Source organism: Anaerostipes sp. 992a, from assembly GCF_001940245.1.
GTDB lineage: Bacteria > Bacillota > Clostridia > Lachnospirales > Lachnospiraceae > Fimousia.
On the sequence record NZ_MJIG01000005.1, the window covers coordinates 115,344 to 173,014 of the forward strand.

The 57,671-nt window shown below is 40.5% G+C and carries 54 protein-coding genes (2 of these 54 cut by a window edge); 49 read left to right on the plus strand and 5 right to left on the minus strand.

The genetic code is table 11. The features are described 5' to 3' along the window. The 7 genes in view from pglX to BHF69_RS12315 are tightly spaced (at most 48 nt apart) and all read left to right on the plus strand, a layout consistent with a single transcriptional unit that may run on beyond the window. Positions 1-2,708: the 3' portion of a BREX-1 system adenine-specific DNA-methyltransferase PglX gene (pglX, locus tag BHF69_RS12285; RefSeq protein WP_075672062.1), read on the plus strand. 823 nt of this gene lie to the left of the window's left edge; 2,708 of the gene's 3,531 nt are visible here — the last part of the coding sequence; the start codon falls outside the window, past its left edge; its stop codon occupies positions 2,706-2,708. Between the two features lie 43 nt (positions 2,709-2,751). Then, positions 2,752-4,140, plus strand: coding sequence for a hypothetical protein (locus tag BHF69_RS12290; RefSeq protein WP_242946160.1), 1,389 nt, complete (start codon positions 2,752-2,754; stop codon positions 4,138-4,140). A 48-nt stretch (positions 4,141-4,188) separates the two neighbouring features. Then, entirely contained in the window at positions 4,189-4,398 is a 210-nt protein-coding gene (locus BHF69_RS12295; protein ID WP_075672312.1) for a DUF3791 domain-containing protein, read from the plus strand. 46 nt (positions 4,399-4,444) lie between these two features. Then, positions 4,445-5,899 (plus strand): ATP-binding protein, encoded by a 1,455-nt coding sequence (locus BHF69_RS12300; protein WP_075672065.1) that lies wholly within the window; start codon positions 4,445-4,447, stop codon positions 5,897-5,899. 6 nt (positions 5,900-5,905) lie between these two features. Continuing rightward, the gene (pglZ, locus tag BHF69_RS12305; RefSeq protein ID WP_075672067.1) at positions 5,906-8,548 is read left to right on the plus strand and encodes a BREX-1 system phosphatase PglZ type A; all 2,643 of its coding nucleotides are present in this window, start codon (positions 5,906-5,908) and stop codon (positions 8,546-8,548) included. 21 nt (positions 8,549-8,569) lie between these two features. Continuing rightward, positions 8,570-10,687, plus strand: a complete 2,118-nt coding sequence (brxL, locus tag BHF69_RS12310) for a protease Lon-related BREX system protein BrxL (protein ID WP_075672069.1) — start codon at positions 8,570-8,572, stop codon at positions 10,685-10,687. A 23-nt stretch (positions 10,688-10,710) separates the two neighbouring features. Beyond that, entirely contained in the window at positions 10,711-13,284 is a 2,574-nt protein-coding gene (locus BHF69_RS12315) for a TrlF family AAA-like ATPase (RefSeq protein ID WP_075672071.1), read from the plus strand. A 182-nt stretch (positions 13,285-13,466) separates the two neighbouring features. Here the strand turns inward: BHF69_RS12315 and BHF69_RS14500 are convergent, their stop codons facing one another. Both BHF69_RS14500 and BHF69_RS12325 read right to left on the minus strand, forming a co-directional pair. Next, on the minus strand, positions 13,467-13,631 hold the full coding sequence (locus BHF69_RS14500; RefSeq protein ID WP_242946161.1) for a hypothetical protein: 165 nt from the start codon (positions 13,629-13,631) through the stop codon (positions 13,467-13,469). Positions 13,632-13,942: 311 nt separating this feature from the next. Next, complete coding sequence (locus tag BHF69_RS12325; protein WP_075672073.1) at positions 13,943-14,341, minus strand: pyridoxamine 5'-phosphate oxidase family protein; 399 nt, start codon at positions 14,339-14,341, stop codon at positions 13,943-13,945. Between the two features lie 122 nt (positions 14,342-14,463). Between BHF69_RS12325 and BHF69_RS12330 the strand changes: the two genes are divergently transcribed. The 17 genes from BHF69_RS12330 to BHF69_RS12410 all read left to right on the plus strand — a co-directional run bounded on the left by BHF69_RS12330 (position 14,464) and on the right by BHF69_RS12410 (position 30,041). Further along, entirely contained in the window at positions 14,464-14,802 is a 339-nt protein-coding gene (locus BHF69_RS12330; RefSeq protein WP_075672075.1) for a winged helix-turn-helix transcriptional regulator, read from the plus strand. 128 nt (positions 14,803-14,930) lie between these two features. Continuing rightward, positions 14,931-15,401, plus strand: coding sequence for an Rrf2 family transcriptional regulator (locus tag BHF69_RS12335; protein ID WP_075672077.1), 471 nt, complete (start codon positions 14,931-14,933; stop codon positions 15,399-15,401). Between the two features lie 14 nt (positions 15,402-15,415). Beyond that, complete coding sequence (locus BHF69_RS12340; RefSeq protein WP_075672079.1) at positions 15,416-16,162, plus strand: 4Fe-4S binding protein; 747 nt, start codon at positions 15,416-15,418, stop codon at positions 16,160-16,162. 67 nt (positions 16,163-16,229) lie between these two features. Continuing rightward, positions 16,230-16,889 carry a nitroreductase family protein gene (locus BHF69_RS12345; protein WP_075672081.1) on the plus strand — a complete coding sequence of 220 codons (660 nt, stop codon included), beginning with the start codon at positions 16,230-16,232 and terminating at the stop codon, positions 16,887-16,889. Between the two features lie 11 nt (positions 16,890-16,900). Continuing rightward, entirely contained in the window at positions 16,901-17,446 is a 546-nt protein-coding gene (locus BHF69_RS12350) for a methylated-DNA--[protein]-cysteine S-methyltransferase (protein ID WP_075672083.1), read from the plus strand. A 297-nt stretch (positions 17,447-17,743) separates the two neighbouring features. Further along, positions 17,744-18,781 carry a sulfate ABC transporter substrate-binding protein gene (locus tag BHF69_RS12355; RefSeq protein WP_075672085.1) on the plus strand — a complete coding sequence of 346 codons (1,038 nt, stop codon included), beginning with the start codon at positions 17,744-17,746 and terminating at the stop codon, positions 18,779-18,781. Between the two features lie 33 nt (positions 18,782-18,814). Beyond that, a complete protein-coding gene (gene cysT, locus BHF69_RS12360; RefSeq protein ID WP_075672087.1) occupies positions 18,815-19,651 on the plus strand; it encodes a sulfate ABC transporter permease subunit CysT in 837 nt (278 codons plus the stop codon). Further along, on the plus strand, positions 19,651-20,475 hold the full coding sequence (cysW, locus tag BHF69_RS12365) for a sulfate ABC transporter permease subunit CysW (protein WP_075672089.1): 825 nt from the start codon (positions 19,651-19,653) through the stop codon (positions 20,473-20,475). The genes cysT and cysW overlap by 1 nt, the downstream gene beginning before the upstream one ends. Positions 20,476-20,479: 4 nt before the next feature. Next, entirely contained in the window at positions 20,480-21,538 is a 1,059-nt protein-coding gene (locus BHF69_RS12370; protein ID WP_075672091.1) for an ABC transporter ATP-binding protein, read from the plus strand. Positions 21,539-21,557: 19 nt separating this feature from the next. Then, positions 21,558-23,255 carry an adenylyl-sulfate reductase subunit alpha gene (locus BHF69_RS12375; protein ID WP_075672093.1) on the plus strand — a complete coding sequence of 566 codons (1,698 nt, stop codon included), beginning with the start codon at positions 21,558-21,560 and terminating at the stop codon, positions 23,253-23,255. After that, a complete protein-coding gene (locus tag BHF69_RS12380) occupies positions 23,236-23,547 on the plus strand; it encodes an indolepyruvate ferredoxin oxidoreductase subunit alpha (RefSeq protein WP_075672095.1) in 312 nt (103 codons plus the stop codon). Before BHF69_RS12375 ends, BHF69_RS12380 begins: the two co-directional genes overlap by 20 nt. A 37-nt stretch (positions 23,548-23,584) precedes the next feature. Beyond that, entirely contained in the window at positions 23,585-24,487 is a 903-nt protein-coding gene (cysD, locus tag BHF69_RS12385) for a sulfate adenylyltransferase subunit CysD (RefSeq protein WP_075672097.1), read from the plus strand. Continuing rightward, positions 24,487-26,175 carry a sulfate adenylyltransferase subunit 1 gene (locus tag BHF69_RS12390; RefSeq protein ID WP_075672099.1) on the plus strand — a complete coding sequence of 563 codons (1,689 nt, stop codon included), beginning with the start codon at positions 24,487-24,489 and terminating at the stop codon, positions 26,173-26,175. Before cysD ends, BHF69_RS12390 begins: the two co-directional genes overlap by 1 nt. Before the next feature lie 928 nt (positions 26,176-27,103). Beyond that, positions 27,104-28,177: a LacI family DNA-binding transcriptional regulator gene (locus BHF69_RS12395; protein ID WP_075672101.1), complete on the plus strand. Its 1,074-nt coding sequence runs from the start codon at positions 27,104-27,106 to the stop codon at positions 28,175-28,177. 22 nt (positions 28,178-28,199) lie between these two features. Beyond that, complete coding sequence (locus tag BHF69_RS12400; RefSeq protein ID WP_075672103.1) at positions 28,200-28,976, plus strand: 4Fe-4S binding protein; 777 nt, start codon at positions 28,200-28,202, stop codon at positions 28,974-28,976. After that, positions 28,969-29,220 carry a sulfurtransferase TusA family protein gene (locus BHF69_RS12405; protein WP_075672105.1) on the plus strand — a complete coding sequence of 84 codons (252 nt, stop codon included), beginning with the start codon at positions 28,969-28,971 and terminating at the stop codon, positions 29,218-29,220. The genes BHF69_RS12400 and BHF69_RS12405 overlap by 8 nt, the downstream gene beginning before the upstream one ends. Next, positions 29,220-30,041 (plus strand): HesA/MoeB/ThiF family protein, encoded by an 822-nt coding sequence (locus BHF69_RS12410; protein WP_075672107.1) that lies wholly within the window; start codon positions 29,220-29,222, stop codon positions 30,039-30,041. The genes BHF69_RS12405 and BHF69_RS12410 overlap by 1 nt, the downstream gene beginning before the upstream one ends. Before the next feature lie 31 nt (positions 30,042-30,072). Here the strand turns inward: BHF69_RS12410 and hcp are convergent, their stop codons facing one another. Then, positions 30,073-31,746 carry a hydroxylamine reductase gene (gene hcp, locus BHF69_RS12415; RefSeq protein ID WP_075672109.1) on the minus strand — a complete coding sequence of 558 codons (1,674 nt, stop codon included), beginning with the start codon at positions 31,744-31,746 and terminating at the stop codon, positions 30,073-30,075. Positions 31,747-31,913: 167 nt separating this feature from the next. Here hcp and BHF69_RS12420 point away from each other — a divergent pair, with 167 nt between their 5' ends. The 8 genes from BHF69_RS12420 to BHF69_RS12455 all read left to right on the plus strand — a co-directional run bounded on the left by BHF69_RS12420 (position 31,914) and on the right by BHF69_RS12455 (position 38,682). Next, on the plus strand, positions 31,914-32,690 hold the full coding sequence (locus tag BHF69_RS12420) for a hypothetical protein (protein ID WP_075672111.1): 777 nt from the start codon (positions 31,914-31,916) through the stop codon (positions 32,688-32,690). A 50-nt stretch (positions 32,691-32,740) separates the two neighbouring features. Further along, positions 32,741-32,968, plus strand: a complete 228-nt coding sequence (locus tag BHF69_RS12425; protein WP_075672113.1) for a helix-turn-helix domain-containing protein — start codon at positions 32,741-32,743, stop codon at positions 32,966-32,968. Next, positions 32,961-33,923 carry a hypothetical protein gene (locus tag BHF69_RS12430; protein ID WP_075672115.1) on the plus strand — a complete coding sequence of 321 codons (963 nt, stop codon included), beginning with the start codon at positions 32,961-32,963 and terminating at the stop codon, positions 33,921-33,923. Before BHF69_RS12425 ends, BHF69_RS12430 begins: the two co-directional genes overlap by 8 nt. Before the next feature lie 406 nt (positions 33,924-34,329). Next, a complete protein-coding gene (locus BHF69_RS12435) occupies positions 34,330-35,349 on the plus strand; it encodes a DnaJ C-terminal domain-containing protein (RefSeq protein ID WP_075672314.1) in 1,020 nt (339 codons plus the stop codon). A 192-nt stretch (positions 35,350-35,541) separates the two neighbouring features. Next, entirely contained in the window at positions 35,542-35,760 is a 219-nt protein-coding gene (locus tag BHF69_RS12440) for a cation transporter (protein WP_075672117.1), read from the plus strand. 104 nt (positions 35,761-35,864) lie between these two features. After that, on the plus strand, positions 35,865-37,733 hold the full coding sequence (locus tag BHF69_RS12445; protein WP_075672316.1) for a heavy metal translocating P-type ATPase: 1,869 nt from the start codon (positions 35,865-35,867) through the stop codon (positions 37,731-37,733). Positions 37,734-37,800: 67 nt separating this feature from the next. Next, the gene (locus BHF69_RS12450) at positions 37,801-38,160 is read left to right on the plus strand and encodes an ArsR/SmtB family transcription factor (RefSeq protein ID WP_075672119.1); all 360 of its coding nucleotides are present in this window, start codon (positions 37,801-37,803) and stop codon (positions 38,158-38,160) included. Next, positions 38,161-38,682 (plus strand): GNAT family N-acetyltransferase, encoded by a 522-nt coding sequence (locus BHF69_RS12455; protein WP_083651324.1) that lies wholly within the window; start codon positions 38,161-38,163, stop codon positions 38,680-38,682. Here the strand turns inward: BHF69_RS12455 and BHF69_RS12460 are convergent. Together BHF69_RS12460 and BHF69_RS12465 are read right to left on the minus strand one after the other, a co-directional pair. Next, positions 38,659-38,967: an AzlD domain-containing protein gene (locus BHF69_RS12460; RefSeq protein WP_075672121.1), complete on the minus strand. Its 309-nt coding sequence runs from the start codon at positions 38,965-38,967 to the stop codon at positions 38,659-38,661. The genes BHF69_RS12455 and BHF69_RS12460 overlap by 24 nt on opposite strands. Then, on the minus strand, positions 38,957-39,730 hold the full coding sequence (locus tag BHF69_RS12465; RefSeq protein ID WP_075672123.1) for an AzlC family ABC transporter permease: 774 nt from the start codon (positions 39,728-39,730) through the stop codon (positions 38,957-38,959). Before BHF69_RS12465 ends, BHF69_RS12460 begins: the two co-directional genes overlap by 11 nt. A 145-nt stretch (positions 39,731-39,875) precedes the next feature. Between BHF69_RS12465 and BHF69_RS12470 the strand changes: the two genes are divergently transcribed. From BHF69_RS12470 to BHF69_RS12550, 17 genes are all read left to right on the plus strand, one after another. Beyond that, the gene (locus BHF69_RS12470; protein ID WP_075672125.1) at positions 39,876-40,778 is read left to right on the plus strand and encodes a LysR family transcriptional regulator; all 903 of its coding nucleotides are present in this window, start codon (positions 39,876-39,878) and stop codon (positions 40,776-40,778) included. 55 nt (positions 40,779-40,833) lie between these two features. Then, positions 40,834-41,883 carry a 16S rRNA (cytosine(1402)-N(4))-methyltransferase RsmH gene (gene rsmH / locus BHF69_RS12475; RefSeq protein ID WP_075672127.1) on the plus strand — a complete coding sequence of 350 codons (1,050 nt, stop codon included), beginning with the start codon at positions 40,834-40,836 and terminating at the stop codon, positions 41,881-41,883. 12 nt (positions 41,884-41,895) lie between these two features. Continuing rightward, positions 41,896-42,591: an HAD family hydrolase gene (locus BHF69_RS12480; RefSeq protein ID WP_075672129.1), complete on the plus strand. Its 696-nt coding sequence runs from the start codon at positions 41,896-41,898 to the stop codon at positions 42,589-42,591. 233 nt (positions 42,592-42,824) lie between these two features. After that, positions 42,825-43,094 (plus strand): hypothetical protein, encoded by a 270-nt coding sequence (locus BHF69_RS12485; protein WP_075672131.1) that lies wholly within the window; start codon positions 42,825-42,827, stop codon positions 43,092-43,094. Positions 43,095-43,230: 136 nt separating this feature from the next. Then, complete coding sequence (locus BHF69_RS12490; protein WP_075672133.1) at positions 43,231-44,217, plus strand: LacI family DNA-binding transcriptional regulator; 987 nt, start codon at positions 43,231-43,233, stop codon at positions 44,215-44,217. Between the two features lie 88 nt (positions 44,218-44,305). Then, the gene (locus tag BHF69_RS12495; protein ID WP_075672135.1) at positions 44,306-45,274 is read left to right on the plus strand and encodes a carbohydrate kinase family protein; all 969 of its coding nucleotides are present in this window, start codon (positions 44,306-44,308) and stop codon (positions 45,272-45,274) included. Between the two features lie 192 nt (positions 45,275-45,466). Then, positions 45,467-47,329, plus strand: coding sequence for a PTS beta-glucoside transporter subunit IIBCA (locus BHF69_RS12500; RefSeq protein WP_075672137.1), 1,863 nt, complete (start codon positions 45,467-45,469; stop codon positions 47,327-47,329). 212 nt (positions 47,330-47,541) lie between these two features. Beyond that, a complete protein-coding gene (locus tag BHF69_RS12505; protein ID WP_075672139.1) occupies positions 47,542-48,474 on the plus strand; it encodes a calcium/sodium antiporter in 933 nt (310 codons plus the stop codon). Between the two features lie 82 nt (positions 48,475-48,556). Beyond that, entirely contained in the window at positions 48,557-50,425 is a 1,869-nt protein-coding gene (locus BHF69_RS12510; protein WP_075672141.1) for a CapA family protein, read from the plus strand. 269 nt (positions 50,426-50,694) lie between these two features. Next, complete coding sequence (locus tag BHF69_RS12515) at positions 50,695-51,519, plus strand: 4Fe-4S binding protein (RefSeq protein WP_075672143.1); 825 nt, start codon at positions 50,695-50,697, stop codon at positions 51,517-51,519. A gap of 32 nt (positions 51,520-51,551) precedes the next feature. Beyond that, positions 51,552-52,592: a threonine aldolase family protein gene (locus tag BHF69_RS12520; protein WP_075672145.1), complete on the plus strand. Its 1,041-nt coding sequence runs from the start codon at positions 51,552-51,554 to the stop codon at positions 52,590-52,592. 111 nt (positions 52,593-52,703) lie between these two features. Next, complete coding sequence (gene trxA / locus BHF69_RS12525) at positions 52,704-53,027, plus strand: thioredoxin (RefSeq protein ID WP_075672147.1); 324 nt, start codon at positions 52,704-52,706, stop codon at positions 53,025-53,027. Next, positions 53,024-53,950 carry a thioredoxin-disulfide reductase gene (gene trxB, locus BHF69_RS12530; protein WP_075672149.1) on the plus strand — a complete coding sequence of 309 codons (927 nt, stop codon included), beginning with the start codon at positions 53,024-53,026 and terminating at the stop codon, positions 53,948-53,950. The genes trxA and trxB overlap by 4 nt, the downstream gene beginning before the upstream one ends. Positions 53,951-54,091: 141 nt before the next feature. Continuing rightward, positions 54,092-54,901 carry an ABC transporter permease gene (locus BHF69_RS12535; RefSeq protein WP_075672151.1) on the plus strand — a complete coding sequence of 270 codons (810 nt, stop codon included), beginning with the start codon at positions 54,092-54,094 and terminating at the stop codon, positions 54,899-54,901. Between the two features lie 10 nt (positions 54,902-54,911). Continuing rightward, entirely contained in the window at positions 54,912-55,724 is an 813-nt protein-coding gene (locus BHF69_RS12540; protein ID WP_075672152.1) for an ABC transporter ATP-binding protein, read from the plus strand. Positions 55,725-55,857: 133 nt separating this feature from the next. Then, positions 55,858-57,327 carry an IS1182 family transposase gene (locus BHF69_RS12545; protein WP_075672154.1) on the plus strand — a complete coding sequence of 490 codons (1,470 nt, stop codon included), beginning with the start codon at positions 55,858-55,860 and terminating at the stop codon, positions 57,325-57,327. Positions 57,328-57,639: 312 nt separating this feature from the next. Beyond that, a protein-coding gene (locus BHF69_RS12550; protein ID WP_330393140.1) for a transporter substrate-binding domain-containing protein crosses the window boundary here: on the plus strand, positions 57,640-57,671 show its 5' end (the start). Its footprint extends 805 nt past the window's final position; only the first 32 of its 837 coding nucleotides appear in the window; its start codon is at positions 57,640-57,642; its stop codon lies beyond the right edge, outside the window.

A 57,671-nucleotide genomic window follows, 5' to 3' on the forward strand; every position in this document is an offset into this window, starting at 1 on the left:
AACAGTCTGCCTATGCAGCCGGAAAACGTGACCCGGAAGATACCAAATGGCACTACTATCTGGAAGAAGCAGAGCAGGAACCGGATGTGCAGGCACAGCTTGCTGAAATTTGCAAAGAATATGTAGCATTGACGCCGGATCAGCTGAAAGTGATTGACCCATGCTCCGGTTCCGGTCATGTCCTTGCCTATATGTTTGATGTGCTGATGAAGATTTATGAATCTTACGGCTATACCACCCGTGAAGCAGTGGCAAGCATTGTAGAGAATAATATCTATGGTCTGGATATTGATGACCGTGCGGCACAGCTTGCTTACTTTGCGGTGATGATGAAAGCCCGTCAGTATGACCGCCGCTTCTTTAGTCGTGGGATTCAGCCCCATGTGTATGCCATTGTGGAGAGCAACCATGTGGACAAGTTTGCCGTGGAGTATTTCTGTAATGGGGATGCCAAGCTGAAAGCGGCAATGGATACGATTATCAGCGAATTGCATGATGCAAAAGAATATGGCTCTATTCTGACGGTAACACCGCAGGATTGGTCTGCCTTGTATGATCGTTTTGCAGAAATCGTGGAGGACATCAATATGTCCCGTGATGTGGCACTGGCAGAATTGTTGCCGCTGGTGCAGGTGGCAGAAGCACTGGCACAGAAGTATGATGTGGTGGTGACGAATCCACCATATATGGGAGCATCTAATATGAACCCGAAGCTGAAAGAGTTTATTAAAAATAATTACGCTGATTACAAAAGTGACTTCTTTTCTGCGTTTGTTATTCATGCTTCACAAATGACAAAACGGAGTGGCTACTGTGGTTTCTTTACACCTTATGTGTGGATGTTTATTTCTGCATATGAAAAAATGCGGAATTACTTGTATAATCGAACTACTATTGAAACACTGATTCAGTTTGAATATTCTGCATTTGAAGAAGCAACGGTTCCGGTATGTACTTTTGCCTTTAAAAATTGTCATGTACAGAAAAAAGGATGTTATTTGCGCTTAGTAGATTTTCGTGGAGGTATGGAAATCCAGAGGAAAAAAACGTTGGAAGCAATCAAAAATCATGACTGCGGATTTTATTATGAGAAAAATAGCGATAATTTTTCTAAAATTCCAGGAAGTCCGATAGCGTATTGGGTATCCAATAATGTTTTTAATAGTTTTACAACTCTCAAACCGATTTCTTTTTATGGAGAAGCAAAAGCAGGAATGACAACAGGAAATAATGAGAGATTTTTGAGATTATGGACTGAAATAAGTAATACGAAAATAGGATTGGGATGCAAAAATAGTCATGAAGCGGCTGAATCAAAGAAAAAATGGTTTCCATATAACAAAGGTGGCGGGTATAGAAAATGGTATGGATTGAATGATTACGTGGTCTTGTGGGAAAATGATGGTTACGAAATAAAAAATGCAACAGACAAAGGAAGAAAAATTGCCAGTGTAAGAAGTGAAAGATTATATTTTAAAAAGTCTATAACGTGGGCAACTTTGACTTCGTCTGCGATTTCGTGTCGATATTCGGAACCTGGACATTTATTTGATGATAAAGGTTCAAGTTGCTTTATCTCTGATAAAGAATATGACTATGTACTCGCATTGATTAACTCTTGTGTTGGAAACTACTTCTTAAATCTTTTGAACCCAACGATATCTTTTCAGTCTGGCAATATTGGTGCATTGCCATTAAATGAATTGTATTTTGGAGATTATCAGATAAAAATAAAAGTTGACAAAAATGTATATCTTGCAAAAGAAGATTGGGACTTGTTTGAAACATCATGGGACTTCCATCACCATCCACTTCTTCGCAAAGCTTCTACCATTGCAGAAGCCTTTGATCAGTGGCAGACTGAATGTGATGAACGTTTTAACCAGCTCAAAGCCAATGAGGAAGAACTGAACCGTATCTTCATTGACATTTATGGCTTGCAGGACGAGCTGACACCGGAGGTTGAGGATAAGAATGTGACCGTCCGCAAGGCAGATCTTAGTCGGGATATTCGCTCTTTCATCTCCTATGCTGTTGGCTGTATGTTTGGTCGTTACTCTCTGGATGTGGACGGACTTGCCTATGCAGGCGGCGAATGGGATGCAAGCAAATATGCTTCTTTTGCTGCTGACAAGGATAACATTATCCCGATCTGTGACGATGAATATTTTGAGGATGATATTGTCGGTTTGTTCGTGGAGTTTGTGAAAACGGTTTACGGTGCAGATACGCTGGACGAAAATCTGAAATTCATTGCCGATGCACTGGGCGGTAAGGGTCAGCCGAAGGATGTGATTCGGAAGTATTTCTTGAGCGACTTCTATTCTGACCATTGCAAGATTTATCAGAAACGCCCGATTTACTGGCTGTTTGACAGCGGCAAGAAGAATGGCTTTAAGGCTCTGATTTATATGCACCGTTATCAGCCGGACACCATTGCTCGCATTCGTACTGATTATGTGCATGAACAGCAGGCTCGTTATCGTACTGCTATTGCTGATCTGGAACAGCGTATTTCCAATGCTTCTACCGGAGAGCGTGTAAAGCTGAACAAAAAGCTGACCACCTTGCAGGCACAGGATACCGAAATCAGAACTTACGAGGAAAAAATACATCACCTTGCCGACCAGATGATTTCCATTGATCTGGACGATGGCGTGAAGAAGAATTATGCAATTTTCCAGGATGTTTTGGCTAAAATAAAGTAAAGGAGGGGTAGTTATCGAACCGAAAAGAAAGAAGTCTGTTCTCTTGGGGAACGGAGTAAATATACAGTTTGGCGGAAAAGCCTATTCAAATAGGTTTATTTTGTCAAGAATTATCTTTAACGCGCAGTGCGATAAGTATGATAGTCTTTTTGAAGGTACGTTGTCTGGAAGTGAAATCGAACAGATATTTCGTGGACTTCTTCCTACTGCAAATGCTGTACTTGATAAAAAGTATGATAAAGTTAATGTTGATGACGAAGTAAAAAAAGCTGTGATGGAGTTTGAGGCACAAAATGCAGAACGCAGTAAATTTGAGCATTATTATGAGATTCCATTGGAAGATTGGTTTCTGTTACTTCGATTATTCTTCTTGGATAATCCGGATTTAAGTGATATGTGGAAAGTATCAAAACAAGGATTTGAATGGATGATTCTGGATGCTATCTACAATGATGGTAAAATTCAAGAAATTTATCAAAAAATGAAAAAGCCTGTCAAACGTTTTTTTAAATCGTTTGATTCGATATTTACATTGAATTACGATAATAATATTGAAAGGCTGACCAATAAAACAATTTATCATCTACATGGGGATTATTCTGTTCTTGCAGATTCTGAAAATTCTGAAACAGTTCAGGGATTTTTGAATAAGCAAAACGGAAAAATCGTTATGAATCCAGATTATCCGCAATGTTATTGTAATGCGCTACTTAATTTTAGTGGACAAAATAAATATAAAGAAGCGCAGGATAAAGTGAAAGGAATTGAAGTTCTTCAAAGACTAAAGCAATTACATGACACGGATGTGGCGGGATTTGAGATAATGAGAGCAGGTGTAGAATCAGAAAAAGCTCAAATTATAGATACTTATATCAAACATCCAGAACTGAAAATTGCCACGGATTATCATTTTGGGGAACTTGAAAAACTTTCAGGTGAATTGCATATCATAGGACTTTCACCGCAGAATGATAGCCATATATTTGCTTGTATTGAAAAAAGCTCATTAGATAAGATTGTTTTCTATTCATATGGTGAACCACCAAAAACATTGCCATTGACTAAACCATATGAATTTGCGGATATTAAGCAGTTATGGAAGTCGTTAGATGCGAATCAGCCACAATATAATTGTGGTAGAAAGTATCCGGATTCTGATGAAGCTAAGAAGTTTTTTGAACTTTTTAATGCATTATCCCTTGATCCGATTACAAAAGAAGAAATCGAAAAAGAGGCAAATTCGATTCCTGAATACATGGCGATTCCATTATGCAAAGAAGCTATGAATTGGATGAAGGTTCAGAAAACACCAAGAAGTGAAGAAGAACTTATTAAACAGTTTAGAATGGTTAGTAGAATTGCTTTAAGAGAAGGAATTTATCCATCTGCTTTTTATTTGATTTTAATAGATAATTTTTCAAAATTGTCGTAAAAGGAGGGCTTGCGTGTGATGACGGATGAAAAAATCAAAAATCCTACCATGAAAGCAAACCCGATTTTGCTTCAGAAAAAATATGTCCGTGTCATTGAGTGCTTTGCCAAACAGCAGGGACTTTCACTGGATGAGGCGTTGGGATTGTTTTATCATTCCGAAGTCTATCAGTTAATGCGTGACGGTGTTTCTGATATGCACTGCATGAGCGATTTGTATCTTGCTGAAGAATTAAGACTGGAATATCAGATGAAATAATAAAAAGGCTATGCACAGCATAGCGAATTGAGAGCGAGGTGTGATGATGACCATAGAAGAAATTCTTGCAGGAGAATCGAAGAATGTGGAGTTCAAAGAGGACCTGCCGGAGAAAAGTATCAAATATATGAAGTCTGTGGTTGCCTTTGCAAATGGAACCGGAGGAAAAATCATTTTCGGAATTGCTGATAAGACCAGAGAAGTGGTCGGTTTTGACAAGGAAGATGTGTTCAAAAAAATGGATACCATTGCGAATGCCGTATCAGATAGCTGTGAACCGGCAATTATCCCGGATATTACTTTACAGACCGTTGATGGTAAGACTGTTATTGTGGCAGAAATTTCTGAGGGTAGGCAGCGACCCTATTATATCAAGGCTCTCGGCAGAGAAGGTGGTGTATATGTCCGTGTTGCCGGAACCACCCGTCTTGCTGACGAGTATATGATAAAAGAGCTGCTGTTCGAAGGTAGCAACCGTTATTTCGATCAGGCTTTATGTACGGGATTGACGATTACAGATGAAGATATTGATGCTCTTTGTAAAGCCATGAAGGAACAGGCAGTCAAAAACGCTCATACAGAGGAACAGAAAGCGTCTATTAAAGATGTTGGCAAACAACAGCTTCGTTCTTGGGGTGTTTTGATTGAGCGTGATGGGAAAGATTATCCGTCCAATGCTTTTGCTATTTTGACAGGTAACGGAGGACTTCATGTTGCAACGCAATGTGGCGTGTTCAAAGGTACAACGAAATCGGTATTTGTTGATCGTCGGGAGTATACCGGTCCGATTTGGGAACAGATAGATGAAGCATTTCAGTTTGTTCTGAGAAATATTCATCTGGGTGCTACGATTGTGGGCATTTATCGCCAGGATATTTATGAGATTCCACCGGATGCTATTCGTGAGTTAATCATCAATGCAATGGTGCATCGCAGCTATCTGGATCATGGTACGATACAGGTTGCAGTGTATGATGATCGGCTGGAAATCACATCTCCAGGTAAACTACCAATGGGACAAACCCTGGAGCGTATGAAAGAAGGATATTCTAAAATCAGAAATGAAGCTCTTGCTCATGCCTTTGCTTATATGAATCTGATTGAGCATTGGGGAAGCGGCATTCCGAGAATTATTGATAAAGTAAAAGCTGCCGGACTGCGGGAACCAGAGTTTATTGGTGGCGAGGTCGATTTGCGTATCAATATCTATCGAGGTCAGATTGACGGCACTGTTGACCTCAATTCCCCCAATACTGCCGTTAAACTGCCGTTAAACCGCCGGGAAACCGCCGATAAAGTGCCGGCAAATGAACAGGAACAGCAAATTTATAAATATGTATCGGAAAATGCCGGCATTACAACAGCACAGGCAATGAAACTTCTTGGTATCAAACAGCGTAGAACCAGAGAAATACTGGTTAAAATGGTTGAAAAAGGATGGCTGAGAAAAGAAGGTGCTTCAAGAAGCACAATTTATGTAAAAAATACGGAAGGGAGATAATGCAGCATGGATACAGACAAAGTAATACAAGACTTGAACCGCAGATTTGCTGCACCTCTGCCGGAGTTTTATCAGCGTCGTATCATCTTCTGGTACGATGAAGATAAGGAATTTGAGGACAAGCTGGACGAAGTGGTTCTGGAAAATGCAAAGGTGATTGCGCTGACTGGCAATAATGCGTTTTCTGTAAAAAAACTGCTTTCAGTAGATGATTTGACCACAAACTATCTGGTTTATAGTCCTTTAGCATATAACCGCTTGGATGACAATTGGCTTTTGGATGTGGAGCTTTACAGTGAGGAGTTCCGGGCAGACCTGATTTCTATCTGGATGGATGAGATGGGACTTGTATCAAATCCGGCCATGCGGAAACAGGTTAAAAATTATCGTGCTTATTTCAATGCGAAAGACCGCCGCTTGAAAGTCAGCACACAGAATAAAGTTCCGGCAATTCCGGCACAACTGCACATGGCTGTTATGGCGGCAATCTGTGGATTGAAAGACGCACAGCCAAATCAGATTTTACGCAGTGTGTTCCGTGCAGGACTGGACTTAAATAACAATGGAATTTATCAGGATTTCGTAAAATATCATGCAGACGGTGCGTTCTGGGCAATGGTTCGCCAGAGATGTGGCTTTGTAGAGGAAGAATCTGATCTTGGACGACTGGCAATTCATCTGCTGTTGACCTCTGCTACCCGTACTATGCGGCAGGAATATCTTGCCGGACTGGACGGTTTTATTTCTATGCCGCATCAGGCATATTGCTATGATTTTATTTCTGAATGGCTTCACAGCGAGGATATTCAGCAGTTATATGATGTGGCACGGTATGTTGAAGATGAAGCCTGTTTGCATCAGCGGTTTGAGAAGCTGACAGTGGATGATCTGGCAGCTACGGAGTGTTTTCCGTGCATTAATGAAGTGATTCTGACAAAGCTGATGACAGAAATCAGCGACTATATCATTGATGTAGATACCATTACTTCTATGGTTGAAAAGCGGAGAACCTGTGCATGGTATGAGCCATTTGAAAATTTCTATGACGGTATTTTGCAAGTGGCAAATATGCAGAGCTTCTTCAGGGAGCATTCTGCCGGATTCCATACCGCAGAAGCAAAAGGCATCTGGAAAGAATACACAGAAAGCTATTATCAGATGGATACCTATTACCGTTTGTTCCATCTGAGTTTCCAAAAGAGCCTGGAGACTTCCAATATTCTGTTGGACGATTTGTTTAAGAACGTTGTCGATAAAGTGGAAGGTCTTTATACCCATTGGTTTCTGGGGGAACTGGGCAATAACTGGTCGGATGTATGTGCGGATGAACTGGCAACCTACGGTAAGGTTCTGGAAGTCCCTCAGCAGGAAGAATTTTATCGTTCCCGCATTAAGACCGCAGATACCAAAGTGTTCGTAATTATTTCGGATGCTATGCGTTATGAAGTGGCAGCTACGATGGCAGAACAGCTTCAGAGAGAAACTCAGAGTAAGGTGTCCATCAGCAGTATGCAGAGCATCTTCCCTTCTATCACAAAGTTCGGCATGGCAGCATTATTGCCGCATAAAGAACTGACGGTAGAAGTTCAGAACGATATTCTGAAGGTTCTGGCAGATGGACAATCTACGGCAAGCACTTATCGGGATAAGGTTCTGAAATCAGAAGATCCGGCGAGTGTTGCCCTGAAATATAATGACATTATTGCTATGAAGCGGGCAGAGCGAAGTGCTTTGGTAAAAGGTATGGATGTAGTCTATATCTATCACGATACCATTGATGAAGCAAGCCACACTTCCGATACCGCTGTTTTTGCCGCTTGCGATAAAGCAATTTCAGAATTGAAGAACCTTGTGCGTATTATTGTAAATGAATTTGGCGGCACGAATATTCTGATTACTGCTGACCATGGATTCCTTTATACATATAGTCCGCTGAAGGAAGAAGACAAAGTGGATAAGAAAGGTTTTTATGATGTAGACATGGTAAATTCCGACGCAATTAGAAAAGAAAGCACAAGAAGATGTGTGGAATATGGCAGACGCTATGCGATTATGCAGAAGGGCGTGCAACCAGACTATTTGCTGCCTGTAAAAATGCTGGATGGAAATACAGATTATGAGGGATTTGCTCCAAGAGAAAATATTCGAATTAAGATGAGTGGCGGTGGCATGAATTTTGTGCATGGCGGTATTAGTTTGCAGGAAATGGTTGTTCCGGTGATTGAATACCATTATCTTCGTAATGATTCTATGGAGTATAAGCGTAATAAGCAGAAATATGATACAAAACCGGTAACAGTCAGTCTGCTGTCCGCAAACCGTAAAATAAGCAATATGATTTTCTCACTGAACTTCTATCAGAAGGATGCAGTGGGAGCAAACCGTGAAGCAGTTACTTATCAGCTTTATTTTACGGATGAAAATGGCAAGCAGATCAGTGATGTCCAGAAGATTATTGCGGATAAGACAAGTGATAATGGAGCAGAGCGTACTTTCCGTTGCCAGTTTAATTTGAAATCGCTGAAATACAGTAATACCGATACCTACTATCTGGTTATTGCAAACGAACAGGGATTGCAAATGCCGCAGCGTGAGCCATTCCAGATTGACATCGCCTTTGCGGTGGATGAGTTTGATTTCTTTAGTTAAGTACCGTAGGAGGATGGAAAGATGGAGCAATTTACAGAGGGTGAAAGCACCCGTGAAGAAATAAAGAACAAACTCCGCCAGAACTTTGACGGTAAGATTGTTCGGAAAGATCTGACAAAGAAAATCAAGGAAGGGGCAAATGTTCCAGTCTATGTACTTGAATTTTTGTTAGGTCAGTATTGCAGTTCAGATGATGAATCTGTCATTGAAAAAGGTGTACAGAATGTAAAGCGTATTCTTGCCGACAATTTTGTGCGTCCGGATGAATCGCAGAAGATTCTTTCTCAGCTGCGAAAAAAAGGCAGTCACACAATTATTGATATGGTGACTGTCCGTCTGGATATGAAAAAGGACTGCTTCTTTGCTGAGTTTTCCAATCTGGGAGTCAGCAATGTGCCGATTGCAGATGAATACCCGGAAAAATTTGACCGCTTGCTCTGTGGTGGTATCTGGTGCATTGTTCAGCTGGATTATGAGGTCGAGGGCGATAATAACTTTGGAATTGAGGATATTGATGGAAATCCGCTTCGTTCCAAACAAAAGAAGCAGAAAGATATTTCACCCATCAGTATTCGTAAGCTGACACCGATTCAGATGCCGCATATTGATATTGACGAGCTGAAACAGGGACGAAAAGCCTTTACCAAAGATGAATGGCTGGATATTCTTCTCCGTTCAATCGGCATGGAACCGGATGAATTTACATATCGTGAGAAATGGTTGCTTCTGACCCGTATGATTCCACTGGTTGAGAATAATTTTAATCTTTGTGAGCTGGGACCGAGAAGTACCGGTAAGTCCCATCTCTACAAAGAGATTTCTCCGAATAGTATTCTGATTTCTGGTGGACAGACCACGGTTGCAAACCTGTTTTATAATATGGGTCGCAAAACTGTTGGACTGGTCGGATTATGGGATTGCGTTGCTTTTGATGAAGTTGCCGGTATCAAGTTCAGAGATAAAGACGGTATTCAGATTATGAAAGACTATATGGCATCTGGCTCTTTTGCTCGTGGCAAAGAAGAAAAGGCTGCTACTGCTTCCATGGTCTTTGTTGGAAACATCAATCAGAGCGTGGATGTACTGTTGAAAACATCCAGTTTATTTGACCCATTCCCACCGGAAATGGGAACAGATACAGCATTTCTTGACCGTATGCACTGTTATCTTCCGGGATGGGAGATTCCAAAGTTTCGACCAGAGCACTTTACCAATGATTATGGTTTTATCAGCGATTATCTGGCAGAGTTTATCAGAGAGCTTCGCAAGGAACAGTATGGGGACGCACTTGACCATTACTTCCGTCTCGGAAAGAATCTGAATCAGCGTGACACCATTGCGGTTCGCCGTATGGTGGACGGTTATCTGAAGTTAATGTATCCGGGTGGTGAGTTTACAAAGAAAGAACTGGAAGAAGTCATTCAGATTGCATTGGAAATGCGCCGTCGTGTGAAAGAACAGCTGAAAAAGCTGGGCGGTATGGAGTTCTACGATGTGAACTTCTCTTATATTGACCTGGATGATATGTCAGAACATTATGTCTCCGTACCGGAACAGGGCGGCGGTAAGCTGATACCGGATGGCATGTGTAATCCGGGACAGGTATACACCGTATCCAGAGGAAAAAGCGGTATGCTTGGTGTATTTCGTCTGGAAAGTCAGATGCTTCCGGGAAACGGCAAAATTGAACGGACTGGCTTAGGCAGTGACTCTAAGTGCAAAGAAGCTGTGAATACAGCATTTAACTATCTGAAAGCAAATGGAAACCGAATCAGCGGTTCTATCAGTACCTCAACCAAAGACTACATCATCAATTATCAGGATTTGCAGGGAATCGGCATGACAGATAAGCTGGCACTTCCTACCTTGATTGCTCTTTGCTCGATTGCATTGGGAAAACCTGCTGTAAGTAACCTGGCAATATTGGGCGATATTACAATCAGTGGAACAATGATAAAGGTGGATGAGCTTGCTAATACGCTTCAAGTGTGCCTGGACAGCGGTGCAAAAAAGGTACTGATTCCAAGTACCTCCTTTGTGGATTTCGCAAGTGTTCCGGCAGATCTGATGAGTGCATTTCAGCTGATTCCGTACCAGAGTGCGGAGGATGCTGTGTTTAAGGCGTTAGGAGTAGAGTAAGCATATAAGCTAGGAGGGATAAAATGTTTGAAGCAGGGCTTGAATTTTTAAGAGCGGATTTTCATCTGCATACACAAAAGGATAAAGAATTTTCATATAGTGGAGAACCAAATGATTTTGTAAAATCATATGTTTCAGCACTAAAACAGGCAAACATTTCTGTTGGAGTTATTACAAATCATAATAAATTTGACAAAGATGAATATAAAGCATTGAAAAAGGCAGCAAATAAAGAAAAAATATTTATATTACCTGGTGTAGAATTGACGGTTAAAGAAGGTTCTAATGGTATACATACTCTTATTGTCTTTAATCCCGATGAATGGTTAGAGAATGGTAATAACCACATTCAAACATTTTTGACGACAGCATTTGCAACAATATCTAATCCTGAAAATAGAAATACAAAATGTTGTTATGATTTGAAAAATACGTTGGAAAAACTTGAAGAGTATGGAAAAGATTATTTTGTAATATTTGCCCATGTTGACCAAGGCAGTGGCTTATTTAACGAATGTGGAGGAGGTCTTTTAGAATCACTTTCAGGGCTTGCTCCGTTTAGAAAACGAGTTTTAGGAATACAAAAATCGAGGACAAGAGATAATATAAATAAATTTAATCGTTGTTTTGGATATATTCCGGCTCTTATAGAGGGATCGGATCCTAAATCATTGAAAGATATTGGAAAAGGCGATAAACAAACATATTTAAAAATTGGAGAATACTCATATGCGGCGATTAAATTTGCTTTACAGGACTATAAAAGTAGAGTTGCTGAATCGTTACCGGAAAGAAGACATGGGTATATTGAGTCTATAAGTTTTCAAGGTGGAAAATTTGATGGACAGACTATCAGATTTTCATCAGAGCTTAATTCATTAATCGGAATTCGTGGAAGTGGAAAATCATCTGTGCTTGAAGCAATTCGTTACATATTTGATCTGCCGTTGCAAACAGATAAAGAATATAAAGAGTCATTGATAAAAAACATTTTTGGCTCAGGAGGAAAAGCAACTTTATCTGTTGTTGATAAACATGGCAAACGTTATACTATCAGCCGTATATATGGTGAACAAAGTAATGTTATAGATGAAAATGGAATCGATTTAAATATACAACCGTCAAGTTTGGTTGATGGTATTCAATATTTTGGACAAAAAGATTTATCAAATAGTGCTGATCATGAAAATGGGCTCCTTGAGAAACTTGTTGGTGGAAAAATTGGAAAAAGCACAGAAATAACATCTTGTGTGAGCGAATTGGCAACAGCAATTTCTGAATTGATAGATGCCAATAAAATTCCAGAGCAGATTGAAGAATGCAATATTAGAAAATCTGAAGTTGAGCATAAAATGTCTATTTACAAAGAGAAAGGCGTTTCAGAAAAATTAAAAAAACAAACCGGGTACACAACAGATAAAACAAAGCTAGATTCTGTAAAAGGAAGAATTGATTCGACAGTACGAGAGTTAAAACAGTGCTATGACAAAAATAAAGATGTGGCTTTGAGCTTGCAAGGTGTAGAAAGTATTTATAATCCTGATATTATAAAAAAGGCACAGAATATCTTGAGTGTGATTGGAAATGAAATCACAAAAATTGGAGAAGCTGTCAATCAGATAGAGGAAAGTTCTTCAGAATTTGCGACTGTAATAACAGATTTATCGAAAAAAATAGAAGGTCTTTCAGATGAATTTGCTGAGATTAAACGAGAAATTCAAGATGATACATTAGATATCGACGGCTTTGTCAAAATGACAGAAGAATTAGAAAAACATAAAGAAAACTTAAAGCAACTGGATGAACGGGCTAAATCAAGAAAGCAAATAGAAAGTATGTTCAAGAAAGCGGTACGCGAAAGAAATGATATATTGTTGGCACAGTTCAATGCATATAAACTTGAAATCCAGAAGATTAATGAATCGCAAAGCGAATTAAACATTACTATTGATTTTAAAGGCGACAGAGAGAGTTTTAAATCACAGATGAAGGCTGATTTTAGAGGTTCAGGTATTTCTGAAATAAAGTATCAATCGTTATGTGACACGTTTAGAGATTATGTGGAACTTATAGAAGATTGGATATTATGCGACGGTATAAAAATTAAGGAAATTATTTCAGCCTCAGAATATACAAAGCTTGATAAAAAATTGCAAGATCAGTATTCAGACCTTTTGAAGAATCAAGTTCCAAATAAAGTAGAAATATATTATCATGAAAAATTATTACGACACCATTCAATAGGTCAGCGTGCATCGGCGCTTATATTATTTATACTTATGCAATCTGATAATGATATTATTCTTATAGATCAACCGGAAGATGATTTGGATAATAAAATTATTTACGATGAAGTTATTACTGCAATTGCAGAAAAGAAACAAGAAATGCAATTTGTTTTTGCTACGCATAATGCTAACATTCCGGTTTTAGGGGATGCTGAGAGAATTTTTTATGTTGAATATCAAGATACAAAAATCGATATAGCACAGGGAAATATTGATCTTAAAGCTACACATAAGCAAATTGTTGATATCATGGAAGGCGGAGAGGAAGCATTTGATAAAAGGCAATTAATTTATACTTCGTGGAAATAGGATGTATAGCTGATGTTTGGATTAGGTAAATAAGTATATTCCATATTGGGCATAATTTAGTTTCGCTAAGTTTCACTTATCTAAGCAGATAAGTGAAATTTAATAGAATAATATGTAAAAAAGGCACTTTATAGTGCTTTTTTCATGGCTATAAATGGAAAATAGAATAAATTTAAGTTTTGCTAAGTTTCACTAAGTTCTACATTTGCAGATCGCCATTGTTTTTTAGGCTTATATTTTCCGCACCCATCAAAAGTCTGTGACCAGTTGATTTTCCATTCAAAATATTCATCTCTGGTAATCTCACCTGACTTCAATTCTTCTTTTCTGATTACCCATTCTTTCATAAAATCATTGAGAACCCCATAATTAAACCACATGCCGACAGGAGGATAGCAGGCCAGTTATCTGGATCATGGTAACGGACAGCGGTTTGCCCCTTTATCACCCCAGCCAAAAGCAGCACCGAGTTCTGCTTGTGTCATATTCCGGAATGTCCGGATTTTTGAATGCCGACACATGTGGAGACTGTGGTGAAGCTTCTGAATGTATAAATGCAAAAGCTGCACTGCGACACATAACAAGGGAAAAAACTTCCCTTTTTTATCAGACAATAACAAAGCATCCGCTGTTTTAAACGGATGCTTTTGCAACATATCTAAAACTTAATTACTTTTGGTTCATCTGTAAAAGAACTAATCGTAGCAATACCATTTTCAAAATAAAATACTGTCATCAGGTTATCATCAACCGTATACATGCTGCTTAAAGAAGCTTTATTTGCTTCCATCATTGCCACTCTTGCTTCGCGTCTCACATCTTCTTTTACATTGCCAGTTACACGAATCCATGTTCCTTTATGCATTGCACAAATCTCGACCATGGAATTTTTCAGCATTTGCTTATAAACTTCTTTTTTATTGTTTGTTACAATATAAAGCTTTCCTTCAAATTCGGCAACTGCCCCAAATGGTCTTACACGAGGCTGTCCAGTCTCCTCACTGGTTGCCAGGTAGAATGTACCTACTGCTTTCAAATACTCCAATACTTCGTTCATACAAAAATGCTCCTTTCAAATGTTTCTTGACGAAATTCTTTTCTACGCTTACTATTATATGTGTTAAGAACATTTATGCAAGTACGATATTTTATGATACCAGTATCAGAAAGGATACCAATATGGCAAAGAAAGAATTATTTGGTTTATGCCCATATGTTACATCTCAAAAAGTTCTAACCGGAAAATGGTCTATATATATCCTATATCTCCTATCCGATGGAGCAATCCGTTTCAATGAACTTCAGAGAAAAATGCCGGAAGAAATGACGCACACGACGCTTTCTAGACAATTAAAAAAGCTGGAGAAGGAAGGCCTGATCATTCGAACAGAATACGCTCAGATTCCTCCTAAAGTTGAATATTCCCTGAGTGATATTGGGGTAAAATTTAAAAAAGTTCTCAACGCTCTTGGAGAATGGGGTGATGAATATATTGAATATATAAATAGCCAAAAGTAAAATGCAATTACTTGACCATATATTTCAGACGCTATATAATGTATCTGTATCTGATACAAATACGAATTAGAGAGGATATTTCTGGGTTGTATTACAATGGTGCAAGTATATGATCAGGAGGAAAAAGAATGGATACTAAATTTTCTGTTGCTGTACATGTGTTGATTCTGATTTCGGAGGCTTCCACTCCGTTGAATTCGGACCAAATGGCAGGAAGTGTCGGTACCAACGCCAGCTACGTTCGCAAAATACTGGCACTGTTGAAAAAATCAGGAGTGGTTAACAGTCACAGAGGAGCTCGTGGTTATACATTGACCACAACTCCGGAACAGATTACATTGCTTAGGATTTATCAGGCAGTTATGGAAAAAACGCAAATTCATCTTTTGGATGTTCATCAGAATGCCAATGACCAGTGCGTGGTAGGTCGCCACATCGGACCAGTACTAAATGGAATGTTTGAGGGTATGGAAGATGCCTTTGCCCGAATGCTTTCGGAAAGAACTCTTGCAGACTGCATTGCAGCTATACGGGCAGAGATGGACCATAATGTACAGTCTGACGAAAGAAGATGTGAAAAAATTATGAATCAAATATAGGAGGATATAGATTTATGAATGTTGTAGAGATCGTATTCAGTCCCACAGGTGGTACAGAGAAAGTCGCTCATATTATCAGTGGACATTGGAAGGAAAGCGTGGTAAAAATTGATCTGAGTGATTACAAAACTGATTTTGCCAAGTGTAAGATTGAGAAAGAGGATATGGTTTTAATCGCCATGCCTTCGTTTGGAGGAAGAGCTCCTGCCGTGGCAATAGAACGGTTGAAACAGATGACAGGAAATGGTGCAAAGTGTACGCTCGTATGTGTATATGGAAACCGGGCTTATGAAGATACCCTTGTGGAGATGGAGGATGCGGCCAAAGAATGTGGATTTCAGGTCGTTGCAGCCATTGCTGCCGTAGCAGAACACTCCATCATGCCACAGTATGCTTCAAACAGACCGGATGAGTCTGATAAGAAACAGCTGATCCATTTCGCTGATCAGATTGCAGGCAAGGATGGAGAGGTTGTTTCTATTCCAGGAAATCGCCCTTATAAAAAGGCCGGTGGAGCCGGACTTGTTCCAAAACCGACCAAGAACTGTGTGAAGTGTGGAATGTGTGTAGAGAGATGTCCTGTACAGGCGATTAATTCGACTGGTTATACGACGGATTCGAAAAAGTGTATTTCCTGTATGCGTTGTGTGAATCAGTGTCCTGAAAAAGCAAGAAAGGTCAATGGTGCAATGGTATCTATTGCTGCTTTGGCAATGAAAAAGGCATGTTCGATCCGAAAAGAAAATGAGCTGTTTCTGTAATGAAAAAGGATATGAAGACGGACAAAAATAGTACATAATAATAGTGAAAAGGAAAGAGTTGAAAGAAATGGATTTATTGCAAGCCATACAGGAAAGGCATTCTGTAAGAGTATACACAGAGCAGAAAATTGAGGATGAAAAACGGCAAAGATTAAGTGCATTGATCAGGGAGTGCAATGAGGAAAGTGGATTGCATATTCAGATACGTTATGATGATCCAAATGGGTTTGAATCAAAGCTGGCACATTATGGAAGTTTCCGCAATGTGAATAATTATATTATCCTGGCAGGAAAGCCTTCGGATAGTCTGCAGGAAAAATGTGGATACTATGGGGAAAAGATTGTTCTTGAAGCCCAGAGAATAGGACTGAATACCTGTTGGGTAGCATTGTCTTTTAATAAGGTGAATGTAAAAAAACGAATTCCGAATGGTGAAAAAATGGTGTTAGTCATAGCCATAGGCTATGGAGAAACACAGGGGAAATCACATAAGAGCAAGAAACTGAAGAGTGTCATGGCAACAAAAGGTGAAATGCCGGAGTGGTTTCAAAAAGGGGCAGAGGCAGCACTTCTTGCTCCAACAGCAATCAATCAGCAGAAATTTAAAATGGGAATTAAGAATGGAAAACCTGTCATTCGTATAGCGGGCATGGGACCGTATACGAAAATAGATCTTGGAATTGTGAAATATCATTTCGAGGTAGCATCTGGACATAAGGTTTGTTAGGAGTAAAAGGTATGACTTATATATGGAGCTATCCAACACCGGATGGGTTTACAGATCTACAGATGAGCAGCGATGGAGAGTATCTGACTGGACTGTGGTTTGAAGGGTCAAGGGATGCTTCCAAACATTTCATAGATGGTGCTGAAAAGAATCTGGTTATCTTTCAGGAGACCTGTCGTTGGTTAGATTGTTATTTTAGCGGAGAAAATCCGGATTTTACGCCTTTATATAAAATAGAAAATCTGACTCCATTTCGGCAGGAAGTGATTGAAATCATGAACACCATTTCATTTGGCGATACGTTGACCTATGGGGATATCGCCAAAATGATCGCGAAAAACAGAGGACTAAAAAGGATGTCAGCTCAGGCAGTAGGCGGAGCGGTGGGATGGAATCCAATCTGTATTATCATTCCATGCCATAGGGTTGTTGGGGCCGATGGAAGCTTGACAGGATATGGGGGAGGTATTAAGAATAAGGCTACATTATTAAAGCATGAGAAAGCGGGAGATAAAATAGAATTAGATGTAATAAAGAGGAGTATAAATAAGATATAAACTCAGATAAAAACGGAGTGAGGCTAGAATGGTCTCGCTCCGTTTTTTGTATGTATAGAAATGTGATTTGTTCTTGTAAAACAAAGGATGACAACGTTTGCATGAAATACAGGGTAAAAAAGGGAAAAAATAGGAAAAAATGATGCTGTAACGAGAAAAAGTATTGGAAAATGGAAGAAATGAAAGGGATTTGTGACAACGTTTTCTAGTTTTCCTATTTAAATAGTAGGTTATAGAAGCTATAATGCAAATACGTAAAATCAATGAAAGAAAAAAGAAGAAAGAGGGAGAAAGCATATGAAAAGAAAAAATATAATCGCAATTGGTCTTATAGTGATTTTAGCACTTACCAGTCTGACTGGATGTGGTGCAGGAAGTAAAGAGGAAAAGAAGAGTGGATCTTCCGATAAGGTATCGATCACAAATGTATCTTACGATCCGACAAGAGAGTTATATGAAGAGTATAATAAGATTTTTGCAAAGCATTGGAAAGAGGAAAAAGGACAGGATGTAGAGATTACACAGTCTCATGGAGGTTCTGGTAAGCAGGCACTGGAGGTTGCCAATGGATTGGAAGCAGATGTAGTGACACTGGCTCTTGAGTATGATGTAAAAGCGGTACAGGATGCAGGATTGATCGAAGATGGATGGGTGGATGAATTTGACAATGACAGTTCACCATATACATCTACCATCGTTTTCCTGGTTCGAAAAGGCAATCCGAAGAACATTAAGGATTGGGATGATCTGACAAAAGATGGAGTAGGAGTGATTACACCAAATCCAAAAACATCTGGAGGAGCGCGTTGGAATTACCTGGCAGCATGGGCATATGCAGATAAGCTTTATAATGGCAATGAGACAAAGATCAAGGATTTCATGAAAAAATTATATCAAAACGTGTTGGTATTGGATTCTGGAGCACGAGGAGCAACCACATCCTTTGTTGAAAATGGACAGGGAGATGTATTGATCGCCTGGGAAAACGAAGCTTATCTATCTGTAAAAGATTATCCAGATGATTATGAGATCATTACTCCAAGCATCAGCATTTTGGCACAGCCTTCTGTAGCAGTAGTAGATTCCGTTGTAGACAAAAAGGGTACTCGTGATGTGGCTACTGAATATCTGAATTATCTGTATTCTGATGAGGCACAGAGAATTGCAGGAGATAATTATTATCGTCCTTCTAATGAAAAGATTCTGAAAGAATATAAGGATGTATTTGATCTTGATATTAATCTTGTAACTATTAAGGACTTTGGTGGATGGGATAAAGCACAGAAAACACACTTTGCAGATGGCGGTGTATTTGACCAGATTTATGAAGAATAGTAAATATTTAAGGAATAGAGGTAGGATAGTAGAATGAAGAAAACTGGAAAACGGGTTATCCCGGGATTAAACCTGACCATGGGAGTAACCATTGCTATGCTGAGTATAGTAGTGCTGATTCCGCTGGCATCTCTGGCAGTGTATTCTTCCAGCCTTGGTATGAAAGAATTTTTTCAGGTAATAACCAGAGAAAGAGTGTTATCCAGCTTTTATGTAAGTTTTATTACAGCATTTGTGGCATCTGCTGTCAATGCTGTTATGGGATTGATTCTGGCATGGGTTCTTGTCAGATATGATTTCCCTGGAAAACGGCTGATGGATGGAATGATAGAGCTTCCTTTTGCACTGCCCACGGCCGTAGCGGGTATTGCGCTGACATCACTTACGTCCGATCAGGGGTTGGTAGGAAAATTTTTCGCTCAGTTTGGAATCAAAATTGCATATACCAGAATTGGAATTACCATCGCCCTGGTGTTCATCGGTATTCCGTTTGTAGTTCGGGCCGTACAGCCGGTACTGGAGAAGCTGGATGGTTCTTATGAAGAAGCTGCTATGGTCCTTGGGGCGAAGCCGGCAGTCATATTTAGAAAAGTAATTTTTCCAGAGCTGATGCCTGCACTGTTTACAGGAACAGGACTGGCATTCGGACGATGCCTTGGCGAATATGGAAGTGTTGTATTTATTGCTGGTAACAAACCTTATTATACGGAAATTACTCCACTGATCATTATGTCAGAGCTTCAGGAATATGACTATGCCAGTGCCACATCCATCGCTCTGGTAATGTTGTTTGTTTCATTTTTGATTTTGTTTGGAGTGAATGCAATACAGGCACATAATTCAAAGCGGATAAAAGGAGGAAATAGCTGATGGAAGCAGAAAAAAAAGAACAATCCCAGCTGGTAAAGTGGCTGCTTATAGGAATCAGTGTTCTGTTTTTGGTGATCATGCTGGTACTTCCCCTGTTTGTTGTGGTTACAGAGGCACTTCGAAAAGGATGGGAATTTTATGTATCTGCGATTACAGATGAATATACGATAAAAGCGCTGATACTGACCATAGAAGCTACAGTGGCTGCAGTGATCTGCAATACTATTTTTGGCCTGTGTGCTGCATGGGCTTTGACTAGATTTCATTTTCGTGGCAAAAAAATATTGACCACATTAATTGATATTCCGGTAACCGTATCACCGATCATAGCAGGTCTTATTTATATCCTGGTTTTCGGAAAACAAAGTTTTCTATATCCTTATCTTCAGCAGGCAGGAATAAAAATCGTGTTTGCTGTACCGGGAATCATACTTGCAACTATATTTGTTACGTTTCCATTTGTCTCCAGGGAATTGATACCAGTATTGGAATCAATAGGGACAGATGAAGAAGAGGCAGCAGCACTAATGGGGGCAAAAGGGCTTACCATATTCCGTAAGATTACCTTCCCTCATATTAAATGGGCGTTTCTCTATGGTATTGTGCTCTGTACGGCAAGAGCTATGGGAGAGTTTGGTGCAGTATCCGTTTTGTCAGGCCACCTTCGGGGTGTGACCAATACACTGCCCCTTCATGTAGAGATATTATTCAATGAATTCCAGTATGTACCGGCTTTTGCCGTATCCTCCATTCTTGTAATTTTGGCGGTAATTCTTCTGGTAATTCGAAGTATTGTAGAATATAGAGGAAAAAAGGAGACATAAGCAGATGTATGTGGAACTAAAACATATTAATAAGACTTTTGGTACATATAAAGCATCCAATGACGTAAGTTTTGGTATCGAAAAGGGAAAATTAATTGGACTTCTGGGACCAAGCGGCAGTGGAAAGACGACGATACTTCGTATGATTGCCGGACTGGAGCATCCAGATAGTGGAGAAATCATTATTAACGGAAAAGTAGTCAATGATATTTCTGCCAGCGCCAGAGGGATTGGATTTGTATTTCAAAATTATGCGCTGTTTCGTTATATGACGGTGTATGACAACATTGCGTTTGGATTAAAGGTAAAGAAAGAAGATCCTCATAAAATAAGGGAGAGAGTTTCTGAGTTGATCGCTCTGACAGGGCTAAAAGGTCTGGAAAAGCGGTATCCTAGCCAGTTGTCAGGAGGACAGCGGCAGAGAGTCGCTTTTGCAAGAGCATTGGCACCAAATCCACAGCTTTTGCTTCTGGATGAACCATTTGCAGCCATTGATGCGAAAATCAGACAGGAATTGAGAAGCTGGCTGAAAGAAATGATAGAAAAACTGGGAATTACCAGCATTTTTGTGACTCATGATCAGGATGAGGCCATTGAGGTAGCAGATGAGATCATTATTACCAATCAAGGAAAAATTGAGCAGATGGGAACACCTTTGGAGGTATATCAGAATCCAACAACGGCATTTACAGCATCCTTTTTCGGGCAGACATCCATTGTAGAAGAATATCGCAAGATTCACTATTTTGAATCCATGGAAGGGGCCCATCGTGCCATTGTACGACCTGAATTTATACGGGTTACAAAGAAAAATGAGTCTCAGATTTATAAACGTTCTGCCATGGAAGGAATTGTGGAAAAAATTTCTTTCCGAGGCAATAATCTGGAATTGAAGGTGCGTATCAATGATATGGTACTGACCGCCAAAAGAGGACTGGAGGAACAGCCTGTTGAGGAAGGTGAAACCGTGGATGTCTTTGTCTACAAGCTGTTTGTGATAAAAGGAGATCAGGCCTTCCTGCTTCAAAACAGTTCTATTCGCGAAGAATCATTGGTTATTTAAAAGAAAGAGATTTGAAAACATGAGAGAAAAGTTACAGATTGAAAGAATAGAGACAGACGTTCTGATTGTAGGTGGTGGTACAGCAGGATGTTATGCAGCATTGACGGTGGCCAGGAATTCTGGGAAGCGTGTGTTGATCGCAGAGAAAGCAAATATGAAAAGAAGTGGCTGTCTGGCCGCAGGTGTCAATGCGATCAATGCCTACATTGTCAAAGGGCGTACGCCGGAGGATTATGTTGATTATGCCACCAAAGATGCAGCTGGAATTGTACGAAGAGATTTATTGTTGTCAGCAGCCAGACGGTTTAATGATGTGACAGCAGATATGGAATCCCTTGGACTTGTCATATTAAAGGATGAAAATGGAGATTACGTAGCCAGAGGAAACCGAAATATTAAGATCAATGGGGAAAACTTCAAACCGATTTTGGCAAAGGCCGTTGCAAAAGAAGAAAATATTCAGGTTCTTAATTATGTAAATATAACGGATTTATTGGTGGAACATAATCAGGTATACGGTGCGGTAGGATTTTCCATTGTGGATGAAAAAGCTTATATCATAGAGGCTAAGGCAGTTTTGGTCGCTACAGGTGGAGCGGCAGGGCTGTATCGTCCGAATAACCCTGGTTTTTCCAGACATAAAATGTGGTATCCGCCGTTTAATACTGGTGCCGGATATGCCATGGGACTGCGTGCAGGCGCAGAAATGACTTCTTTTGAGATGCGTTTCATTGCTCTTCGGTGTAAAGATACCATTGCTCCAACTGGTACCATCGCTCAGGGAGTAAGAGCCAAGCAGGTAAACTCCAAAGGTTTTGTATATGAAGATAAATATGGGATTACAACCAGCGAACGTGTCTATGGAACCGTAAAGGAAAATCAATTGGGGAATGGCCCTTGTTATCTTCGCACAAGTGTAATAACGGAGGAACAGGATCAGCAGCTTTTAAAAGCATATCTGAATATGGCTCCAAGTCAGACATTAAAATGGATCGAAAGCGGCAAAATGCCGAGTGAACAGGATGTAGAAATTCAGGGAACAGAGCCGTACATCGTAGGTGGGCATACGGCCAGTGGATATTGGGTGGATACCCACAGGCAGACGACAATAGATGGGCTTTACGCAGCCGGAGATGTAGCTGGAGGCTGCCCTCAGAAATATGTAACGGGAGCTCTGGCAGAAGGAGAGATCGCAGCATTGTCAATTCTGGATAAATGGAAGACTGCAGAAGAGATTCCACCGACAGACAGTATTCAAAAGCAGGCAGATGCAGTAATACAGGAATATGAAAAAATCCGAAATACGAATACTCCGGTATTTACCACAGAAGAGCTGGAAGAAGCCATGCAGAAGATCATGGATGAATATGCAGGAGGTATTTCCTCTTATTATCAATATAATGAAAAGCAGTTGAATCTGGCAGATGAGAAGATTGAACAATTATTGAAATTGTCAGATGAGATAGGGGCTTCGGATATGCATGAGCTGCTATTTGCTTACGAGTTGAAGGAAAGACTTCTGGTATGTAAAGCATTGATTGCTCATTTAAAAAACAGAAAAGAAACCAGATGGCATTCCTTTAATGAAAATCTGGACCATCCGGACACGGACAGCCGATATTTCAAATATGTAAACTCCAGATTGGAGAACGGGACCATCCACATACAGTTCCGGGATATTGTAAAGGAGGATACTTATGAGCATAAAGATCAATAAAGAAAAATGTGTAGGCTGCAAAAAGTGTCAGGAGGTATGTCCAGGCACCCTGATCGCGATAGAAGATCATAAAGCAGTTATAAAATATCCAAGAAACTGCTGGGGCTGTGTATCCTGTGTCAAGGAGTGCGCAGCAGGAGCTATTGATTTTTACCTGGGAGCAGATATAGGAGGCACAGGAAGTGTCATGAATGTTACAAAAAGCGGAGATTTCCTCCATTGGAACATTCGAAAACCAGATGGCAGTGAAATCGTCATCGATGTCAATCGAAAAAACTCCAATCAATACTAGGATTGTAAAAGAAAAACTTGAAAAGCAGGAGGACAATATGAGTGGATTATCACATTTAGACGAATTAGAGGCAGAAGCCATTTATATTATACGTGAAGTGGCGGCAGAATGCGAAAACCCGGTTATGCTGTATTCTATAGGAAAAGACAGTTCAGTAATGCTTCATCTGGCCTTGAAAGCATTTTATCCGGAGAAACCGCCATTCCCATTTCTTCATGTAAATACAACATGGAAATTTAAAGAAATGATCGAGTTTCGTGATAAAACAGCCAAAGAGCTTGGCATTGAAATGCTGGAATATATTAATGAAGACGGAGTGAAGCAGGGCATCAATCCATTTGATCATGGCTCCGCTTATACAGATATTATGAAAACACAGGCCTTAAAACAGGCTTTAAATAAATATGGTTTTACGGCGGCATTTGGCGGCGGACGCCGAGATGAAGAGAAAAGCCGTGCAAAAGAAAGAATCTTCTCCTTCCGTAATGAATCTCATGCCTGGGATCCGAAAAATCAGCGTCCGGAGATGTGGAAGTTATATAATACTGAGATCAACAAAGGAGAGAGCATTCGTGTATTCCCAATCTCCAACTGGACAGAGAAGGATATATGGCAATATATTAAGAGGGAAAATATTCCGATCGTTCCCCTTTACTTTGCAGCAGAAAGACCAGTGGTAGAAAGAGATGGAAACCTGATTATGGTAGATGATGACCGTATGAGGCTGAAGCCTGGAGAAGTGGTAGAAAAGAAAAAGGTACGGTTCCGTACACTGGGATGCTATCCTTTGACAGGTGGTATTGAGTCAGAGGCAGATACCCTGGACCAGATCATTGAAGAGACATTAAGCTCTGTAGAGTCTGAGCGAACCAGCCGTGTCATTGATAAAGACGGCGGGGCAGCCAGCATGGAAAAGAGAAAGAGAGAGGGGTATTTCTAATGAGTGGATTATTGAAATTTATTACGTGTGGAAGTGTGGATGATGGAAAATCCACATTAATTGGACATATTCTTTATGATTCAAAGCTTTTATATGCGGATCAGGAAAAGGCTTTGGTACTGGATAGTAAGGTGGGATCCCGAGGAGGTGCCATTGATTATTCTCTCCTTCTGGATGGACTCATGGCAGAAAGAGAACAGGGAATTACCATCGATGTAGCCTATCGTTACTTTACGACAGATAAGAGAAGTTTTATTGTAGCGGATACCCCGGGACACGAAGAGTATACGAGAAATATGGCAGTGGGTGCATCCTTTGCACAGTTGTCTATTATTCTTGTAGATGCTACTCAGGGCGTACTGGTACAGACGAGACGCCATAGTCGCATTTGTGCACTGATGGGCATCAAACATTTTGTATTCGCAGTCAATAAAATGGATTTGGCCGGTTACAGTCAGGAACGCTTTGAAGAGATCAAAAAGGATATTGAAGAGCTGTCAGAAGCATTAAAATTGCAGGATGTGACAGTAATTCCGGTAAGTGCTACGGAGGGTGATAATGTAACACAAAAATCGGATAATATGCCATGGTATACCGGAAAAGCACTTCTTGATCATCTGGAAACGGTGGATGTATCAGAGCAGGAAGAGACTTCTTTCTATATGCCTGTACAGCGTGTATGCCGTCCAAATCATGAATTCAGAGGGTTTCAGGGACAGGTGGAAAGTGGCAGTGTCAAAGAAGGACAGACCATTGTCACATTACCGAGCAGAGAGACTGCTACGGTGAAGAAGCTTCTGGTAGGCAGTGACAGCAAAAAAGAGGCTGTGGCGGGACAGGCAGTAACCATTCAGTTGGATAAGGAAGTGGATGTAAGCCGTGGCTGTGTATTGACAGACGATGAGGAACTTCCGGTAGTGAAAAGCTTTACTGCAACATTTTTATGGATGGATGATGAGAATCTGGCAGTGGGCAAAGAATATCTGGTCAAATCTTCGACAAAGAGGATACCGGGATTTGTAAAAAAGATTCTTTACAAGATTGATGTGAATACAGGAGAACATATACCGGCAGATACGGTTGAGAAAAATGAAATTGCCGTATGCCAGGTGGAATTAACAGAAAAAATCGTACTGGATGTATTTAAGCATCATAAAACGCTGGGAGAATTGATTCTGATCGACCGTGTCAGCCACATGACTTCTGCCTGCGGTGTGGTAGAATCGGTAGATACTTCTGAGGAAAAGCCATATTTTGAAAAAGACGATATCAAGATTGGTGGATATATCTTTGAGGAGTTTTATTTTAATCTGGATAATGCCATGATGACGAAAGCAGATGCAGATAATCAGACATATCATCCAGGTGATGTGGTACCATCTGAAGGTGATAGCTTCAAATACCCGGATTACTTTGATATTATTTCTGTGAAAGCTAAGGCAGCAGTATTGATCCGTGATAAAAAGATTCAGGATATCATAAAGCTTGAAGAGTATCAGTTTGGTGGACTTCCGGTTCTGGATGAGAGAGGATTTGCGCTGACCATTAAGAATCAGAAAGAGCTGAAAGAGTTTTTGGCAGAGTTTGAAGAGACAGAAGAAAAGAACTTATCCGAGTTTCATAATAAATGGTCCCGATTTGAGACTTATAGAAAGATCGTGTGCACGGATAATTTCTGGATGATCTAAATGCGGGTTTTCTGGAATACAGATGCAAGCGATGAGAACGGAATGATTTCAGCCGGCAATCAGGTTTCCAGAGCTTAACAATCCCTAACATGCTTTGCGTTTTTGCCACTCGCCACAGCCGCTTCGCTTTTAGTGCTCTCGTGGTAGGGACCAGACGAAAATCTTATATGCCGCCCATCTGCAAATGATTCTTAAGCAAGCTTCTCCTCATTTGCTCTGATGGGCGGCAGAAAGCGTTGCTTTCTGCAAAGATTTTCTGACCGAGAGCAAACCATGTAAGTGATTGTAAAAAGCTCTTCCCAATATTGCCTTGCTGAAACACTTCCGTTCTTTTTTATAGTATTGCATCTATATAAGTTGGGAAAACGGGGATATGGTCTATGAAAAAGTTTTCTTCTTTTCCATGTTCCGTTTCCCCACACGAATATGGGAGAAGCCAATATACTACAAAGAACGAAACCATTCCGGTAAAGCAATCTGCGAAGGAGCTTACATGTTTTCTCAGGCAGAAAATCTTTGGCAAAAGCGATGCTTTTGGTCGTCCATAAGGACAAATGGCTGGAAGCTCCGTAGCCTGATTGCTGACCGGAATGATTTCGTTCTCATTTATTGTCCCATAGTCAAAGAAACCCACATTTATGCTACTACTTGCTATCGTTATTTTTAAGCAAATCAAGATACCTATTTCGATGTACTTCCGGGATATCCAGCATTTCCATAGCCTCTCCACAGCCTTAAGATGTAATCCAGGTCACGGTAAGGCATATTGGGATTGATGGTAGACCAAAATTGTTTTCAATACAAAAAGTAAGATATGTATAAAATTTTGAAACGTTTTCAATGAAAATACTGGAAATTTATTCAGATATTTGATATAAATATAAACATAGCTTACTTATAGGAATTATATGGAAAGAGAGGCACCAGGATGGCCACACTAAAGAAAATAGCAGAAATCACAGGAGTATCCTTATCTACGGTATCCCGTGTGTTGAACAATCCAGATTATCGATGTTCATCACCGGAAATAAGAGATAAAATCTGGGAAGCGGCCATGGAATTAAAATATGTACCAAACAAGGCAGCAAAGAATCTGAAGATGGGAACAGGAAATCAGATGGAAAAGGCATACTATATTGGTGTAATCATGACCAGGCCAGAGGCGGCTCAGACAGATTTATTTTATTCAGAGCTGTTGAGAGTGATAGAAACCGAAGTACATCGTAATTATTGCATTTTATCCAAGGTGTGGTATGCTCCCATTTTCTCTGATAAGAAGAGATGCAAGAGAGAAAATCTCAGTAAGATCGTCAAAGACATGAAAAATGAGACAGATGAAAAGATGGATGGTGTGATCGTCATTGGAAAGTGTGAGGCAAAAGCACTGGACTACATTCAGGATGGCTTTAAAAATGTAGTAAATATCAATCGAAATCCAATCGACCATACGGTTGATGAGGTGGTCTGTGATGGAGAAAAGATAGCAGCAATGGCAGTAGAGCATCTTATTGCACTGGGGCATAGAACCATTGGCTATGTGGGAGTATGTCAGGATGAAGCCAGATTTAAAGGATATATGGAGACATTAAAGAAACATGAGATAGAGTTTCATCCATCGTTTGTCTATGAGACAAGACCAACAGAAGCAAAAGGCTATGAGGTTATGGAGAAGATATTAGCGTCTGATGCAATGCCAACTGCCCTTTATTGTGCCAATGATATTATTGCTGTGGGAATATTAAAGAATTTAAGTAGACCACAAAACAGATATATTCACATTTCAGTCATTTCCAGTGACGACATTGAGCAGGCCCAGTTTACAAAGCCGATGCTGACCACAGTTGCGTTGCCAAAAGAGGAAATGGGTAAATTTGCTATGTTTTTGCTTTTGGACAGAATGAAAGGAAGACATAAGAATAAAGTAAAGCTTGAACTGAATGGAGAATTGATTCGCAGGGAAAGCTGCGGAAATGTTCAAGATTTGATTGATTATTATATATAAGAGAAAAGGGGTCAGGATAAACATGGATGATAAAGTGGATTATGGATCACTAAAAAAGGTAGCAGCAGTTTCAGAAAAGTACGGGAAGGGATATGTGCATCTCACTTCCCGACAGGGAGTTGAAATTCCGTTTATTTCATTCAAGGATATAGACCGTGTAAAACAGGAGTTGGCAGAAGGAGGATGTCAGCCTGGGACCTGTGGACCTCGAGTCAGAACCATTACTGCCTGTCAGGGGAATCAGGTCTGTCCAAGTGGAAATATTGATTCTTACCGAATTGCCAGCTTGCTAAATGACCGATACTTTGGCCGTGAGCTTCCCCATAAATTTAAATTTGGCGTTACCGGATGTCAGAATAATTGTTTAAAGGCCGAGGAAAATGACATCGGAATCAAAGGAGCCATGGATGTAAGGTGGAAGCAGGAGGAATGCATCACATGTGGGATTTGTAAAAAAATTTGTCGGGAGCGGGCGATCTCGATGGTAAATGGAGCGGTACAGGTGGACTATGACCGGTGCTCTTATTGTGGACGATGTGTAAAATCATGTCCTGCGGATGCAGGGGAATCAAAGGAAGGATTTCTGGTATCGTTTGGAGGAACTTTCGGTAATCGTATTCGGATCGGACAGCAGCTTTTGCCGTTGATCACTTCGGAAAAACAGCTATTTCGAGTGATAGATGCTGCGATTTCATTTTTTGAACAATATGGCCAAGAAGGAGAGCGATTTGGAGTCACAATAGATCGCATTGGACAGGATGTATTTTATGAAGTTGTGAAAGGAGCATACAATGGGTGAGTATGTAACAGATGCAGTGGTTGATATTACAGATGTGGTGTGTCCGATTACTTTTGTGAAGGTGAAAGTGGCATTAGAGGAGCTGAAGAGTGGGCAGATATTGGCGGTTCGTATGAAGGACGGAGAGCCAGTGCAAAATGTACCAAGAAGCGTTAAGGATGAAGGTCATAAGGTTTTAAAGCTGTTATCCAATGAAGATGGAACGTATACGTTGATCGTAAAAAAGGAAGAGGGTGAGCACTGATGGGTTTTTCCAATGAACAGCTGGAACGTTATTCCAGACATATCATTCTAAAGGAGATAGGAGTCAAAGGACAGAAAAAGCTTCTGGATGCCAGAGTTCTGATCATAGGAGCCGGCGGTCTGGGTGCGCCGGCGGCTATGTATCTGGCAGCAGCTGGAGTGGGGACCATAGGCATCGTAGATGGAGATGTGGTAGAACTGTCTAATTTGCAGCGTCAGATTATTCATACGACCGCAGATGTAGGAAAGGCAAAAGTACAATCAGCCAAAGAGACCATAGAGACCATGAACCCGGATATTACCGTGCATACCTATCAAACCTATGTTCATTCCCAAAATATACTGGAATTGATCAAGGATTATGACTTTATCATCGATGGAACGGATAACTTTCCTGCAAAGTTTTTGATCAACGATGCCTGTGTGATGGCAAAGAAACCATTCTCACATGCAGGAATCTTGCAGTTTCAGGGGCAGCTTATGACTTATGTTCCGGGAGAAGGACCATGTTATCGCTGTATTTTTAGAGATCCGCCTCCAGAGAATGCGGTTCCTTCCTGCAAAGAAGCAGGAGTGATCGGTGTTATGGGAGGTGTGATTGGCAGCCTTCAGGCTATGGAAGCAGTGAAATACATTGTGGGAGTGGGAGAACTGCTGACTGGCTGCATGCTCACTTATGATGCACTAAAGATGAAATTCCGCAAGGTGGAATTGCCAGAGCATGTGCCAGACTGTCCAGTCTGTGGGGAACATCCTACAATTACCCAATTAATAGATTACGAACAAAAAAGTTGTCGGATTCTTTCTGAGGGTAAAAACTAAGGCGAGGACAGCAAGAATGCGGATGATATTCTTAAATTTTTTGTTCCAGACATGTCTTAATGTCATCTTTCGCATTGCTGATCGGCCTTAACTGAAAGGTATCGGACATATATTGAAGCACATTAGGACTTAAGAATGCAGGTAGAGTCGGCCCCAGGTAGATATTCTTGATTCCAAGACTTAATAAGGCCAGAAGATCTGCCACTGCCTTTTGCTCATACCAAGAGACGATCAGCGATAATGGAAGTCCGTTAACATCTGTGTCAAATGCATCGGCCAGAGCAGTTGCAATGAGAATGGCGGAGTAAACATCATTGCATTGGCCAATATCCAACAGTCGTGGAATTCCTGCTATCTCTCCAAAATCCAGCTTATGAAAACGATATTTTCCACAGGCGAGAGTGAGGATCACACAATCCTCAGGAACCATTTTGGCAAATTCTGTGTAGTAGTTGCGACCGGGTCTTGCTCCGTCACATCCACCGATCAGGAAGAAATGACGGATAGTTCCATTTTTGACTGCTTCTACGATTTTATCTGCGTAGCTTAAGGTGGCATGGTGTCCAAAGCCAACTAAAATTTCATGGACATCTTGATCCTCTGGAAATCCTTTCAGTTCAATGGCTTTTTGAATGATATTGCTAAAATCCTTCTCACCATTTTCCTTTTTTTCAATATGTTGTACCCCTTCCCATCCGACCACATTGGTACTATAGATGCGGTCTTTATAGGTAGAGCGTGGGCGCATCAGACAGTTGGTAGTCATGAGAATACATCCAGGAAGACTGTCAAATTCTTTCTGCTGGTCCTGCCATGCACCACCGAAGTTACCGATTAGATGAGGATATTTCTTCAGTCCATCATAACCGTGACAAGGAAGCATTTCTCCATGTGTGTAAATGTTCACACCAGTACCCTGACTCTGTTCCAGGAGCATTTCAAGATCTTTTAAATCGTGTCCAGATACGATGATGAAAGGTCCTTTTTTTATGTGGACATTGACTTTATGAGGAGAAGGATTTCCATAAATAGCAGTATTTGCTTCATCTAATTTCTTCATGACCTCAATGGCCATTTCACCAGTACGCATGGTTATACGAATAAGCTCTTCTACAGACAGCTTATCATCGGTAATGTCTGATAATGCTTGAATATAAAAATCATCTACTTCATTACTAAAATATCCTAATTCGCGGGCCTGATGTCCATAAGCACTGATGCCTTTTAAACCGTATAGAATGGTTTGGCGTAAAGAGCGAATATCCGGATCTAAGTTTTTATCATACATAATGCCGGCCAAAGGAGCAGTCTTTAGCATTTCAGCTTTCGTTTTTGGCAGTTGGTACGTGGCATGAGCTGTGTGGGAAGCAATTTCACCTACCATGCTTTGTAGATCTTCTTTGATTTTTTGAGATTCTTGTAACAACCCTACATGTATGTCCACGTCAAAGTTTACATTGGTAAGGGTAGTAAAAAGAACATTTTCAATAAAGCTTACGATGGATTTATCCATATGCTGTCCTTCGTCTATCAGCACTTTTCCGTAGCAGCTGATGCCCTTGATTTGAAAGATTAATAAATCCTGTAGATTGGCGATTTCTGGGGTTTTACCACAAACCCCCATCTTGGTGCAGCCTTTTTGGTTGGCTGTCTGTTCACATTGATAGCAAAACATTTCGTAATTTAAATCCATATTGTTACCCATAACGTGCCTCCGCTTCTTTTTGCTTAGTATGTGCTAAAAGAAAAAGAATATACAAAAAGTAGGGTTTTATAAAGATTCTAAAAATTATTGAAAAACGATAATTATTTCAGTATAATGGAATCAAGAAATTATTGTTTTTCAATAATTTTTAAAGAAGGAGGATAAATATGAGACGTAAGATTTTTCTAGGGATTCTTATCATAGAAGCAGTGTTTTGTTTGGGATTTTCAATTCTTCAGATACATTGTTCAGATGTATTTTCTACTATGGTTGCATTTCCTTTTGAACAGATAAGGTGGGGACTTAGACGGCTGTCTTTATCTGGCCCAAGGGGCAATATGATTGCAATTATACTATATGTTCTTATTTGTTTCATTCCATTTTTTTGTTTTTTGATTTTAAAGAGAAAGGATAGGGAGAAGGCAGTGGATTTGTTTTTGCCCATATTAAGTATTCTAATGGTTTTCGTTGTCTATTATATGATTAATCCGGGGCTATTTCACACCAATATACCTGATGGAGAAAAGCTGATCCTAGGCAGTACCTTTTATGCTGTGCTTTTTGGATATTTGATCTTACGGGTATTAACAATGTTTGCATCAGCAGATATGAGACAACTTCAGAAGGGGCTTCATCTTTTGTTCTATATTATGATCATGTTGCTTGTTTATGCAGTGTGTAAGGAATGCTTTGGCAGTCTGCCAGCGTCCATTCAGAGTGTGAGAGAGGCCAATGAAGGATTAGCAATAGAGGTCGGTGCGTTCTATACCCAGCCTAATATTAGAATAACAATTTTGTTCTTAGTGGTTCAATGTATAGTGAATGTCATTCCTTATTGTATGGATATTATGATTGGTCTCTTTGGAATGAAAGGATTGGAGGAAGTAATGATAGATCCTTATTCTGATCAGGCAGTTGCTATTTCTATAAAAATCGGAAAGTAAAGCTAAAGAAGGACAATGACCTTTTTATTTAAAAGGGGAAAGTGGTAGATATGGGAATTCAAGTTTGTTTGGAAGAGGTATTAAAGGAACGTGGAATGACATCAAAGGAGCTCTGTAAGCTGGTGAAGATTACAGAGGCTAATTTATCTATATTGCGAAGTGGAAAGGCAAAGGGCGTGCGTTTTCATACCATTAATCGAATCTGTTATTATTTGCAGTGTGATGTGGGAGATATATTAAAGTTTGATGGAAATCTGGAGGTGGACGATAATGAGTAAAAAGGGATTCATAGGAATATTGATATTTTGGATGTTGACTGGTCTTACTGGTTGTTCTCTTGCAAAAGAAGAGGCCAAAAGCGAGAAATCACAGGACCGGCTTATTGGTGCGCTGATTACACAGGAATATCTGGATTTATTTGATCTGGACGCATATCTGGATGACCATGCAGAGAAACTGGTTGAAAATAAAGATTTGATGGTGGAAGACTCTGATCAGTATGAAGACCGGATCTATGCCAAAATTGATAAGCATGACAGTCAGGATCCTTCTGAATGGGAGGTATCCTTTCCTGGAATCGAAGGTATCAGGTTCTTTTCTCCGCTTTGGTCAGATCAAAATGGAGAATCCTATCATACGACAGAATATGATGAGGAAATTTGCGATGCGGAAAGTAACTATAATATAGAAAATGACCACGAGAATCTGGAGCTGTCAGGGTCTGTTTATTTTCTGACGGATAAAGAGAAGGATGGAATTTCCTATTATGTAAATCCTGTTTATCAGACCGAAGATGGTAAGATTTACGTTATATCAGGACAGGGCAGCACTACCAGTGGAGCATCCGAAGAGGGTGAGACTACGACACTGACACTGACAGATCAGGTGACATTAACAGAGAATCAGAAAAGCAAGATAGAAGGTGTCACCGTTAAGGTTACTGGAATTTTAGTAAAGAAGCCAACGAAGATTACGCTATACCAGATGAATCAGGATCATCAGGTGATAACATCAAATTCTTATACTCCGGGAAAGCTGCCAGAGAAGCTAACTGCAGAAAAAGATACTGCATACTTTTTGATCGAAACACAACAGATGGATCAGGATGGAAGAACATCCATTCAAAGGGAACTATACGAGCAGAAAGAGGACCAGGATGCATTAGAAACGCTGGTTCCTTTGAAAAATGGTCTGGTATCCAAACAGTATACGGAGGTTCTCTGGGAGGAGTGATGTAATATGATATTTTTAAATTTTGGCCGTAATATGATAATTGTTTGCAATAACATCCATTTTGTTTGTAGGTTAATAGAAAATTATAGATAAATTGGATGTTTTAAACTAAAAAGTGCATATTACGTCCAAAAGTCAATTGAATTTTGGGTGTATTGATGACAAAGTAGGTTTTAGCGGCCAATAAAGCAAGATTTTTATATAGAATGAAAGATTTTTGGTCGTTATACAGTTCTTTTTTTGATGTACGGCCAATGGAAATACTTTTTTAATTTTCCTCTTGACATAAAAAAATATAGGTGTTATATTACAAATAGAACAGATGGAATAATAATAAAAATTCGTCATATCGGATTTTCCGATATGCTTGATCGTATAGAGAAGTATTAGCATGGAGGTGGTAACATTGGCAGTAAAGAGAGATTATTACGAGGTTCTTGGAATTGGAAGAGATGCAGATGAAAAGGCGATAAAAAGAGCATATCGTAAACTGGCAAAGAAATATCACCCGGACACCAATTCCGGAAATGCTGGTGCAGAAGCAAAATTTAAAGAAATCACAGAGGCATATACCATTTTAAGTGATCCAGAGAAAAGAAAACTGTATGATCAGTTTGGCCATGCGGCCTTTGATGGCACTGGTGCAGAATCCGGAGCATATGGGTATGGTGGCGGACCACAGGGAAGCTATCAGGAATTCCATTTTGAAGGCGGCGATATGGGTGATATCTTTGGTGACATTTTTGGAAGTATGTTTGGAGGCAGAAGTCAGAGAGCCGGCAGAAATAGTCAGGGATTCTCTGGATTTTCCGGAAATAGCTTTCATGATGGTTTTTATGAAAGTGGCTTTGGAGGAAGAGGATTTGCCCAGAAAGGTTCCGATGTTGAGGCAGAAGTCTCCATAAGTTTTGATGAGGCCGTATCCGGCTGTGAGAAGACGATTCGACTGCAGGATCCAAATGCAGGTGGAAGAGTCCAGTCTCTGAAGGTTCGAATACCGGCAGGCATTGATGACGGAAAAAGTATTCGGTTAAGAGGAAAAGGAAGGCCTGGAAGTGGCGGCGGTGAGCCGGGAGATTTGATGCTGAAAGTTCGCGTAGGAGCAAAAGCAGGTTTTGAGAGAAAAGGAATGGATGTGTATACAACGGTGCAGATTCCATTTACGACAGCGGTATTTGGAGGAGAGGCAGTAGTTCCGACTCTGTATGGAAATGTTATTTGTAAGATCCGGGAGGGAACCCAGTCTGGAAGTAAGATCAGACTTCGTGGAAAAGGAATTGTATCCATGAAGGATTCTTCTGTACATGGAGATCAGTATGTCACCGTAGCAATTCAGGTACCGCAAAATCTTAGTCCGGAAGCCAAACGAAAATTAAGGGAATATGAGGCAGTAACCGGGCAGAACCGGAGAAGATATTCCGCATAAAAATTTGACATAGACGATAGAAAAGAAGAAGTACTTCAATATCATTTGTAGAGAGATGGTGTTGAAGTACTTTTTTTCATTTAAAAACAATTGACATTTTAACTATAGATGATATAATAAAAACAAATATATGAATAATTGTTCATATATAAAAGGATTGAAACGTCTTATGGATGGAAAGGAGATTTCGGTATGAAGAAAACATATAAGATTGACGTGGATTGCGCAAACTGTGCAAACAAGATGGAACAGGCAGCAAAGAAGACAGCAGGCGTGAAGGATGCTACTGTAAACTTTATGGCTCTTAAGATGATCGTGGAGTTTGAAGAAGGACAGGAACCAAAAGCAGTGATGCAGGAAGTATTAAAGAACTGTAAGATAGTAGAAGACGACTGTGAGATTTTTTTCTAAGCGGTTTGTGGCACATGGCGGCTGATCATAGACAATAAAAGGGTATGACCAGTCGTTTTGTGTTTATAGGCATTAAAAACTATGAGAAAGATAAAGGTGTAATCATGAATAAAAAGCAAAAAAAGGTATTGATTCGAATTCTTGTATCAGCAGCATTGATGGTGATACTGACGCTGCTTCCGCTGGACGGTTATCTGCGACTGGGATTATTTTTAATTCCCTATCTGATCATCGGATATGATATTTTGAAGAAAGCGTTAAAAGGAATTAAGAATAAACAGGTATTTGACGAAAATTTTTTAATGGCGGTCGCAACGGTGGGAGCTATTCTGTTGGGCGAATATACAGAAGGTGTTGCCGTTATGCTGTTTTACCAGATTGGAGAATGGTTCCAGAGCTATGCGGTTGGGAAAAGCCGTAGAAATATCAGCGATTTGATGGATATTCGACCGGATTATGCCAATGTAGAACGTGAAGGACGATTAGAGAAGGTGGATCCGGATGAAGTGGAGATCGGTACCGTTATTGTGGTACAGCCGGGAGAAAAAATCCCTATTGATGGTGTGATCGTAGAAGGAAAAGCAACATTGAATACCAGTGCATTGACTGGAGAGAGTCTTCCAAGAGAAGCCAATGTGGGAGATGAGGTGATCAGTGGGTGTATCAATATGACTGGAGTGTTGAAGATTCAGACCATAAGAGAATTTGGAGAATCCACAGTTTCTAAGATTCTGGATCTGGTGGAGAATTCCAGTTCGAAAAAATCCAGATCCGAGAACTTTATTTCCAAATTTGCCCGCTATTATACACCAGCGGTGTGCTATGGTGCATTGGCATTGGCAGTACTTCCACCACTAGTTCGTCTGTTCATCCTGCAGATGCCTGCTCAGTGGGGCAGCTGGATTTACCGGTCATTGACCTTCTTAGTTATCAGTTGTCCATGTGCTCTCGTTATCAGCATTCCCCTTAGTTTCTTTGCAGGAATCGGCGGAGCCAGCAATGCAGGAGTATTGGTCAAAGGATCCAATTATCTGGAAACGCTTTCTAAGACAAAATATGTGGTGTTTGATAAGACAGGTACACTGACCAAAGGAATCTTCGAGGTGAGTGGTGTACATCATAATAAGGTGGAAGAAGCGAAGATCTTAGAATATGCAGCTTTGGCAGAAAGCTTTTCCAACCATCCGATCAGCAGAAGCTTAAAAAATGCCTATGGAAGACCAGTGGATCAGAGCCGGGTAACGGATGTGGAAGAAATCAGTGGCAATGGTGTTATAGCCAAGGTAGATGGAGAAACTGTGGCAGCAGGAAATGACAAGCTGATGAAGCGATTAGGTATTTCGTTTATGGAGTGTCATCATGCCGGAACCGTGGTTCATATTGCGGTAAATGGAGAGTATGCAGGGCATATTCTGATTTCTGATGAGGTTAAGGAACATTCCAAAGAGGCGATCCAGGCTTTGAAAAAGGCAGGGATCAAGCAGACCGTCATGCTCACTGGCGATGCCAGAAAAGCGGCTGTACAGGTAGCAGAAAAGATTGGTGTGGATCAGGTATACAGTGAACTGCTTCCTGCGGATAAAGTGGCCAAGGTAGAGGAGCTTTTGGAACGCAAAGGCGAGAAAGAGAAGCTGGCTTTTGTTGGTGATGGTATTAACGATGCACCAGTACTTTCCAGAGCAGATATCGGCGTAGCCATGGGAGCGTTAGGATCCGATGCGGCCATTGAAGCTGCAGATATTGTTTTGATGGACGATGATCCATTAAAAATGGTAAAAGCAATTAAAATTGCCAAAAAGTGTTTACGGATTGTATATGAGAATATTTACTTTGCCATCGGTATCAAAGTAATATGTCTGATCTTGGGAGCGGTGGGAATTGCCAATATGTGGCTTGCCATTTTTGCAGATGTGGGAGTTATGGTAATTGCAGTATTGAATGCAATTCGTGCATTATTTGTTAAGAATTTATAGTTTTTTATTGCAGATTATAGTTTTTTAAGAAAAAAATAGCGAAAATAGAATAGAAAGCAGGTATAATATGACGGAAAAAGAGAAGATATGTTGCGATTCTGTGGAAATTCATGAAGATTTGCTGCAAATTGTAAATGAAACTATGCCGGAAGAGACAGAATTGTATGATCTGGCAGAATTGTTTAAAGTATTTGGAGATTCCACAAGAATCCGTATTTTATTTGTATTATTTGAAGCAGAGGTTTGTGTCTGTGATCTGGCACAGGTACTTAACATGACTCAGTCTGCCATTTCACATCAGCTTAGGATTTTAAAGCAGAACAAGCTGGTCAAAAGCAGAAGAGAGGGAAGATCCATCTTCTATTCTCTGGCAGATGATCACGTACGGACCATCATTGCTCAGGGAAGGGAACATATTGAAGAGTAGATGGGAGCGAAGATAAACATACAGCGTGCTTCCCGAAAGGATGCCAGGGATATCCACGAGGTAATGAAAAGGGTACATGCGCAGATGGACAGAAAGGATTTGTACGTAGTCGATGACCTTCCTTACATTGAAGAATGCACGAAGGATCATGGGATGGTGTATAAAGCAGTGGATTTGGATGGAAGTATAGTTGGATTCTTGATTGTCTATGTTCCTCAGGAAGACGATGGACATATGGGAAAGTACGTTAATATGGAGAAAGAAGAATATCATAAGACTGCATATATGGATTCTATCGCAGTCTTGCCGGAATATCGTGGCTATGAATTGCAGAAGAAGCTGCTTAGCTATGCAGAAGAACAGGAAGAGATGCGGATGTACAGGCATCTTTTTGCTACAGTATCTCCGGATAATCCGTACAGCCTCTATAACTTTCTATCTATGGGATATGAGATCGTATGCAGAGATAGAAAGTATGGAGGACTGGAACGGTATATTTTATATAAGAATCAGTTCCAGTAAAAGGACGATCGCACAGCAGGATACGGAAACCTGGAATAAGCTGGCACCAAACCATGCAGATATAATTCCCACCCCTAAAGCTACTGCTCCGGCAATGGGAGACTGGGTTGCATAAAGAATTGCCGGAAAGGTCATAACGGCCAGGGTTATGTAAGGCATATAGTATAAAAAGGACTGAAGAAACGGACTTTTGATCTGTTTTCGAATTAAGGTCAGCGGTAATACGCGGATGATAAAGCTGACGGCGGCCATAATGGCAATGTAAATATAAATATTATGCTTCATGATCAGTATCCTCCTGTTTGATCGGAAATAAAAGTGCAGCAATGGCAGAAAGTGCCACAGTCAGTATAATTGTACGGGTACCATCAGACAAAGTGGACAAGTATGGTAATAAAGTAGAAGCGTAACTGGAAGCAAAGCTTAATAAAACAAAAACGCCAACTACTTTATTGGCCCTGGATGGTGGGATGATGATGGCCAGGAACATGCCAAAGAGGGCAACACTTAGAGCACTGACAATTCTGAGTGGAAGCAGGTTCCCTGCGATAATGCCAAGTGCGGTTCCTACTGCCCAGCAAGGGGCTGCAATGGCGATGGCACCATAGGAATAATAAGGATTTAGTTTACCAGGTCGTGCGATCGCAATGCCAAAAAGCTCGTCGGTGACATCAAAGCCTACCAGAAGGCGGTGAAGCAGAGAGGTTTCCGGAGAGAATTTCTGGCTCAATGCGCAGCTCATCAGTAGATATCTGGCATTGGTGATCAGGGTGATCAAAGCGATCTCCACATAAGCAGCATCTGCGGCAATCAGAGTCAGTCCGGCATATTCACCAGCGGAAGCATTGTTCAAAAGACTCATTAGGAAGCCCTGAAAGGGTGACAAGCCTGCATTTCTGGCAGCGATTCCAAGAGAGAAAGAAACGGCCAGATAACCAAGTCCAATGGGAATTCCATCCAGGAATCCTTCTTTAAAGACAAATCGCCGCTTTGGAAAGGCGGCAGACCGGATGTTATCTTCCGGACCAAAAGTATCATTTGTATTCATATCGATAGGCTCCTTTTCAAATAGTTTTAAAAGGGAACAACCCTTTGAAACGTTATATTCTGTTATTTATTATATCCACTGAATTGACATTAGTAAAACGAATGATTATAATGACTTCATAAGAAAAAGAGATGGGGTGAAATACATGCTGTCCAGATATGGAATCTTCTGTAAGGTAATAGAACTTGGCAGCTTTACGAAGGCTGGCCGACAGCTTGGGTATTCTCAGAGTGCAGTGAGTCAGACTATAAAATCGTTGGAAAAAGAGCTTGGCATCCTTTTGATCGACCGAAAAAAGGATGGAATCCAATTAACTTCAGATGGAAAGCAGTTCTTTCCCTATATTCAGTCTGTTTATCAGGCTGAGCAGTCGCTGCATCAAAAGAAGCTGGAGATGCAGGGACTGCTGGACAGTACGATTCGGATTGGTACTTTTACCAGTGTAAGCCGGAATCTTCTTCCGCGCTTGATGAAGGAGTTCAAGAAAGAATATCCGGCAGTGAATTTTGTTCTGCAGCAGGGGGAATATACCAGTATTCCAGGTTGGGTTAAGGCCGGAACCATTGATTTCGGGTTTGTCAATGCGGATGCAGTTTCGAAAATTGATGGGAGGGTTTTATATAAGGATGAGATGGTGGCAGTGCTGCCCAAAGGACATGCTTTAGCCAGATGTAAGGAGATTTCTTTAAGGCAACTGTCAGAAGAACCTTTTATACTCTTAGATGAAGGGGAGTATAGTGTACCCATGTACGCATTTGAACAGGAGAATTTAAAGCCCAATATTGAATATAAGGTATATGATGATTATTCTATTCTGGCCATGGTACGTCAGGGATTGGGAATATCCATCATGTATCGGCTTGTATTGGATGGATTTGAGGATGGCCTGGAGATTCGTCCAATTCTGGAATGCCCAGAAAGAAAGGTAGGGCTGGTCTGGAATAAATGGGAGACGATGTCCGTGGCATCTCGAAGATTTGCGGAGTTTATCATAGAGCATCTGTCAGGAGAGCAGACAGATGGCTTGACGGAGAAAGATAACATTTGATACACTTTGAAGCATATCAGAGTTTTATGAGGAATAGAAATACAGGAGGTATCTTATGGAGAATCAGGAAAAGAAGCATAAGCGCCGCGTGCGATATTCGGGCACCCATCCACGCAGCTATAAAGAAAAATATAAAGAACTTCAGCCCGAGAAATATGCAGATACCATAGCAAAGGTGATCAAAAAGGGTGGAACGCCTGCCGGCATGCATATTTCCATTATGGTGAAGGAGATTTTGGATTTCCTTCAGATTCAGCCAGGACAGAAAGGTCTGGATGCTACTTTAGGATATGGTGGCCATACGAAGGCAATGTTAGAGCAGTTAAAGGGGCAGGGCCATATCTATGCACTGGATGTGGATCCGATTGAATCGGAAAAAACCAGAGAACGACTTGCCAAACAGGGATATGGAGAGGACATTCTTACCGTGAAGCTGACCAATTTTGCCAATATTGATCAGGTTGCGGAAGAAGCTGGACGTTTCGACTTTGTTTTAGCTGACTTAGGTGTTTCTTCCATGCAGATTGATAATCCGGACCGGGGCTTTTCCTATAAGGTTGAGGGACCGTTTGATCTTCGTATGAACCCAAGGAAAGGAACCAGTGCAGCACAAAGGCTTCTGGAGGTAAGTCAGGAGGAGTTAGAAGGCATGCTGATCGAAAATTCTGATGAACCATATGCGGCGGAGATTGCGGAGACGGTCATGTCCAGAATTCGGCGAGGACAAAAGATCGAGACTACCACACAGATGAAAGAAACCATAGAAGAGGCATTGTCCTTTATACCGGAAAAGGATCGAAAAGAAGCGGTAAAAAAATCCTGTCAGAGAACGTTTCAGGCATTACGTATTGATGTAAACAGTGAATTTGAAGTGTTGTATGAATTTCTGGATAAGCTTCCAGATATTCTGGTGCCAGGAGGAAGAGTAGCGATTCTAACCTTTCATTCCGGAGAAGACCGTCTTGTGAAAAAGGCATTTAAGCAAATGACCAAGCAGGGAATCTATAGTGAAGTATCCAAGAATGTGATTCGTCCATCTGCAGAGGAATGCAGAAATAATGGAAGAGCCAGATCCACAAAGCTGCGTTGGGCTATCAAAGCATAGGGGGGACATAGGATGAAGATTATATTTGATGTAGATGATACCATTTATAATTTAATGCAGCCTTTTTTTGAGGCTCATAATGAAATCTATGGAAACAGGACGGATGCAGATTGTGAGCAGTTATTTATGGCTTCCAGGATCTATAGTGATGAGGCCTTTTACATGCACGAAAGAGGAGAGATTACAGCAGCAGAAGAATTTGCCTATCGTATTCGTAAAACCTATGCAGATGTGGGAATTCAGGTATCTGATCAGGAGGCAGCCTTTTTCGAAGAACGGTATCGTTATTATCAGCAACATATTCATGTACCGGAAGGAATAGTAAGGATTCTTGATTATTGCAAGGAGAAGGAAATCACCATTGGAATTTTGACCAATGGGAAAAAGCAGAATCAGGGAAAGAAGATAGAGGTATTGAACTTAAAGAAGTGGTTTCCGGAAGAGAATATTTTTATCTCCGGAGAGATCGGTTTTACCAAGCCGGATGTAAGAGCATTTGCAGCAGTTCAGGAGGGATTGAACTTAAATCCAGAGGAAACATGGTTTATTGGAGATACCTTTGAAGTGGATGTAATTGGAGCAAAAAATGCCGGATGGCACGTAGTCTGGTTTAATCACAGACACCGTGAGATGCCGCTGGGCGAGATTGAGCCAGATGTGGAAGTGAATACAGAAGAAGAGCTGTACGATTTCATTGTTCATCTGTAGCATATCTGGTTTCTTAAGATTTCCTAACATTTCTTGACAGAAGCATCCGTATCAAATGAGACAGCAAGACTTTTATTGTGGCATAGGTCATGATAAATTTAAAAAAATATCTATGAAATTGCATTGAATTATGGTTATAATTATGAATTAGAGGAAAAAAGATATTTCATTTTGTTGTTAATTCAGGGAGAGGTTTCTTACGGAAAACAAAGAAGCAGAAAGGGGAAATTTCAGTGGAACAAATGAAGAATATGGGGGAAGAGCTGATTCAAGATATGAAAAATCAGTTACATCAGCAGGAGTATGCAGAATGGGAAGAGAAGGAAGTAGTCTACTTGTATTATTCTTTAGGAGAATTGAACGAGTTGTTGGGAACAAAAGCAACGGATGGTTTTGAAATGGTCCATTTGTTAAAGATGAATCTTCCAGACCGATGTGAACTGGGGAAATTAGGGGTTCACATTCATATGGGAAAGGTGGAGATCAGCATTAACAGGTTGTGAAAATGTACTAAAAACAATAGGAATAGATTGTAAAATACATAAAAAATAAGTAGATAATATTGACAGAAAAAATAAGGTAGAGTATCTTAATATAGGATGTGAATACGTATTCACATATGTAGGATGAGGTGATAATATGATTACAATGGCAGAGATTGCCAGACTTACAGGAGTGTCCCAGCCCACAGTATCCAGGGTACTGAATGGAAATACCTCTGTAAATCCTGAAATTGTTAAAAAGGTTATGGCCTGTGCCAGAGAGCATAATTATCAGCCCAATATGATCGCACGAAGCCTGAACGGAAGTAGGACCTGTCTACTGGCGGTCATTGTTCCAGATATCTCTAATCCATTTTTTGCTGACATTATTAAGAATCTGGAACATGAGGCAGAAAAGGAAGGATATAGTATTTTGATCTTTAATTCTGAGTATAGTCAGAAGAAGGAGAGAAAGTGTCTGGAGTTGATTCAGCAATATCGGGTAGATGGATTATTTTTGGTGCCGCTTCGTACGGATGAAGAGGGGATTTGTCCGTTTCGGCAGCTGACGATTCCGTGGCTGATTATTACCAAACATGCCGAAGGAGTTCATTCGGTATTTATTTCCCATAAAAAGGCCGGTCAGGTGATCGCTAGACATATGACTGAAATTCCAGTACAGAAGTATATCTTTGTGGGAAAGAAGACAGATTCCAAATATATCGGATTTGTTCAGGGTCTACGGGAACAGCAGGTTGACATAGAAAAGAATCTGATAGATTTCTGGGATATGGATAAAGAAAAAATGTTGGAGCGACTGGTATCATTTGTTCAGAGAGAAATTCACAGAGTAGGGATTTTTGCTTTTAATGATGTAGAAGCATTGATCGTGATGAATGCCCTTTTGGGAGCAGGTGTTGATCTTCCAGGGAAGGCAGTACTGGTGGGATTTGATAATACCTTTATCAGTCAGAAGATGATTCCTGGAATTACCAGTGTGGATCAACATATTGATGAGATGTGCCAAACAGCAATAAAAGAATTATTAGGACTGATGCATCATGATGGAAAGAAGACGGTACGGCATATAGAAATCGAAGCAGAGTTGGCAGTAAGGGCCAGTTCTAAAATAGAAGAACAATAAGAGCAGGAACATTGAGACATCGATGTTCTTCATCTTTGTGTGAATACGTATTCACACAAAGATATCAAAGCCTAAAGGAGGAAAAGGAATGAAACAATACGATGTAACCGCACTAGGGGAATTATTAATTGATTTTACGGAAAATGGGATCAGCGCGCAGGGAAATCCTGTATTAGAGGCCAATCCAGGAGGGGCACCATGTAATGTCCTCTCTATGTTAAATCGTCTTGGTCATAAGGCTTCTTTTATCGGAAAGATTGGTGATGATATATTCGGTACGCAGTTAGAACAGGCGTTGGAAGAAGTAGGGATTGATACAAAAGGTTTGAAGAAAGATCAGAAGGTTCACACTACACTTGCTTTTGTACATACACTGGAAGATGGAGACCGTGAATTTTCTTTTTATCGAAACCCGGGTGCAGATATGATGCTTTCTGAGGAGGATCTGGAAGAAGAGTTGATTCGAGATTGTAAGATTTTTCATTTTGGTTCCCTGTCTATGACAAGTGAGCCATGTAGAACAGCTACGAAAAAGGCTATTGCAATGGCAGAAGAAGCCGGAGTATTGTTATCTTTCGATCCAAACTTACGAGAACCTTTGTGGGAGACCTTAGAGGATGCAAAGGAACAGATTATGTATGGATTAGAGCACTGTCATATTTTAAAGATTTCCGATAATGAGATTCAGTGGTTCACTGGATTGGAAGATTATGATGCAGGAATTGCAAAGATACAGGAACAGTTCCATATCCCATTGATTTTATTATCTCTTGGAAAAGACGGAAGCCGTGCTTATACCAAAGATTTACGTGTAGAAACAGAAGCATTTCTTCAGGAAAATACCATTGAGACAACAGGAGCAGGAGATACCTTTGGCGCATGTATCCTCCACTATGTATTAGAACATGGATGGAAGGAATATGGAGAAGAAGAGCTTAAGGAGATGCTTACCTTTGCCAATGCGGCAGCTTCGATTGTCACAACGAGAAAAGGAGCACTTCGCGTAATGCCTCAGAAGGAAGAAGTGGAAGCTCTGTTAGCAGAAAGAACAAAATAATAAACCGTAGAAAAGAACCAGTAAAAGGAGTGCCAGGAAGCTTTTTTTACTGGTTTTTTTATTATATGTGTAAAGAATTCAATAAAAATGGGTTGCAGAATTTGACGTTTTACAGTAATATGGGTTAAACTTAGCATGAAATGGACTTTGGAAATTAAGTAGAAAAGCAATAATCGAAAAGGAGATGAGATTATGGCGATCAATCATAGAAAATGCGCAAAAGAAATTTTTGACTGCTTGGGTGGAAAAGAAAATATTGTAAGTATTACCCATTGTGCCACTAGATTGCGTCTTGTAGTTGCAGAATATGACAAAGTAAATATGGAACATATGGAAAAGGTGGATGGAATCAAAGGGATCTTTCGTAATAATGGACAGATTCAGCTTATCATCGGAACTGGTTCTGTAGAAAAAGTTTATGAAGAATTCTTAAAGATCAACAAACATGCATTGGTCAATAAGAAAACAATTTTGGAAAAAATGATGCAGTTGCTGGGCAATATCTTCATCCCGATTGTTCCTGCTATCGTAGCAGCTGGGTTGATGATGGGATGTTTGGATGTATTACAAACGGTATCAACGACTTTTGCAGGAAGTGACTGGTGCGATATTTTAAGCCTGTTTGCGAATACTGCATTTTTATTTCTGCCCATTTTAATTGCCATATCGGCGGCCAAGGTATTTGGAGGTAATATCTATCTTGCAGCCATTATTGGAATTATTATGGTACATCCAAGTTTGATCAATGCCTGGGACGTAGGAAAGATGGCTTCTACAGAGATTCCAACCTGGAACATTTGGTTCTTACGTATCCGCCAGATAGGATACCAGGGACATGTGATACCGGTTGTTTTGGTCGTGTGGTTGATGAGTAAACTGGAGAAGCAATTGCATAAGCGGATACCAGAAGTTGTGGATTTATTCGTGACACCACTGTGTACGGTAGTCGTAGGAGGATTTTTGGCTCTGGGTATTATAGGACCGATCTTCTCTTCAGCAGAGAATTCTATCGTACATTTGACAGAATATCTGATTGCGGGCGGCAATAAACTTGGAAGTATGATCATGGGGACCATATACCCGGTGACTGTCGTGACAGGAGTTCATCACATGTATAATGTGGTGGAAACAGGTATGCTGGCCAAAGGACTCAACACATGGATGCCTATTGTGTCTGCAGCTAATGTGGCACAGGCAGCAGCCTGTCTGGCAGTAGGAATGAAGGCGAAGAATGGAAAGACAAAGGCCGTGGCAATTCCATCTGCGATATCAGCGGCACTTGGAATTACAGAACCAGCAATCTTCGGTGTGAATTTAAGGCTGATAAAGCCATTTTTGTGTAGTATGATTGGAGGGGGAATTGGTGCCTTTGTTGCAGCGGCTCTTCATGTGGGAGCGACCTCCTATGGAGTATCCGGAATCCTTGGTTTTCTCATTACCTGGGGCTTTATGTTCCAATATGGGATCACGATACTGGTTGCATTTGCCAGTTCTTTTGTTCTGACATGGGTAGTCTGGAATGAAAATCCACAGGAATCAGATGCGCTGTCTGTAGAAAATATCCTGGATGTGGTTCAGCCGGAAGCGGCAGCAGAACGGAAAAGGGAAAAGGTGATCTATGCACCGGTGAAAGGAACGATCATTCGAAGAGAAGATTTTTCTGATCCCATTTTTGCATCTGGTGTTCTTGGAGAAGGAGTGGGAATCGAACCGGAGACGGGAATGATCGTAGCACCATTGGATGGAATGGTTACCTCTGTTACCGATAGCCTGCATGCGCTTGGTATTTCTGGCCCTCAAGGAATGCGGGTGCTGATTCAGGTAGGTGTAGATACGGTAAACATGAAGGGAGAAGGATTCCAGCTTTTTGTGACTGAGGGAGAGCAGGTAAGGGCAGGTCAGAAGCTGCTCAAATTCGATATGAATAAGATTCATGAAGCAGGATATAGTACTGTAACGGCCGTGCTGGTTACTAATAGCGAAGAATACGAAAGCTGTACGGTGGAGAAGACAGGGCACACAGAGGTTATGGAAAAATTAATAACGGTGCAGTAAGGATCATCAATTGACAGACGGCTTTAGATTTGATAGAATTCAGATGATATTAGGGAGTAGTTCACATTCTAATAGAATGTTATGCATCACGTCATCACGTCGATAGAGACCGGGATGTATACTGAAAGAAGAACGAGACTTTTATCGCATTTTTTTGATGCGATAAAAGTCTTTTTTACATTAAAAAATTTCTAATGGAAAGGAAAAGAGATATGGAAATTTTAATTCAATTTGTATTGCTGGTTGGTGGATTTTCATTGTTAGCAAAGGGGGCAGACTGGTTTGTAGATGGTGCTGCAGGAATTGCAGAAAAATTTGGGATTCCACAGCTGGTCATCGGGCTTACGATTGTGGCTATGGGAACCAGTGCGCCGGAAGCAGCTGTCAGTATTACAGCGGCACTTAGAGGAAGTGCAGCCATTACCATTGGAAATGTGGTAGGAAGTAATATTTTAAATGTATTGATTATTTTAGGACTTACAGCGGTAATTACTTCTGTGTCTGTTGCAAAGTCTACAGTAACATATGAGATTCCATATATGATCTTTATAACATTACTGTTAATCGCATTTGGCTACACCGGAGGGCAGATAACATTGATAGAAGGTGTTCTGCTATGGGTATGTTTTCTCATTTATCTGGCCTATTTGTTTAAAATGGCAAAGGAGAATAAAGAAGAAGCAGAAGATCAGGCTCAGGAGAAATCCATTGCTAGATTATTTGCACTAACGGTGATTGGACTTGTCGGTATTATATTGGGAAGTGATGTTACGGTGGATGCAGCGACAGCCATTGCCAAGGCAGTTGGCTTGAGCCAGAGATTTATTGGCCTGACCATCGTGGCATTGGGAACCTCACTTCCTGAGCTGTTTACTTCGGTATCAGCGGCAATAAAAGGAAAAGCAGATATTGCCATTGGAAATATCGTAGGAAGTAATGTTTTTAATGTGCTCTTTGTTGTAGGAACCACAGCATTGATCACACCAGTGGTATTTATGCCTAAATTTGTGATTGATACATTGATCGCAGCGGGAGCAGGAGTTCTTTTATGGGCTTGTGTATGGAAAAAACAGAAATTACAAAGGAGTCATGGAGTAATCATGCTGATATGCTATGGAGCATATTTTGCATATCTGTTATTATAACTTAGTAGAAGATGTTAAAGCCTCCATGTGAATAGGAGGCTGACTTGAAAAAAGGTATGAAACAGGGTGTAGGAGGATCAAGATGAATGTAGAATTTCCGATGAATGAGTATGAATATAAGAGTCCCAGCTATGAACAAAAGGAACGAAAAAAGAGCTTTGTCATTCATGAAGAACAATGTGCTAGAGAAAGTAGATATGTATATAAGGATGGAATCTATTATTCTAAAGAAAAGGAAAAAGATGAGATTTCTTTATTATTTACCGGAGACCTGCTCTGTCAGGAAGGGATGCTTTATGGATATCGGAAGCAGGGAGATGATTATGATTTTAAACTGGGATTTGATTATGTAAGACCCCTGTTTTGCGCAGCCGATTTTGTAGCAGGAAATCTGGAGACACCGGTTTCTGATCAGGCTCCATATCGGGGAGAAATCTTAAGCCATGAAGGGCCGTTTTATTGTAATGCGCCTGTTGAATACTTAGAGGCGTTAAAGTATGCTGGATTTGATATGCTTACAACTGCCAATAATCATACGATTGATGCAGGAGCACAGGGAATCTATGATACGATTGCCAATATAAAAAAGTTTGATTTTATTCAGACAGGAACCTTTGTAGAAAAAACAGATAAGTTTGTCATTGTAGATATTTGTGGATTTAAGATTGGATTTACTGCTTTTTCCAAGACATATAATTCTATGCAGGTGAATCTGACTGTCAAAGGAAGAATGACCCTGCTGAATACATTTACAGAAAAAAGGGCCCAAAGTGTATACAAAGCAATGAAAGAACAGGGAGCGGAATATACCATCTGTTTTCCACACTGGGGAAAGGAATTTTCTACAGAAATATCCAAAAACCAGAGAAAGATGGCAGAAACTCTCGTAAACATCGGATATGATATGATTGCGGGAGCCCATGCACATCTGGTGCAGTCATTTGAGATGATAGAAGGCAAGCCTGTGGTATTTTCTATGGGAAATCTAATGACCCATTTAAGATTGAGTGAGTTCCAGAAGGATACCCAGTATCCGGTAATCTGTAGTCTTCGTCTTAAAAGAGAAGGGGGAAAAATTCTATCAAAGGTAGAGTTTATTCCATGTAGAATTTTAAGCTATGTTGATGGTGTTCCCTATAGGGTGGTGCCATATGATCGGAATCTGACCATGCCGAAAAATATCTGGGATCGTCTTAAAGAGGTTCCTAAAATCATACAGGGCTTTTTGAAAACAGGAGAGGAAGTCCTTGATCTGGAATATCCAGTGGATGAAGAGGCAGTACAGAAATTAAAGCAGATGGAGCTTAAGCACAAAGAACGGATAGAAAGTATTGCAAGAAGGAGAAATCAGGTAAGATCTAAAAAAGAAAATGAAGCAAGAGTAACGGAGATATTAGCACAGCACGGATTTTTGGATGAGGATCGAAAAGACATCATAATTAGAAAAAGTGGTGTGTATCAAAAGAAGGAAAATGAAATTCAAATGACCATCGTTACTTCAGAAAGTCAGGTGTTAAAGCTCGAAAAAGCGATTGATGGAATTCCGGTAACTTCTGTTGCGAATAAAGAACAGGGAAACGATATTACCCGGATCTTATATATTGGAGATTCTGTCCGGGAAATTAAAAAAGGAGCATTTCAGAAATTTTCCAGACTGGAAAGTGTCAGACTCTTTAAGGGCCTGGAAGTGATCGAAGGGCAGGCTTTTATGGAGTGCCAGAGACTGACGGGTGTTATTCTTCCAGGCACATTAACGACCATTGGAGAGAAGGCTTTTATGAATTGTACCAGCCTGATGAGTGTTAAGATTCCGCCAAGTGTAACTAAAATCGGAAGGAAAGCATTTGCCGGATGTAAGAAGCTGACCATTTATTGTGAGAAGAATTCTTACGCTTACCGGTATGCTAAACTTCGTCGCATACCGGTAAAAGTAATGCCACTGTCCCTGTAGGAAAAAGCGGTTTCTGCAAAGATGAGTGTTTCGTTAGTTATGAACGCCATCTGACGAGATAGATGATTCCTACAAGGTCGAAATCGTATTCCATTGTAAGTTATGTCCTTTCTTTTCATAAATTTTATCTTAACAAAATAAACAATAGAAAACAACATGTGTTATAATATCAATCAGATAATTCGGAGCCGCTTTCTGAATATTTCGAAATAATAAAGCAAATGAGGGATTATTATGTATACAATTATGAGAATGAATGGAGGACCGCAATGAAGATTGAAACGATTTGGGCCATGTACTTTAGTCCGGTTTCCACTACTGGACAGTTGGTAGAAGCTATGGCAAAGAAAGCATCGAAAAAGCTGGGAAATGTTTCGGTAAAGGTCTATGACTGGACGCTTCCGGAGGCAAGAAGGCGAGTGCCCTCATTGGGAGAGAAAGATTTTGTATTTTTGGGAACGCCGACGTATGCTGGAAGAGTTCCCAATAAGCTGATGCCTTTTATCAGGGATAGATTAAAGGGCAATGGAGCTCGTGGAGCAGCAGTTGTCACTTATGGGAATCGCAGCTATGATGATGCATTGATTGAATTATATGATCTTATGAAGCGGAATCACTTCCAGATGACAGGGGCGGCAGCATTTGTCTGTCAGCATGTATTTTCAGATCAGCTGGCCAGTGGAAGACCAGATAAAAAAGATAGGAAGCAGGCAGAAGAATTTGCTGTTAAGGCAGTTTCAGGAGAACCAGGACCAGAACTTGATAAGAAGATACCAGGGAATCGTCCAGTTGGACCATATTATGTACCAAAGGGGGAGGACGGAAGTCCAGTCCGGTTTCTGACTGCCAAGCCGGTTACTTCTGAAGAATTTTGTGACCGTTGTGGAAAGTGTGCCAGCGTTTGTCCTATGGGCTGTATTTCCAAAGAGGATGTGACAAAAACCACTGGCATCTGCATTAAATGCCAGGCATGCATTCATAAGTGTCCTAAGGGAGCAAAATTTTTTGATGATCCGGCGTTTTTGAGTCACAAGAAGATGCTGGAGCAGCATTATGCAAAGCAAAAGTTAAAAAATGAGATTTATGTGCTATAATCGTTAGCAGAAATGTACTTAGGAGGAAGAAGATGCTGTCATTTGAAAGTGATTATACAGAAGGAGCACATCCGAAGATTTTAGAAAAGTTATGTGAGACCAATATGGAGAAGCTGCCTGGCTATGGAAGTGACCCATATTGTGAAAGTGCAAAGAATAAGATTCGAAAAGCTTGTGGATGTCCGGAAGCGGAAGTTATGTTTTTAGTAGGTGGGACTCAGACAAACGCGACGGTCATTGATGCCATGTTAGAAAAATACGAAGGAGTCTTGGCCGTACAGACAGGACATGTCAGTGTCCATGAAGCAGGAGCCATTGAATATACCGGACATAAGGTTTTGGAACTGCCTTCCCATGATGGGAAGATGGATGCAGAGGAGCTGGAAGAATATCTTCAGAAGTTCTGGCAGGATGAAACTCATGAACATATGGTATTTCCAGGCATGGTTTACCTGTCCCATCCGACGGAATATGGAACGCTTTACAGCAGGGAGGAACTGAAAGCAATTTCTGTTGTATGCCAGCAGTTTCACATTCCATTATATCTGGATGGAGCACGGCTTGGATATGGGCTGATGAGTCAGGAAACCGATGTGACCCTGCAGGTGGTAGCCAAATATTGTGATGTATTTTATATTGGAGGAACTAAGGTTGGAGCACTGTGCGGAGAAGCGGTGGTATTTACCAAAAAAAACATGCCAAAATATTTTATGACCATGGTAAAGCAGCATGGGGCGCTTCTGGCAAAAGGACGTCTTCTAGGGATTCAATTTGACGCATTATTTACGGATGAATTATATTTTAAGATTAGCAAGCATGCTATCTTAATGGCACAGCTGCTCAAAGAAGGATTTCAGGAAAGAGGATATGAGTTCTATCTGGAATCTCCAACGAATCAGCAGTTTATCGTATTGGAAAATGAAGAAATGGAACGATTAAAGGAAAAAGTTTCCTTTGGCTTCTGGGAAAAAGTCGATGACAAGCATACCGTTGTCCGTTTTGCAACCAGTTGGGCTACCCAAAAGGAAGATGTGGACCGTCTGATGGAAGTGCTGGAAGAAAATAAAAAATAGAAATTAAAATGCCTTTACCTGCATCGGGGATGCGTGTAAAGGTATTTTTGTATAAAAAAAAGATGATTTGAGAATCCTAATGCCAGAAAACCGAGAGAAAGGAGATAGAGGATGGCAGTTATAAAAGTGGCAAAGGATCATTTTGAGCAGGAGGTCCTAAAAGCAAAGCAGCCGATCATTTTGGATTTTTGGGCAGCCTGGTGTGGCCCGTGTCAGGTACTGATGCCGGTAATGGAAGAAATTGCGCAGGAGGAGAGGCAGATAAAAATCTGTAAGATCAATGTGGATGAGGAACCGGAATTAGCCAGGAGATATAAGATCCAGACTATTCCAACGCTGGTATATATAAAGGAGGGGGAGATTGTAGACAGGATGTCTGGGGTAAGATCCAAAGGTGAGATTGTAGAGATCATAGAGAGGAAGCTAAAGTCATGATGGAATATGATATCGTTATCGTCGGAGCTGGACCGGCAGGACTTTCTGCAGCAATTTATGGAAAAAGAGCAGGGAAAAAGGTTCTGATTCTGGAAAAGCAAAGCTATGGAGGACAGATCATAAATACGCCAGCGGTGGAAAATTATCCTGGAATTCCAATGATTTCTGGCTTTGCATTTGCATCTGCACTGTATCAACAAGTGGTAGATCTGGGAGCAGAGATCAAGTATGAAAAGGTCAATGGGATAGCAGAGGAAGGAAATTTTAAAATCATACAGACTGATCAGGCATCTTACAGGGGAAGGACAGTGATTCTTGCTACAGGAGCCAGAAATCGTCCTTTAGGACTGGAGGGGGAACAGGAATGGATTGGAGCAGGGGTGTCCTATTGTGCTGCCTGCGATGGAATGTTTTACAAAGGAAAGACAACCGCAGTCGTTGGAGGCGGCAATACCGCATTGGAAGATGCGCTGATCTTAAGTGAATATTGCAGAAAGGTATATCTGATCCACCGAAGAGATACCTTCCGCGGTGAAGCAGTGCGCCTGCATATATTAGAAGAAAAAGACCAGGTAGAGATTTTGCGAGACAGTCAGGTTACAAAGCTTCATGGAAAGGATCGATTAGAAGGGATTACCGTTATTCATCATAAGGAAGAGAAGACACGGGAAATCTCAGTGGATGGATTGTTTGTAGCAATTGGACAGATGCCGGAAAACGATGCTTTTTACAATGTTGTAAAACTGGATTTTGCCGGTTATATTTTGGCAGGAGAGGAATGCAGGACAAGTACTCCTGGCATTTTTGCAGCAGGAGACTGCAGGACAAAGGAAATCCGACAGCTGACCACAGCGGCAGCTGATGGCACAATAGCAGCATTACAGGCATGCAGTTATCTGTATAAACATTTTTCTTTTTTGTAATGATAAAATAACCCCAGCGGAGTTTTGACAAACTTCGCTTTTTCTATTATAATGGCAGAGACAAAGGAAGCGTATTGTATTTTTTTATAACAAATATTTGGAATAAAACCCATTTTCTGGTTTTGTTTAGAGGAGAAAATTATGTTTAAAAGTGTAAAATACGTTCTGGATGAAAACCTTAATAATCTTTATCGAATTTATTCGATTGCGAAATATGAATTATTAAGTGATATGCGAGAATCCAATCTGGGGTTATTTTGGAATTTTGCACATCCACTGATCCAGATCGTGACTTATTGGTTTGTATTTGGACTGGTATTCAATAGAAAGGATGTGGATGGCATTCCTTTCATTCAATGGATGCTTGGAGGTATGGTCGTATGGTTTTTTATCAATCCATGTATTACGAAGGGATGTAATGCCATTTATACCAAGCGGAATGTGGTAACGAAGATGAAGTTTCCGGTCAGTATTCTGCCTGCCACGGTAGTGTTACAGGAATTATTTAATCATCTGTGTATTTTGATCATAGTAGTACTCTTTATGATGGTTCAGGGAAGGATGCCAAGTATATATTGGCTGGAGCTTTTGTATTATATGCCGTGTGCATTTATTTTTGCCACGTCATTAAGTATGCTGACTTCTGTGTTGAATATGCTTGCCAGAGACGTAAGAAAGATGATCCTGGCATGTATGAGGATGCTTTTGTATCTGACACCAATCCTGTGGCCGATCGACCGGCTGAAGGATTATAAATTGATTACATTTATCGTAAAGGTAAATCCGATTTATTATATTGTATGTGGTTACCGAGATGCATTCTTCTACCATAGGGGACTCTGGCCTTATCATAAACAGATGTTGGCCTTCTGGGTGATCACTCTGGTGATTTTTGTAATTGGAAGCTGTATGATGTTCAAATTCAAACGTAAGATTATTGATTTGATTTAAGAGGTGTGGGATGGTAGAAAAAGAATATGCGATTAAGTTTGATCATGTATCAAAGATCTATACACTAAAATCTAAGCAGAATAAACAGAAGAAGAAACAGCAGTTCTACGCACTGAAGGATATCAGCTTTGAAATTCCGAAGGGAGAGGTTGTTGGAATCCTGGGGACCAATGGATCAGGAAAGTCTACCATGTCTGTTGTTCTGGCAGGAATCTCCGAGGCCAATGAAGGAAGCATGATCGTCAATGGGGAACAGGCATTGATTGCCATTAATACCGGATTGAACGGCCAGCTGACCGGGATGGAGAATATCGAATTAAAAGGAGCACTCTTAGGACTTCCGAAAAAGAGGATTGAGGAGATCAAGGACGGAGTAATTGAGTTTGCAGAGATTGGAGACTTTTTATACCAGCCGGTTAAGAAGTATTCCAGCGGTATGAAGTCCAGATTAGGATTTTCCATTAATCTATGTCTGGATCCGGATATTATGATCGTAGATGAAGCGCTGTCTGTAGGTGACCGTGGATTTGCGAGAAAGTGTCTGCGCAAGATGAAGGAGCTGAAGGAACAGGGAAAGACGATTATCTTTATTTCCCATTCTTTAAAGCAGGTGCAGGACTTCTGTGATACAGCCATCTGGATTGAAGGTGGAGTTCTTCAGGAATATGGTCCGATTGATGAAGTATGTGCTCACTATTCGACTTATGTAGAATTTATGAACTGCTTAAAGCCGAAGGAGAAGAAGAGACTTCAGGAACGAAAGTTTGAACGAAGAATCATAAAAGAGGATAAAAGGACCTTTTTCCAAAAGTTATTAAATTAAAGAAAAAACTAAGCTGTATGAATGATTTCATACAGCTTCAGACTGTAGACAAAGTCCCGGCGAAAGCCGGGCTTTTCTATGTTTACGACCGTTTTTCTGATATAATTGAAATATCAGAAAGGCGGTGTTTTTTATGATGACAAAAAATGCAGACAAAAAAAGGGAACAGATGATGATGTTCTGTATGGATGACATGGTTCCTCAAAACCATATGCTGCGTTTGATTGATAAAGCCATCGACTGGACTTTTATCTATGATCTTGTAGAAGAAAAATACTGTTCTGATAATGGAAGACCCAGCATGGATCCTGTTATGCTGATCAAAATTCCTTTTATTCAATACCTTTATGGAATTAAAAGTATGAGACAGACTATCAAGGAGATTGAAGTAAACGTTGCTTACAGATGGTTCCTTGGATTAGACATGATGGATCCGGTACCACATTTTTCAACCTTTGGAAAAAACTATACACGCCGTTTTAAGGACACAGATCTTTTTGAGCAGATCTTTGCAAAAATATTGGAAGACTGCATGAAATTTAAACTGGTGGACACCGATCAGATCTTTGTGGATTCCACTCATGTGAAAGCATGTGCAAACAGCAAAAAAATGCGAAAAAGAGTTGCACAGGAACAGGCCCTTTGGTATGAAGAGAAACTACAGAAGGAAATATCCAGGGATCGTGAAGCGCATGGGAAAAAGCCTTTGAAAGAAAAAGACAAAAATGATCCCCCATCCGGCAGCGGGAGCGGTGATAATACAAAGGAAGAAGAAATTCCAGAAGGAATTAAAACGCAGAAATGCAGTATCAGTGATCCGGAAAGCGGCTGGTTTCGTAAAGGCGAGCATAAACATGTTTTTGCCTATGCAGTGGAAACAGCTTGTGATAAACATGGCTGGATCCTGGGATACAGCATTCATCCGGGGAATGAACATGACAGCCGGACATTCAAAACACTTTATGACAAGATAAAGATCTATTCACCGGCTATGATCATAGCAGATGCCGGTTATCGTATACCAGCAATCGCCCATGAGTTGTTAGAAGATGGTATCGAGCCGCTGTTCCCATACAAAAGGCCAATGACAAAGGAAGGTTTTTTCCGAAAATATGAGTATGTATATGATGAGTATTATGACTGCTATATATGTCCGGAGAACCATATATTATCCTATCATACGACAAACAGGGAGGGTTATAGGGAATACGTAAGCTGCGGAGAAATATGTGCCAGTTGTCCAAATCTTCATAGATGTACGGAAAGCAAAGAACATATAAAAGTGATCACCCGCCATGTGTGGGAAGAATATATGGAGAAAGCAGAGGACATCAGGCATACACTTGGCAATAAACAGATATATGACTTAAGAAAGGAGACAATCGAGAGGATTTTCGGAACAGCCAAAGAGCAGCATGGATTTCGTTATACACAATACATAGGAAAAGCCCGGATGGAGATGAAAGCGGGGCTTACTTTTGCATGTATGAACCTGAAAAAACTGGCCAGGATACTGGCCAAAAGGGAAGAAAGAATCTCAACCATCCATAATATTTGGCGGTTATTAAAAGAAAAGTCATTTTTCAAAGAAAAGTGGTGCTAGAGATTATCTCCAGCACCAACTTTGTCTACAGTCTGAAGCTGTATGAATGATTTCATACAGCTTTTCTTATTACATAAGAAATTCCTCGAATTTTTTATGTAATAAGACCACTCCGTGAGGATCGCGCTGCGGCGGATAGGAAGATGTCGCAAGAGCAACCCGCCGCAGGCGTAGAATCCTGCTCTGCAGGATTCTTTTTTATCACATATCTTTACTTTAGTATGCTAATATGCTATTATGTTAGCAGAATTATTTAGCGTGAAGGCGGATACTTGTGCCTTACAGGGAAAACGGAGGAAATAAGAGATGAAGATGAAAAAAATATTAGCTCTTCTTTTAGCATG

Excerpts from the sequence above, each read along its gene's own strand:
- BHF69_RS12355 (WP_075672085.1), top strand. The coding sequence starts at position 17,744 with ATGAAAAGAAAAAATATAATCGCAATTGGTCTTATAGTGATTTTAGCA.
- rsmH (WP_075672127.1), top strand. The coding sequence starts at position 40,834 with ATGGAGAATCAGGAAAAGAAGCATAAGCGCCGCGTGCGATATTCGGGC.
- BHF69_RS12405 (WP_075672105.1), top strand. The coding sequence starts at position 28,969 with ATGGGTGAGTATGTAACAGATGCAGTGGTTGATATTACAGATGTGGTG.
- BHF69_RS12520 (WP_075672145.1), top strand. The coding sequence starts at position 51,552 with ATGCTGTCATTTGAAAGTGATTATACAGAAGGAGCACATCCGAAGATT.
- BHF69_RS12430 (WP_075672115.1), top strand. The coding sequence starts at position 32,961 with ATGAGTAAAAAGGGATTCATAGGAATATTGATATTTTGGATGTTGACT.
- BHF69_RS12445 (WP_075672316.1), top strand. The coding sequence starts at position 35,865 with ATGAATAAAAAGCAAAAAAAGGTATTGATTCGAATTCTTGTATCAGCA.
- BHF69_RS12535 (WP_075672151.1), top strand. The coding sequence starts at position 54,092 with ATGTTTAAAAGTGTAAAATACGTTCTGGATGAAAACCTTAATAATCTT.
- BHF69_RS12455 (WP_083651324.1), top strand. The coding sequence starts at position 38,161 with ATGGGAGCGAAGATAAACATACAGCGTGCTTCCCGAAAGGATGCCAGG.
- BHF69_RS12340 (WP_075672079.1), top strand. The coding sequence starts at position 15,416 with ATGAATGTTGTAGAGATCGTATTCAGTCCCACAGGTGGTACAGAGAAA.
- BHF69_RS12375 (WP_075672093.1), top strand. The coding sequence starts at position 21,558 with ATGAGAGAAAAGTTACAGATTGAAAGAATAGAGACAGACGTTCTGATT.
- trxA (WP_075672147.1), top strand. The coding sequence starts at position 52,704 with ATGGCAGTTATAAAAGTGGCAAAGGATCATTTTGAGCAGGAGGTCCTA.
- trxB (WP_075672149.1), top strand. The coding sequence starts at position 53,024 with ATGATGGAATATGATATCGTTATCGTCGGAGCTGGACCGGCAGGACTT.
- BHF69_RS12515 (WP_075672143.1), top strand. The coding sequence starts at position 50,695 with ATGAAGATTGAAACGATTTGGGCCATGTACTTTAGTCCGGTTTCCACT.
- BHF69_RS12315 (WP_075672071.1), top strand. The coding sequence starts at position 10,711 with ATGTTTGAAGCAGGGCTTGAATTTTTAAGAGCGGATTTTCATCTGCAT.
- BHF69_RS12390 (WP_075672099.1), top strand. The coding sequence starts at position 24,487 with ATGAGTGGATTATTGAAATTTATTACGTGTGGAAGTGTGGATGATGGA.
- BHF69_RS12295 (WP_075672312.1), top strand. The coding sequence starts at position 4,189 with ATGAAAGCAAACCCGATTTTGCTTCAGAAAAAATATGTCCGTGTCATT.
- BHF69_RS12540 (WP_075672152.1), top strand. The coding sequence starts at position 54,912 with ATGGTAGAAAAAGAATATGCGATTAAGTTTGATCATGTATCAAAGATC.
- BHF69_RS12380 (WP_075672095.1), top strand. The coding sequence starts at position 23,236 with ATGAGCATAAAGATCAATAAAGAAAAATGTGTAGGCTGCAAAAAGTGT.
- pglZ (WP_075672067.1), top strand. The coding sequence starts at position 5,906 with ATGGATACAGACAAAGTAATACAAGACTTGAACCGCAGATTTGCTGCA.
- BHF69_RS12465 (WP_075672123.1), bottom strand. The coding sequence starts at position 39,730 with ATGAATACAAATGATACTTTTGGTCCGGAAGATAACATCCGGTCTGCC.
- cysW (WP_075672089.1), top strand. The coding sequence starts at position 19,651 with ATGGAAGCAGAAAAAAAAGAACAATCCCAGCTGGTAAAGTGGCTGCTT.
- BHF69_RS12490 (WP_075672133.1), top strand. The coding sequence starts at position 43,231 with ATGATTACAATGGCAGAGATTGCCAGACTTACAGGAGTGTCCCAGCCC.
- BHF69_RS12410 (WP_075672107.1), top strand. The coding sequence starts at position 29,220 with ATGGGTTTTTCCAATGAACAGCTGGAACGTTATTCCAGACATATCATT.
- BHF69_RS12345 (WP_075672081.1), top strand. The coding sequence starts at position 16,230 with ATGGATTTATTGCAAGCCATACAGGAAAGGCATTCTGTAAGAGTATAC.
- BHF69_RS12400 (WP_075672103.1), top strand. The coding sequence starts at position 28,200 with ATGGATGATAAAGTGGATTATGGATCACTAAAAAAGGTAGCAGCAGTT.
- BHF69_RS12440 (WP_075672117.1), top strand. The coding sequence starts at position 35,542 with ATGAAGAAAACATATAAGATTGACGTGGATTGCGCAAACTGTGCAAAC.
- brxL (WP_075672069.1), top strand. The coding sequence starts at position 8,570 with ATGGAGCAATTTACAGAGGGTGAAAGCACCCGTGAAGAAATAAAGAAC.
- BHF69_RS12545 (WP_075672154.1), top strand. The coding sequence starts at position 55,858 with ATGATGACAAAAAATGCAGACAAAAAAAGGGAACAGATGATGATGTTC.
- BHF69_RS12420 (WP_075672111.1), top strand. The coding sequence starts at position 31,914 with ATGAGACGTAAGATTTTTCTAGGGATTCTTATCATAGAAGCAGTGTTT.
- BHF69_RS12325 (WP_075672073.1), bottom strand. The coding sequence starts at position 14,341 with ATGAACGAAGTATTGGAGTATTTGAAAGCAGTAGGTACATTCTACCTG.
- BHF69_RS12350 (WP_075672083.1), top strand. The coding sequence starts at position 16,901 with ATGACTTATATATGGAGCTATCCAACACCGGATGGGTTTACAGATCTA.
- BHF69_RS12510 (WP_075672141.1), top strand. The coding sequence starts at position 48,557 with ATGAATGTAGAATTTCCGATGAATGAGTATGAATATAAGAGTCCCAGC.
- cysD (WP_075672097.1), top strand. The coding sequence starts at position 23,585 with ATGAGTGGATTATCACATTTAGACGAATTAGAGGCAGAAGCCATTTAT.
- BHF69_RS12505 (WP_075672139.1), top strand. The coding sequence starts at position 47,542 with ATGGAAATTTTAATTCAATTTGTATTGCTGGTTGGTGGATTTTCATTG.
- BHF69_RS12500 (WP_075672137.1), top strand. The coding sequence starts at position 45,467 with ATGGCGATCAATCATAGAAAATGCGCAAAAGAAATTTTTGACTGCTTG.
- BHF69_RS12395 (WP_075672101.1), top strand. The coding sequence starts at position 27,104 with ATGGCCACACTAAAGAAAATAGCAGAAATCACAGGAGTATCCTTATCT.
- BHF69_RS12495 (WP_075672135.1), top strand. The coding sequence starts at position 44,306 with ATGAAACAATACGATGTAACCGCACTAGGGGAATTATTAATTGATTTT.
- BHF69_RS14500 (WP_242946161.1), bottom strand. The coding sequence starts at position 13,631 with ATGAAAGAATGGGTAATCAGAAAAGAAGAATTGAAGTCAGGTGAGATT.
- BHF69_RS12425 (WP_075672113.1), top strand. The coding sequence starts at position 32,741 with ATGGGAATTCAAGTTTGTTTGGAAGAGGTATTAAAGGAACGTGGAATG.
- BHF69_RS12370 (WP_075672091.1), top strand. The coding sequence starts at position 20,480 with ATGTATGTGGAACTAAAACATATTAATAAGACTTTTGGTACATATAAA.
- BHF69_RS12335 (WP_075672077.1), top strand. The coding sequence starts at position 14,931 with ATGGATACTAAATTTTCTGTTGCTGTACATGTGTTGATTCTGATTTCG.
- BHF69_RS12300 (WP_075672065.1), top strand. The coding sequence starts at position 4,445 with ATGACCATAGAAGAAATTCTTGCAGGAGAATCGAAGAATGTGGAGTTC.
- BHF69_RS12450 (WP_075672119.1), top strand. The coding sequence starts at position 37,801 with ATGACGGAAAAAGAGAAGATATGTTGCGATTCTGTGGAAATTCATGAA.
- hcp (WP_075672109.1), bottom strand. The coding sequence starts at position 31,746 with ATGGGTAACAATATGGATTTAAATTACGAAATGTTTTGCTATCAATGT.
- BHF69_RS12330 (WP_075672075.1), top strand. The coding sequence starts at position 14,464 with ATGGCAAAGAAAGAATTATTTGGTTTATGCCCATATGTTACATCTCAA.
- BHF69_RS12470 (WP_075672125.1), top strand. The coding sequence starts at position 39,876 with ATGCTGTCCAGATATGGAATCTTCTGTAAGGTAATAGAACTTGGCAGC.
- cysT (WP_075672087.1), top strand. The coding sequence starts at position 18,815 with ATGAAGAAAACTGGAAAACGGGTTATCCCGGGATTAAACCTGACCATG.
- BHF69_RS12480 (WP_075672129.1), top strand. The coding sequence starts at position 41,896 with ATGAAGATTATATTTGATGTAGATGATACCATTTATAATTTAATGCAG.
- BHF69_RS12460 (WP_075672121.1), bottom strand. The coding sequence starts at position 38,967 with ATGAAGCATAATATTTATATTTACATTGCCATTATGGCCGCCGTCAGC.